This is a genomic window from Streptococcus sp. HMSC067A03, from assembly GCF_001814295.1.
In the GTDB taxonomy this organism is placed as follows: Bacteria; Bacillota; Bacilli; order Lactobacillales; family Streptococcaceae; genus Streptococcus; species Streptococcus constellatus.
The window spans coordinates 1-49,285 of record NZ_KV815646.1; the positions used below are offsets into that span (position 1 = coordinate 1).

Below are 49,285 nucleotides of genomic sequence, written 5' to 3' on the forward strand. Positions count from 1 at the left end.
CTTGAAGTCCATTTCATAACCCTCCTTTTTTCTTACCTCTTTAGGGTATCATGAAGGAGGGCTCTTTGAGCTTCTACTATCTATTCTTTCCCTTATCATCTCCCTTCTAACCTTCTTGGCAACTTCCCTATCACTTTAGAAACTTTCTGATCCTGTTCAGCAATGAAAGTGAAAAAGAGAGAACTACTGCTCTCTCAATCCTATATTCATTTCTTCTTAAAATTTTATTCTGTGATAAATTTACTCAGGATACCATTGATAAACTTGCTTGATTTCTCATCTGAGAACTTCTTAGATAACTCAATTGCTTCATTGATTGCAACTAGTTGAGGAGTATCAAATTCTGTCATTTCAAACAGTCCCAAACGAAGAATATTTTTTTCTACTAATGTAAGACGTCCTAAGGTCCAGCCTTCTTTTAGATATTGACCTATTTTCTCATCCAATTCACTTTTGGACTGTTCGACACCCATGACAAGGTTCAATAAAAATATAGGAATTTCCACATCTAAATCGCTTGTAGAATCTTTATCATATGTATATGCAAAGCGACAAGCTTCTATCACATTTCTTTCATATTCCAAACTCATTAACGCTTGAAAAGCACGCTCACGTAGTTGTCTTCTCATTTCCAGCTGTACATCAGTCATTGAGAAAATCCTCATCGAACAAATCTTTTAAATCCGGTTTTGGTGTTTTTTCTGGAACAATGCCAGCTACATGGATGTTCACTGCAGATAATTCAACCTCTGCCATATCAGAAACAGCACTTTTCACTGCTTTCTGAATAGCCACTGCTACCGCTGGAACACCTACACCGTATTCTAAATATAAATAAATATCAACAGTTACTTCACCATCACTGGCAGTATGAAGATAGACGCCACGTCCTAAAGAACGTTTTGCAAGGCTATCAGACATGCTTTTATTTGCGAAAGAGTAAACGCCATCCACTTTAGCCGTTGCAATGGCAATAATTTTTTCTAAAACACGTGGTGCGATAACGATTTCGCCTAATTGTTCAGTTACCATAACTTGTCCTTTCTTAAGACACAAAGACATTCAAGGAGTCTGTTCAATATTTGTCAGACTCTTAGTCTGAGTTTAATAGTAATTTAAGAACTTCTAGTTCTTAGAATAAATTATGCACGAGAAACGTAGGTTCCTTCTTGCGTATTGATAATCAATTTTTGTCCGACTTCGATAAAGTCCGGTACGTTTACTACGAGACCCGTTTCAAGAGTAGCTGGTTTACCAGAACCTGTTACTGTTGCTCCTTTAATAGAAGGTTGTGTATCTGTTACAACTAACTCTACGGTCGTTGGAACCGTAACACCAATAACTTCACTTCCGTAGAATTGAATTTTCACTTCTGAATTTTCAAGGATAAATTTCAATTCTTGCTCTACATTTGCTACTGGGATTTCATATTGCTCAAATGACTCTGTATCCATGAAATAAGCCGTGTCATCCATCTGGTATAAGTACTGTGCTGGACGTGTTTCAATAATCGCTTGTTCAAATTTTTCTTCTGGACGGTAAGTTGTATCAAAAGTTGAACCTGTACGTACATCACGTAGTTTCATACGCATAACAGTATTCCCTTTACCTGGTTTATGGTGGCTTGCTTCAAGGACACGAATCAATTTCCCATCCGTTGTTTCAAACGTCATACCAGCTTTCAGCTTACTTGCTTCAATCATTATTATTACCTCTTTTAAAATAGATTTCTCTTTATTTTATCATAAAGATTGACAATTCTCAAATTACAATTAGCTCTTTTGGGGCAAGAGTCAATACTTCGCAACCTGTTTCCGTGATGACAAGATCATCTTCAATACGGACGCCATATTTACCATCCAGATAGATACCTGGCTCATCTGTTAAAACCATCCCTATTTCAATCGGCTCAGAGGACTTACCAAAGTAAGGAATTTCATGAATATCAAGCCCAATTCCATGACCAATCCCATGAGTAAAATAAGCTCCGTAACCCGTATCATTGATGATCTGACGTGGAATCCGATCAAAGTCAATACGACTGACTCCAGCCTTGGCTTGATCAATCAAAGCCTTGTTGGCACGCAAGACAATATCATAAATCTCACGTTCCTCATCCGTCACATGACCTACATGAATAGTTCGTGTCATATCGCTAACATAGTGATTGTAATAACAACCAAAGTCCATTGTCAAGGTTTCACCAGTTTGAATCACTTTCTCACTAGCTACTCCGTGAGGCATGGCAGAACGGTATCCTGAGGCGATGATGAAATCAAAAGACGCACCTGAAGCACCAAGTTTGCGCATGCGAGCATCTAAAAAGTTCATAACTGCCAACTCGGTTGTCTCACCTGGTTTGATAAAGTCTAATACATCTAGAAAGGCTTGATCGGAAATTTGACAAGCTTTTCGAATCGTATCAATTTCTTCCGCATCTTTTATCATGCGCAGATTCTCGATGAAACTGCTCATAGGTATCAGTTCATAGGCTGCAAATACGCTTTTCAGCATCTTGAAGTAGGCATAGGCCACTTGATCATCAAAGCCAATTTTTTCTAATTTATCGTCTCCAATGATTTTAGCGATTTCCCCCAAAGCATCACGAGTTTCAATAATATCAAATCCTTTGACCACACCTTTGGCAATCAAGGTGTAGCGGGAATCTGTCAAAAAAATCCGTCGCGTTTTGCTAATGAAAACTGTCGCTTCTGTTCCGCTAAAACCCGTCAGATAGTAAATATTCTTCAGATTGGTTACTAAGACAGCATCACACTCTGTCTGTTTTAAGGCTACTTCAAATTTTTCAACTCTTGATAACATGAGAAAACCTCCGTAAAATGATTCAATTTATTATAGCAAAAAAATACTGAAAATAATACAATCTATATAGTTAAGATTAGATGAAATTGACATTTGAAAGCGCTAAATATATAATTTTCGTTAAACAAGAAAGAATGAGGTAACGATATGAATAAAACAGAATTACTGCTACAAAGACTAGATGAGATTGGTCAGTCTCTAAAAGATTCGAAACAAGCACTAGCTTTGCTGGCACTTGGTTCTTGCGGAACAGAAAGAGAACGATTGGATCAGTACTCAGATTTAGACTTCTTTGTTATTGTAAAAGATGGCTACAAGCAGACCTATATCCAAGACCTAACCTGGTTAAGTAAGCTAAAACCAATTGCATTTCACTACCAAAATACAGTGGACGGGCATAAAGTTCTATTTGAAGATGATGTTTTTTGTGAATTTGCTGTCTTTGAAGCTCATGAACTAGTAAACATTCCCTTCGCTGAAGGCAAGATTATCTGGAAGGAGGTCGGTTTTGATGAAACAATCTGTCAGCCACAAAGACTGCCATCAAAAGAAAACAGAGACCGTGAATGGCTGTTGGGAGAAATTTCATGTAATCTATATTTAGGGATAGGTCGCTATCAGCGAGGCGAAAAATTGGCTGCTTATGATTTCATCCAAAACAGATCCGTCAAACTTTGGACTGAACTAATCAATTTGGAAACAACTTCTAAATCTAATTTTATAGATGTCTTTAATACCAACAGACGATTTGAAGAAGGTTATCCAAAGGAAGCCAAGCAATTGCCTCACTTTTTGCAAGGTTACGAACACATTTCTGAGTCTGCTCAAGCACTCCTAGAATATCTGGATAAACACTATTCTCTTAACCCATTTATAAAAGAAAAAATTCGTAATTTATTATAAAAAAGACTCTGCCTAAAAAAGCAGAGTCTTTTAAATCTTATTTTAACTTTCCTTTTAGATACTGGCCAGTATAGCTAGCAGAGTTTGCAGCTACTTTTTCTGGTGTACCAGTAGCAATAATAGTACCTCCACCAATACCACCTTCTGGTCCAAGGTCAATAATGTAATCGGCCGTCTTAATAACGTCCAAATTATGTTCGATGACGAGAACCGTGTTGCCATCGTCTACAAAACGTGATAGCACTTGGAGAAGTTTCGCAATATCCTCCGTGTGCAGACCTGTAGTTGGTTCATCCAGAATATAGAAAGACTTACCTGTTGAGCGCTTGTGAAGTTCGCTGGCTAGTTTCATCCGCTGAGCCTCCCCACCAGACAGAGTTGTGGCAGGTTGCCCCAAGGTTACATAACCCAGCCCTACATCTTTGATGGTCTGAAGTTTCCGCTCAATTTTAGGAATATGCTTAAAAAATTCCACTGCATCATTGACCGTCATGTCAAGGACTTGCGAAATATTCTTCTCCTTGTAATGCACTTCCAAGGTTTCACTATTGTACCGTGTTCCATGGCAAACCTCACAAGGGACATAAACATCTGGTAAAAAGTGCATCTCAATCTTGATAATCCCATCCCCAGAGCAGGCTTCACACCGCCCCCCTTTCACATTGAAAGAGAAGCGCCCTTTTTTATACCCACGAATCTTGGCTTCGTTAGTCTGAGCAAAGAGATCGCGAATATCATCAAAGACGCCAGTATACGTCGCTGGATTGGATCTTGGTGTTCGGCCAATCGGGCTCTGGTCAATATCAATCAAACGATCAATATGCTCAATTCCTGAAATATCTTTGAATTTACCCGGTTTGTCTGAATTACGATTGAGTTTTTGAGCGATTGCTTTTTTGAGAATAGAATTAACCAAGGTGGATTTCCCAGAACCGGAAACCCCTGTCACGGCTATAAATTTTCCCAACGGGAAGCGGGCCGTGATGTTTTGCAAATTGTGCTCGCGCGCACCTGTGACTTCGATAAAGCGGCCGTTTCCTACGCGGCGCTCCAATGGCACTGGAATTTCACGTTTGCCCGATAAATACTGACCTGTAATTGATTTCTTGCTTTTTGCAACTTGCTCTGGAGTGCCTGCCGCAACAATTTCACCACCAAAAACACCTGCTCCAGGTCCAACATCAATCAACCAATCAGCCTCGCGCATGGTGTCCTCGTCATGTTCAACCACAATGAGGGTATTACCCAAATCACGCATCTTTTTGAGACTGGCAATCAAGCGATTGTTATCCCGCTGGTGCAAGCCAATAGACGGTTCATCTAAGATATAAAGGACTCCACTAAGGTTGGAGCCAATTTGAGTTGCCAAGCGAATCCGCTGACTCTCACCACCTGATAAAGTTCCAGCAGAACGAGATAGTGTCAAGTAATTAAGCCCGACATTATTCAGAAAAGTCAAGCGATCTCGGATTTCTTTGATAATCGGTGTTGCAATGGCCACTTCATTTTCAGTCAAAGTCAGATGAGAAAGTAATTCTAAATGATCTGCAATAGACAAATCAGATACTTGCCCAATATTAAGACCACCTTCACCGCCTACTTTAACAGACAAGGCTTGTGGATTCAATCGATAACCATGGCAACTTGCACAAGTCAGCTCATTCATATAAAGTCGCATTTGGCTACGGGTAAAATCACTGTTAGTTTCATGATAGCGGCGGTTGATATTGGTTACTACTCCTTCAAAAGGGATATCGATATCCCGCACGCCACCAAATTCATTTTCATAGTGAAAATGGAACTCCCGACCATTTGAGCCAAAGAAAATCAGCTGTTTTTCTTCCTCATTCAATTCCTCAAAAGGCTTATCCATATCGATGCCAAAGGCTTCCATCGCCTGAGCTAACATTTGCGGATAATAACTAGAAGAAATTGGATTCCACGGTGCTAGAGCTCCTTCACGTAATGTTTTACTACTATCAGGCACTACAAGATCCAAATCAACCTCTAACTTGATACCTAAGCCGTCACAGTCAGAGCAGGACCCAAATGGGGCATTAAAAGAGAAAAGGCGCGGTTCTAGCTCAGAAACCGTAAAGCCACAGACTGGACAGGCATAGTGCTCGGAAAAGAGTAATTCCTTGTCATCCATCGTGTCAATCACCACATAACCGTCTGCAATTCTTAAGGCTGCTTCAATCGAATCAAATAACCGACTGCGTACACCGTCCTTAATAACAATCCGGTCTACCACTACTTCGATATCGTGCTTTTTTGTTTTAGAAAGCTCTGGAACTTCTGTGACATCATAAATATCTCCGTCCACGCGCACACGCACGTATCCGTCTTTTTGAATTTTCTCAAAAATTGTCTTGTGTTGCCCTTTTTTCTTGCGAACAATGGGCGCTAGGATTTGCAACCGCTGACGCTCTGGCAATTCCAAAACCTGATTGACAATCTGCTCCACAGAAGAAGCGGTAATAGCTCCATGCCCATTGATACAGTAAGGAGTTCCCACACGTGCATAAAGCAAACGAAGGTAATCATTGATTTCCGTAGCTGTTCCAACCGTTGACCGCGGATTCTTGCTAGTCGTTTTTTGGTCAATAGAAATAGCAGGGCTAAGACCGTCAATTGAATCCACATCCGGTTTTTCCATGTTGCCCAAAAATTGACGAGCATAAGCCGACAGACTTTCCACATAACGCCGTTGTCCCTCTGCGTAAAGAGTATCAAAAGCTAAACTAGACTTGCCCGAACCAGACAAACCAGTCACTACAACCAGTTTGTCCCGCGGAATCGTAACATCAATATTTTTTAAATTATGAGCTCGTGCTCCATGAATGATAATTTTATCCTGCATTCTTACCACACTTTATTTTAAACTTCTTTCTATTATAACAAAATTTTCTTCAATCTTTTACCCAAAAACTCGGAATTTTATAGTATAATAGTACGGTGTGCAAATAACTGAAGGAGGAAAACATGAAACAAGTCTTTCTATCAACAACAACTGAATTTAAAGAAATTGATACGCTTGAGTCGGGGACTTGGATTAATTTAGTCAACCCTTCTCAAAGTGAGTCTACTGAAATTTCCAATGCCTTTGACATTGATATTACGGACTTACGAGCACCCCTTGACGCAGAGGAAATGTCACGTGTCACTATTGAAGATGAATATACTTTGATTATCGTGGATGTTCCAATTACAGAGGAGCGAAATAATCAGACTTACTATGTCACCATTCCTCTGGGGATTATTATTACCGAAGATGCGATTATTACTACCTGTTTGGAAAAACTTCCATTGCTCGATATTTTTATTAATCGACGATTACGTAATTTCTATACATTTATGCGTTCTCGCTTTATTTTCCAAATTCTTTATCGAAACGCCGAGCTGTATTTGACAGCGCTTCGTTCCATTGATCGTAAAAGTGAGCAAATTGAAAGTCAGCTACACAAGTCAACTCGGAATGAAGAACTAATTGAACTCATGGAACTTGAAAAAACGATTGTCTATTTCAAAGCGTCCTTAAAAACCAATGAGCGTGTAATAAAAAAATTAACCAGCGCTACAAGTAATATCAAAAAATATTTGGAAGATGAGGATTTGCTAGAAGATACACTCATCGAAACTCAACAGGCAATTGAGATGGCAGATATTTATGGAAATATCTTGCACAGTATGACAGATACGTTTGCTTCTATCATTTCAAATAATCAAAATAACATCATGAAAGCTCTAGCTTTAGTGACGATTGTCATGTCCATTCCAACTATGATTTTCTCAGCCTATGGAATGAATTTCAAAAACAATGATTTACCGCTCAATGGGGAGCCACATGCTTTTTGGATTATTATTTTCATCGCCTTTGCGATCAGTGTTTCACTGACAGTTTACCTCATTCACAAAAAATTATTTTAATTAAAAGGAGATCTTATGACACAAGTTTCTTTGGATAAACTCAGCAAAAAAAATCAAGAATTTGTCCGTATCGCAACCCACCAACTCATCAAAGATGGAAAGACAGACGAAGAAATCAAAGCCCTGCTAGAGGAAATCATCCCAACGATTCTTGAAAATCAAGCAAAAGGAATTACCGCTCGCGGACTTTATGGAGCACCTACTGTTTGGGCAGCGAATTTTTCAGAAGCAAAACAAAAAGAAGCTCAAACTATCAAAGAAAATACCAATCCGTATCTCATGATTATGGATGCTTTCTTATTTGTCTTTAGTTTATTTGCTATCTTAAATAGTAGTGTTAACTTATTCTCCAAAAATCCTAGCAATTATGGTATTGTGACAATTGTACTTGGTAGCGCGGTGGGGGCACTCGTATTTTACGGAATGTATTACTTTATTTACCGCTTTTATTATTCCGACCAAGACCAAAGTCAAAAGCCACCATTTTTCAAATCGCTCCTAATCATTTCAGCTGCTACGATATTATGGGCTATTGTTCTTTATGGAACAACCTTCCTATTGCCAGCTATTTTAAATCCAAAACTACCAAACCTATTTATCCTTGTGTTCGGTGGTGGAACGTTGGCACTTCGTTTTTATCTCAAAAAGAAATTCAACATCCGCAGCGCTCTTACCTCACCAAGACAACTCTAATCCTATTCTTATTTAAACATCCGCCTGTTGAAACTAAAACAAGCGGATGTTTTGAATAAGAAATTACCGCTTCAAATCAATTTCGAGCATAAGAAAAGCAACCCGTTAAGTTGCTCACTTGACTTTATATAAAAAGAGCCTGATTTTTATAAATTCAAGCTCTTTTTATATTTTAATCTTCGTTTACGAACGGCATCAAAGCCATTACGCGAGCGCGTTTGATAGCTGTTGTTACTTTACGTTGGTTCTTAGCTGAAGTTCCTGTTACACGACGAGGAAGAATTTTCCCACGTTCTGAAACAAAACGGCTAAGAAGCTCAGTATCTTTGTAATCAACATATTCAATCTTGTTTGCTGCGATGTAATCAACTTTTTTACGGCGTTTAAATCCGCCACGACGTTGTTGAGCCATGTTCTTTCTCCTTTATATCATTATTCTGTTTGTCCATTAAAATGGTAGATCGTCATCTGAGATGTCCATTGGATTGGTATTCCCAAATGGATTTTCATCACGAGAAAAGTTAGGTACTTGGTTGGCAGAAGTTGCGTTACCAAAATTGGAAGATGAATTTCCGAAGTTGTTGGAAGCATAGCCACCAGAAGATTGACCTTCACGACTAGCACGGCTTTCCAATAGTTGGAAATTATCCGCTACGACTTCTGTCACATAGACACGTTGACCTTGCTGATTTTCGTAGTTACGCGTCTGAATACGACCAGTAATTCCGATAAGAGCTCCTTTTTTAGCCCAATTTGCAAGATTTTCTGCCTGTTGGCGCCAAATTACAACATTAATAAAGTCTGCTTCTCTCTCGCCACTTTGATTTTTAAAGTTGCGATTAACAGCAAGAGTAAAAGTTGCGACCGCTTGATTTTGCGGCGTATAGCGAAGTTCGGCATCTCGGGTCATCCGACCCACAAGTACAACGTTATTTATCATAGTAACCCTTCTTACGCGTCAAGTTTGACGATCATGTGACGAAGAATGTCAGCGTTGATTTTTGAAAGACGGTCAAATTCATTCAAAGCGACTGCATCTTCAGCCTCAACGTTTACGATATGGTAAAGTCCTTCACGGAAATCTTGGATTTCGTAGGCAAGACGACGTTTTTCCCAATCTTTTGATTCAACAACAGTTGCACCGTTGTCAGTCAAGATAGAGTCAAAGCGTGCTACCAAAGCGTTTTTTGCTTCTTCTTCAATGTTTGGACGAATAATATAAAGAATTTCGTATTTAGCCATTGATTTTTCCTCCTTTTGGTCTAATGACCCCCAGCTATTGCAAGGGGTAAGTGAGGGATACTCACGAACAACTATTATACTAAACTTTCTGGGAAATAGCAAGAAAAACCCCGTATGTGTTTTTTGAAACGTTTTTTAATATCTTCTTTTTTAGTACATTTTCTTTACATTTCCTACTCCGAAACCTTAAAGAAAGCTGATATCAGTTAGCTTTAAGTTAGCATCTCTATACTAATGTGTATCTTTTCTATCATTTGTATAAGAAAGGAGTACACACATGGATTTTTTAGTCATTCCTGCTTACAAACCTGACCTCACTCTCATTCATCTTTTACAAAGGGTGAAGGCAAAGAGTTCCTTGCACGTCGTTGTTGTTAATGACGGTAGCCCAGCTAGTTATAATTCGATTTTTCAAGAAGCTCAGAAATGTGCCACCATTTTATACTATCCAAGCAATCAAGGAAAAGGACAGGCATTGAAAAACGCTTTTACTTATATTGATACCTTAGGACAATATGGGACAGTAGTTACAGCTGATGCGGATGGTCAACACAACGTATGGGATATTTTTCGCGTGAGCAAAAAAGCTCAAGAAAACCCCAACCACTTAATTCTGGGAGTTCGTTCTTTTTCTGGAAAGGTCCCTTTGCGATCGGCTTTTGGAAATAAAGTAACACGATTCCTGTTTCAGCGACAGACTGGTGTTTCTGTGACAGATACTCAGACCGGACTTCGTGGCTTTACAACCAATATGATTCCATTTATGTTGGAGATTGAAGGGCAGCGTTATGAATATGAAATGAATATGCTGTTATCTGCTTCTACAAAATATCCTATCAGCGAAGTTCCAATTGAAACTATTTATATCAATGACAATCAAGCTTCTCACTTTAGACCAATACGCGACGGGCTCATGATTTACAAAGATATGTTTAAATTTGCTCTTTCTTCAATTAGTAGTTTTTTGATTGACTATATCGTCTATGCGCTAGCCCTTTTGGTGCTTGCTACAGTGCCAACTAGTCTCAAAATTTTACTGGCAAATGGAGTAGCTCGTGTCACGAGCTCAATTGTCAATTATTCCACAAATAAAAAACTGGTCTTTAAAAATAAAGACAGCGTTGCCAAAACAGGGACTGGTTATTTCGGGCTAGCCTTGGGCTTGTTTATCCTCGACACCCTTTTAATCAGACTATTTTACGCCATTTTCGGTCTCAATTTGCTGATTGTTAAAATCATTGTCGGATCACTGCTCTTTTGCCTATCTTGGCTCGTTCAAAAAAAAATTATTTTCAAAGAAAGGACGCATACTTTATCATGAAGTTTTTCAAAAAATCCTATGCTTATGCTAGTCTCTTTGGTATGCTGTTGACAGGGGCGTTTACCTACTCCATGTTAAAAACTTTTGTTCTGTCAGAGGCCATTACAACAGTCAAATCCTCTTCTACCTCAACCAGCACAACAAATGCTAAAACAGCAACAAATGCGACAAAGACAAATAAAAGCTATAAGGACGATAATGTTTCCATTAACCTAACTACAAAAAACGTCAGCAACACAAAAGTGTACATTGCAGATATTACGGTCAGCTCCCCCAAATATCTTAAAACTGCTCTAGCACAAAATACATATGGAAATAACGTAACCGCTAAGACTTCGGTTACAGCAGCCAATAACAATGCCATTCTGGCTATCAACGGTGATTTCTACGGAGCAAATACAACTGGTTACGTCATCCGCAATGGTGTTGTCTATCGAAATACCGTTCGTGAAGATGCTAGTAATGGTGATCTAGCGATTTATAAAGATGGGAGTTTCGGAATTGTTTACGAAAATGATGTTTCTGCTGAAGACTTGGTTAAAAATGGTGTTGTAAACCTTCTTGCCTTTGGTCCTACTTTAGTTAACAACGGTAAGATTACTGTTTCAAGTAATTCGGAAGTGGGGCAATCCATGGCTTCTAATCCACGTACAGCTATTGGGATAATTGATAAAACCCATTATGTCATCGTTGTATCAGACGGCCGAACATCTGAAAGTCAAGGCCTGTCTCTTTACCAACTAGCTCAGGTGATGAAATCCTATGGTGTTAAAACTGCTTATAATCTGGATGGCGGTGGTTCGTCTACTCTTTACTTTAATCGAAAAGTCGTCAATAAACCAACGACTAACGGAACAATTTCAGAAAGGGCGGTGAGTGACATTGTCTACATTGGTTACTAAAACAAACAACAAACGTTTTAAAAAGACAGCGGTGGTCTATACCCTAATTACAGTATTCTTCTTTATCTTTAGTCGCATTTACGAACACTTCAGTTTTGGAGAGACTTCAGTCTATATGCACTGGCTCTTCGGAGTACCGCTGATAGGTGGGGTTGTGCTCCTTATTTTTCAAAAACTTATTCCTAATCTTTCGCGACTCAGTCTCAATCTTTGGAATTCTGCGGTCGCAACCATTGCCGTTGGCGTTCTTTTTCGCGGTATTGTCAATCTATCTGGTCGCTCTACCACACTGGATTTACCTTACTGGTATGTTGGAATTGGATTAGCCGGGCTAGCTCTACTCTCAATGATTTTTACCAGAAGCGTATGGGAGATAGACATACAAGATACCAAAAAGGATTAACACATACAGAACTTAAAGCATCATGGTGCCCCCTCTTTACAAAACAAGAGTCTGAGAAATCTTATTTTCCCAGACTTTTTTCATTTACAGTCATAAACATCACCTGTCAGTGGATCAATAACTTCTGCTAACTTAAAATGCTCCTGGTCATAATGGAAATGACAGATAGCACAGTTACCAAAGCGCTCCTTGGGATCCAGATTTTGAGCTGTAGCCTTGAGATAGAAGGCCCACATAGCACCACCGGACTGACTGCTAGAATTGGTTCTGCTTGAGCTTTTTCCATAACTTCAGTCAATGTCATCAACACCCGCTCACCAACTTGTTCAACAGCCTCTCCTCCGTAAGGAACAAATAAATCTTCAAAAGAAGTGGCTCCTGCGCGAAACTTAGATTGCAGTCGCTCAGGCTGCGCTTCAAAAAGACCAAAATTCCATTCTTTTAGCCCCTTTACTCGTAAATAAGAATTTGTCCGTCCGTCACTAGCTCTAATGTGTCACAAGCTCGCTCTGAGGTTAACTGTAGGCAGCATCATCAAAAACAATGCCCGCATCCTTAAAATATTGACCTGCCTCCTGAGCTTGATAAATCTCCAAAGGCGTTAAGGGAGCATCACACCAACCTTGAATCCGATACCGCTTATTGAATAAAATTTGCCCGTGTCGCATCAAATAAAGTGTTTTTGTCATAAACTATTCCTCTAAAGAAGTCCTAATTTTTCAAAAGCATTGTAGAAACTGTCCTCAACCACATCATCAGTAATCACATCAGCCATGGCTAGAATTTCTGGTCCACCATTTCCCATAGCAACTCCAACTTGGCAATATTCCAGCATAGGAATATCTACCTTAGCGTCCCCAATAGCAATCGTATCTTCTTTTTTCGCTCCTAGATATTCGAGCAATACATCAATTGCGTGAGCCTTTGTAATATTCTTGACTCCCAAATCACCAAAAAGAGCGTACTCTCCTTTGCCACCCCATGTACCAGCTTTCAACTCCGGAAAAGCTTCTTTAGAATCCAAATGATCTTGATAAGATTTGAGAATAAAACTGATTTTATTGAGATCTGCACGATAAAGTTCAGCTCCATAAACTAACCCATGAAGAGCTTCTTCAGCTTCCAATTGTCCTACTTCTTCTGCACTCGCTTCCTTTCCCTGAGCATAGGCGCGTAATACTGGACGAGCTACCTCACGAAAATCTTCACTGGCAAACAGACCATTATTGCTCTCCAAGTAAAATTCCAAGCCGCGTCTATGCAACCAGTCCACTACTCGTTTTTCCACATCCAACGGAATTAACTGATGCATGATAATCTGACCTTCGTGCTCTACATAAGAACCACTCCCACCAACCATACCATCAAAACCAATCTTCCAGATTTTCTCAGGCATTTCAGCCCTACTACGTCCAGTACAGACATAAACCAGATGATCTTTTTCACGCGCCTGACAAATAGCCTTTACAGCAGAGGAAAGAATATGATTCGCATAATCAACAATCGTACCATCTACATCTAAAAAGATAATTTCCTTCATTATAGTTCACCTGCTTTCGTCAATAAATTATTTTCTACTATTCTATTATATTTTTCTTTTCCTACTCTTTTCTATAGATACTCACAAATACTGATACTATTCTATGAAATATATTTCTAAATACACATCTAATGCAAAGAGAAAACAATCTACTCATCACAGATTCATCAGAATTCAAAATAGTAAAAAGCCTTTTCAACAGATAAAAGAAAGCTAGCTGGAAAGGTTCATATTTATTTTAAAAGTTACAATTATTCTTCTACTGTTTTCACTTTATTGACAGCAATGACAAATGGAAGGATTTACCAAACGTTATACCGATCTTCCTATTAAAGAAATCTGGCTGCTTGATGTTCCTGCTGGGAAAGAAAAACAAGATATCATAGCCGCCATGCCTCAAAAAATGTGGAACGCTTCGGGACATAATGTGAAAATTCATTCAACCTTGGATTGGACAGAAGCTCTGAAGAACGCTGATTTTGTAACAACACAGTTTCGCGTGGAACAACTCTCCACTCGCATTCTTGCCCAAGCAATCCCTGCTTCCTATGGACTACTTGGGCAAGAAACAAAGGAGCCTGGAGAAATTTTCAAAGCCCTTCGAACGATTCCAGTGATTTTAGCAATTGTCGAAGACATGAAATGACTCTGCCCCAATGCCTGGCTCATCAACTTTACAAATCCAGTAGGTATGGTCACAGAAGCTGTTTTGCGTTATGGAAATTGGGAAAAAGTCATCAGGATTTGTAATATACCAGTTGCAGCCAAGATGCGAGAAGCTGAAGTTCTTGGTATGGATTCAGAAAATTTAATTTACCAATTCGCTGGAGTCAATCATTTTCATTGGCATAAGGTTGCAGATAAAGACAGCAATGATATCGCCTTAACCTTGATTGATAAATTATTTGATAACAGTAAAGGAATTCCTAAGAATATTTACGAAATTCCTTACTTTAAAGAACAGCTTCAACAAATGAAGATGATTCCTTGTGATTATCATCGCTATTATTATCGTTTTGAAGAAATATCAACTCATAACTTAGAGGAATATCGGACAATCGGTACGCGTGCTGAGCAGGTCAAACAAATTGAACACGATTTATTTGAACTTTATAAGGATCCCGCCAGCAAGGTAATATGGCGATCGCCTTTATCGGGATGAGCTGTTTTTAGCTCACAAAAGCTATTTACTGCAATTTGCAAAGGCGATTGAAAAATTAGAACACGAAGGCATTACGATTAAAGATGAATTAGCTCGCGACTTAGCTAAAGAACAATTAGTATAAATAGCTATTCGTTCTTGTCATATCAGTAAATCTATCATTGTTTCTTATTGAATGATAAGAACTAGACAGTGCAATTGACAAACCTAGTCCCTTGCTATTTTAAGAAATCAATGTTAAAATAGCAGCATAATAAAACAACAAAGAACATTTGGGGTGCTGAGGCTGAGATTATACCCATTGAACCTGATACAGTTAATACTGGCGCAGGGAAATGTATAATGAAAAACTAGAAAATCTAACCATTCTTTTGATTAGATTTCATTTTGTCGCGCTAAAACTCCTCATCTGCTCTGTTAGAAGGAGTTTTTTATGTTTCAAAAATGGAGTTTACGAGATGTTATCCTCTTAGCTCTTTTGGCTATTCTTTTCGGTGGAATCTTTGTCGGTTCTAGCTTTCTCTACAATATCTTATCAGCTGTTCTGGCACCTATCGGGCTCGAGCCTTTTGCCAATGAAATTCTCTTTGGTCTGTGGTGTATGGCAGCTCCGATGGCGGCTATGTTACTGCGCAAACCGGGGAGCGCCACGATTGGTGAGCTTTTAGCTGCGCTTGCTGAAGTACTGTACGGTAGCCAATTTGGCATGAGCACTTTGATTTCTGGCTTCATACAAGGATTTGGTAGCGAGCTTGGGTTTGCTGCGACCAGATACAAACGCTATGATTGGTTGTCACTTACTTACAGCGCCATTGGTACGACCCTTTTGAGCTTTACCTATGAATATTTCAAAATTGGTTACTACGCTTTCAAACCCGGTTTTGTCTTAGCATTGTTTGTTGTTCGTTTTCTTTCGGTATTCTTCTTCTGTGCTGTTCTGGTTAAAATCATTATGAATCTTTACAACAAGATTAACCAAGCCGCTGGTAAATAATATGGGATTAACATTAGAGCATATTTATCTTAGAGATGTCTTTGAAGACTTAACCTTTACCTTTGAAACAGGAAAAATGACACTCTTGATTGGTGATACCGGTGCTGGCAAATCAACCCTTTTTCGGATTTTAACAAATTTCAATGAATTAGACTTCGCTGGAGAGGTAAAGTTAGGTCATACATTGCTGTCTCATTTACCGATTCATGAACGAGTTACCTATCTTAGTATGATGTTTCAAAATCCAAGCCGTCAATTTACCATGACAACCCTTTATGAGGAATTGATTTTTACCTTGGAAAATCTCCAAACGCCTGCTGAACAGATTGATGCAAAAATCAAGTATGCTATCACTCTTGGGAAAGTAGAACACCTGCTCCATCGTAATTTTCTGACCTTATCTGGCGGAGAAAAACAACAAGTTTCTCTAGCCGTTCTGCTAGCTATGGATTCACAAATTATTTTGTTAGATGAACCCTTTGCTTCTGTCGATCAAGTAGCACGCAAACGCTTGATTCATTTATTAGCAGATTTGACAAAAATGGGGAAGACTGTTATTTTATGTGACCATGATCGTAGCCTCTATGCTGACTATGTCGACTGCCTTGTTGAATTAAAAAATGGGAAACTTTTTGAACAAGATGTAGCTCTTTTAAAAAAGGCTCACCCAAGCTATCAACTGGTACGTAAAAATACCCAGCGAAGTCCTCTCTTACAATTGCAACATGTTTCCTGTCAATTTGACAAAAAAATACTTTTTACAATTGAGGACTTTACTTTTCAGCAAGGTATTACGACTCTCATCGGAGCTAACGGTGTCGGCAAATCCACTCTCTTTCGTGCCATTTTGCAATTGCAAAAATACAAAGGCAGTATGCGTTATCAGGGCCGAAAAATTAAGAAGAACAAGAAGTTATATCGCCATATTACTGCCGTTGTTCAGGATGCTGAAAAGCAATTCATTCGGACGACCCCCGCAGAGGAATTAAACCTGCCCTCTCTTTCCAATGAAAACCAAGCAAAGGTACAAGAAGCCTTAACTTTATTTGGTTTAGACAGGAAAATGGATTCTAGTCTTTTCCACTTGAGTGGTGGGCAGAAAAAAATCATTCAATTATTGGCTATCTTAACCTTAGAAACTCCTGTCATACTCATGGATGAGCCCTTTACTGGGTTAGATAAAAAGGCCTGTGATTTTTTTGCCGATTGGATTAAAGACAAGGCTGCTCAGCAAAGCTTTATAATTATTTCTCATCGTTTGGAGCCCTTGGACGGCATTAGTGATCATTTGGTAGAGCTGACGTCCGACGGGCTGACAGAAAGGAGGTCGCTATGAAAAAAGAAGAAACAAATGTCTTCGCACTTGTGCTCCTTCTCATTGCTTTGACATTAGAAATCTCCTTTATCCGATCAACGTGGCTCAACTGTGCTATTGTCGTAGGAGTACTCGCCCACCTTATTTATCTAAGGAAATGGTGGGGCATTTTCTGGACACTGCTCTTACCTTTGCTACCAGCATTAGCAAATTACTGGGCTATTCAACTTCATGGAGATAACAGTCAAGCAATGATACTGTTTACCCGATCTTTTGCTTTAGCAGCTTTGGGAATGACCTTTTTATATAGCGTTCATCTCAATCAGCTCTTGCGCTATTGGCATAAAAAAGGGCTTCCAAGTCACTTCACCTATGGACTGCTCGTTGTACTAAACGCCATTCCAGTCATTCAAAAAGAAATCCAAGCTGTCCGAGAAGCGAGTCTCCTGCGAGGAAAAACACTTCATTTCTGGTCACCACTCTTTTATATCAAAGCTATTTTTATCGCTTTTAATTGGCGAGATTCTTACATAGAAGCTATGTACGCCCACGGATTTGATGAAACAATCAAGCGAAGTTGTTACCGACAATTGGAAACACCCAAAAGTGCAAGTCTTACTTGCTTCTTGATTTTCCTCCTTATCAATTTGACCCTTTTGATCCCAAGATAGAACTCGACACAAAAATACTGTGGAACTTCTCACAGTATTTTTTGTGTTGAGTTCTTGCCAATCTTTCTATTCAATTTCCACACAAAAAGCATCCCAGCCTTGTAATTTATGGGTTTGAAGTATCTTAGTTACATCTGTGTTAGCAATCAAAACTTCCTTTACAGTATTTTCCAAGACAAAACTTTGCTCTTCATTTGAGAAGTTCATCACGACCAGATATTTCTTTGTTGTCGTTTCTCGTAAATAAGCAAACACCTTATCAGCCGTTTCAAGTAGTTTAAAATCTGCTGTTACCAACCAATTATTGCTCTTTCTCAATTGAATCAATTGTTGATAAGTATAGAAAATAGAATTCGGATTTTCCAAAGCTGCTTCAACATTGACTGTTGGATAGTTAGGATTGACAGCCAGCCAAGGTTGACCAGTTGAAAAACCAGCATGTTGATGGGCATTCCACTGCATAGGCGTGCGAGCATTGTCCCGCCCAATCGTACGAATACTGGCCATAATATCATCAAGCGGCACACCCTTATCAAGGGCCTCGCGGGCATAGTTGAGAGATTCAATGTCTTCAACATCTTCTAAGTTCTTGAAAGGATAATTGGTCATACCAATTTCTTCCCCTTGATAAATGTAAGGAGTGCCACGCATCAGATGAAGCAGAATTGCTAAGGCTTTCGCTGACTTCTCACGGTATTTCGTATCATTTCCCCAGATAGAGACAACGCGCGGAAGGTCATGGTTATTCCAAAAAAGCGAATTCCAACCTTCCTCTACACCTAGTTCATTTTGCCATTTGGTAAAAATTTCTTTTAATTTTGGTACGTCCAATTCATCTGCTACGTCCCATTTTGGTTGATTCGGCTTATGTTGAAGACCAATGTGCTCGAATTGGAAAACCATAGATAATTCATGATTCTTTGGACCTGAATACTGTTTTGCAATGTCAGGAGTTGCTCCCCAAGTTTCACCAACTGTCAATAAATCCTTATCCCCAAAAGTCGCACGGTTCATTTCCTGCAAGTAAGGATGCAGCATTGGACCATTATTGACAATTTTCTGGTCAGGTAGCTTGCCAATCATATCAATCACATCCATGCGAAAGCCACCAATTCCTTTGTCAATCCAGAAATTCATCATCTTGTAAATTTTTTGACGTAGAGCTTCATTTTCCCAATTAAGATCCGGTTGTTTTGTGCTAAAGAAATGTAGGTAATATTGACCAGCTTTTTTATCATATTGCCAAGCAGAGCCGCCAAAAATAGAGTCTAAATCATTTGGCTTGTCTCGCCAGATATAATAACTGTGCTCTGGACTATCTGGATGTTCTCGCGCCTCTACAAACCAAGCGTGCTCGTCAGAAGTATGATTGACCACCAAGTCCATAATGATTTTAATATCGCGCTTCTCTCCTTCTGCGATCAGTTCCTCCATATCCTCCATAGAGCCAAAAATATCTGCAATTGCTTCGTAATCAGCAATATCATAACCGTTATCGTCCATCGGACTCTTATAAACCGGAGAAAGCCAAATAGCGGTAATTCCAAGTTTCTTCAAGTAATCCAATTTACTTGTAATTCCTTGTAAATCGCCAATTCCATCTCCATTGCTATCCATAAAACTTTTTGGATAAATCTGATAAATTACGGCATCATGCCACCATTTTCTTTGCATTATGCATCTCACTTTCATCTTTTTCACCTTCCATACTATATAATTTTTCACTTCTTTGCAAGCGTTTGCGTTATATTTTAGTCTTCTTTTTACACGTGAAAAATTTAACTCTGTAAATTTTAGAAATATTTGAGAATTACTTGAGGCTTATTTGACAAGCATTCTGTATACTAATCCTTGAAGAGAGGAGAAACTCTACGATAGAAAAAATGGAGGTCACATTATGGAAACTATTTTGAATGTGAAACACATCAGTAAGAGATTTGGTCAACAGCTGGCTCTAGATGATGTTAGTCTTACTGTGAAGCAAAAAAATACAGCCTCCTTTGATTGAAAGGAAACTGTGTTTTTTATCAATTTAATACAATTTCAAATCTCGTGGATCTACTGGAAATGTTGGATTATAGGGATTGTGACGAAGTTTGAAATGTTTAATTTCTTCAATCGTTTGTGTACCAGACAGTTGCATGACGGTTCTCAATTCTTCATTGATGTGTTCAAAGACTTGGCGAACTCCTATACTACCACCAAGCGCTAAACCATAAATAACTGGTCGTCCGATAGCCACTAAATCTGCTCCAGAAGCCAACGCTTTAAAAACATGCTGACCACGACGAACACCAGAGTCAAAGACAATTGGTACTCGTTTGTCCACTGCTTCTGCTACTTCTTGCAAGGAATCAAAGGCTGCTGGCCCACCATCAATTTGCCGACCGCCGTGGTTTGTCACCCAGATCCCAGAAGCACCTGCGTCAAGTGAGCGTTCCACATCTTCACGGCATTGCGGTCCTTTGACATAGACCGGAAGACCAGAGTAAGCAGCAATAAATTCTACATCACGAGGGGATAATTTTTGCTTAGCAGATTTGTAAACAAAATCCATCGTCTTACCAGCACCGTCAGGGAGGTATTCTTCCACAATTGGCATTCCAACTGGAAAAACAAAGCCATTTCGTTTATCCACTTCACGATTCCCCCCAACAGTTGCATCGGCTGTCAGGACAATTGCTTTATATCCTTCAGCTTTGACTCGATCCATAATGTGACGGTTAATACCATCATCTTTACTGAAATAAAATTGAAACCAATGGGGGGTTCCTTGAAGGGCTTGGGAAATTTCTGGAAGGTCAACTGTGGAATAAGAGCTGGTGGTATAAAGAGAGCCAAATTCGTGCACTCCCTTAGCTGAAGCTACTTCTCCCTGTTCATTTGCCAACTTATGAGCGGCTACTGGTGCTAAAATGATTGGAGAAGACAATTTATCCCCATCAAATTCAATCTCTGTACTTGGATTCTCTACATTGCGAAGCGTGTGAGGTACAATTAGCTTATGATTAAAGGCACGAATATTTTCTCGCAAAGTAAAGGTATCCTCAGCTCCACTTGCAATGTAACCAAATGCAGCTTTTGGAATGACTTTTTGAGCCATCGGTTCTAAATCATACGTGTTGATGAAATCAATTGGACCTTCAGCATTACTAGTTTGGTAAGACATCATATTTCCTCCTGTCTTATATGCGCATATCCATAGAGAAAATTCAATCGAGTCTTTAAAGCAAGCGCTTTCATTTTTATGTGACAAAACTCAATCCTATTCTCTAACAGATGAGAATAATAGCAATATGTATAAAATTTATACCATTTTGATAAATTGAAACAACTTTTACAATTTATAATAGGGCAGAAGCGGGAAATCACTTCCCACCCTTGCACCTATAATGGTTGTAAAAATTAAGATAAATGGTCTAGCGTGTTATGGCTTAACACCATATTCTTTGAAATAAGCTGTAATCGGACGAAGTTCTTGCCCATCATAAGTTGCAAAGAATTCTTCCGGACTCATTTGTCCATGAGTTTCTTGGTAACCAGCAGAGATTCTTTCCACAAATTCGCCATCAACAATGTCTAGCTCTAACTCTTCCACAGGGATACCACGCTTATCGGTGATTTTGGCATCAATCAGAATAGGCTTTCCAGCTCTTGAAACTTCAAGGGCGCGATCAAAAGCAGCTGGCAATTCTTCTAAAGTTTTAACTGTTATTCCCTCTACACCCATTTCTTCCGCGACTTTAGCAAAATCTACTTCATAAAGATCCACACCTGAAAAGTTCATGACCAAATCTTCCTGTTCAGACTTGATAAAGTTGAGTGAATTATTAGAAGTGACAATATTGATAACTGGCAACTGATATTTGACTTGGGTCGTCAAATCTTGCATGACCATTGAAAACGCACCATCTCCAGCAATATTGAAAACTTGACGATTTGGAAAAGCAAATTGACCTGCGATAGAAGCTGGTAAGCCATACCCCATCGTAGCAAAGAGAGCTGAAATTGTCCATTTCTTCTCTGGTGTAAAGTTCAAAAAACGGAAGCTATTGATAATGTTGTCCCCGACATCAATGCCATAAACAGCATTGACATCCGAAATACGATTGATCTCACGATAGACTTGTTCAAATTCTAATGGTCCGTCTGTTTTTTGCATTAAACGTTCCAGATAGGATTTCCAATCCTTCATGGCTGCCACACTAGCTTGATAAAATGGACGCGGAGCAACGGTTGCACTACGTTCCAAAGCTTTTTGGAGAAAACTTCCAGAGTCTGATAAAATTCCTAAATCTAGATAGTGATGACGACCAAAATTAGCCACATCAATATCCACCGATACAAACTTGAAATAATGAGAACGATAAACTAAGTTAGCAAATGGAAAGTTTGTCCCAATAGCAATGACAAGATCAGCTGCTGCAAATGCTTCGTCACCAACCTTAGAAGCAGCCCGATTAAGTGTGCCTAAATTCGCTTCAAAGTCCTCGGGGATTTTCCCCTTTGCAAGACCCGCGACAGCAATCGGAATTTGTAATTTTTGAGATAATTCTACCAATAAATGAGCCTTGTCGCCAATACCAGAACCCACATGGAAAATAGGACGTTTAGCCTCTTTTACCAATTCAAGAAATTGATCCACTTCAGTATCTGTCGCCTGTGGAAGCGGCAAGCTTTTTTCTGCTGTATGTGAAGCATAATCTACATCTGGAATTTCTACATAACCAAAATTATTTGGCATGATAATAACAGACACGCCATTGTTTTTATAGGCTTCACGAATCGCTTTATCTACAACATAAGGTAAGCTTTCCGGCGTCATCACTACTCGGTTATAGACTGCTACATCACTAAACATGGGTAACTCAGAAAACTCTTGAAAGTAATCATAATTCATATTCGTACTTGGTACTTGACCCACTAAAGCCAACACTGGAGCATGATCTTCACGCGCATCATACAAGCCATTTAAAAGATTGATGGCACCAGGACCAGCAGAACCAAACGTTACTCCTATCTTTCCAGTCAATTTGGCATGAGCTGCTGCCGCAAGAGCTCCAACTTGCTCATGACGAACTTGTACAAAGCGAATGTTTTCTTTTTCCAAATCTAGTGCATTCATAGTTGAATTGACAGAACCGCCAGGATAACCATAAACATTTTCAACACCCCACGCTTCCAATACACGAAGCATGGCGACAGCAGCAGGAACTGTTTTTACATCAGACATCATAATCCTCCATTACCAGAGAATGGAATTGCAATTTCAAAATCTGTTTTTTTAGTCACGTTAATATCATAATACTTTTTGAATTCGTTTACAAAAAATTTGCTCACAATTTTTCACAATCTCAGAAAATATCACAAAAACTGATACAAAATAGCATTCCCTTCACCTTTTGACCAAATTTGTGAAGAAATAAACAATGTTTTTGAATATTAAAAAATAAAAAAACACCTACAGTTTTTTAACCGTAGATGTTGTGCTATTAAATCAAGCAATAGCAATATACCGTCTCTTTCCGCTAAAAGCGATGTAAGAAATCCATGTTACACCGTCTGCGTTTAAAACCTTGTCATAAGTGACCGATTGTCCAGCATTATAATAAGCTAGTTCAGGAGCCGACATTCTAGGTTCCGCTTTGATAGAGGAACGTTTCGTGAAACGATAGACGCCTTGAGCAGGGATAACTGGCTTTTGAGAAGACGGAGTAGACGGTTTTGGCGTTGTTGACGTAACATAATCTCCACCTTCAAAGCCATAATATTCCTCTAAACTCAAACCAGAATGATAAATCTCATCAGCTTCCTTGCCGATATAACGAATATGCCATGCTTCTGGCATATAGCCTGTTGAAGCTTCTTTACCTGGTTGATAACGAACTACAAAACCGTAGCGATGTGCATTATTTTTCAACCAAGTACTTGCAGCAGCATCTTCCAAAAGATTACCAGCTTTATCCGTTAAGTCAAAGACAAGACCTGTTTGGTGTTCACTATAGCCCGGACGTGCAGAGTAACGATCCGCAGCAGCTTGACCATCTTTGTTCACATAATTTTGATACAGAACTTTTTGATAATCATAACTTCTAAATCCGCTGTAAGCATAACCAACATTATAGCCTTGAGCAATCATATCATTTCTTAATCGAAGAAAGGCAGCTTTTGCAGTTGGATTTTCACCAGGATTGTAGTTAGCAGCCATCGGATGTTTTTTATTTGCCACTACAATCTCGTCATATTTTCCTTGGACAAAGTAGTAAGAGCCATTATATTGTACTTCTTTTACACTCGTTTGAGATCCTTCTACCTTAGTTGTTGTGCCGGTTACCCCTTGCAGGCTACCATCCGACTGAATGTAATACATGTGAATGTTATATTCACCGCGATTATTTTTATGACGGCGGATATCTACACTCAACTTATAGGTGCCATCTGTTTGCTTAACTGCATCGTACCAGATTACATCATCTTGACCGCCTTGACTAGACCAAATAGGCAACTTCACTGTCTTCACACCCTTGGTCGAGCTGACATTCGTTACCACCACATCGAAACCTTGGGAAGTCTTGTTTTCAATGTGAATCGTACCTGTCACGCTGTATTTCGGTTCTTCTACTTTGGTTGTTGTGCCAGTTACCCCTTGCAGGCTACCATCCGACTGAATGTAATACATGTGAATGTTATATTCACCGCGATTATTTTTATGACGGCGGATATCTACACTCAACTTATAGGTGCCATCTGTTTGCTTAACTGCATCGTACCAGATTACATCATCTTGACCGCCTTGACTAGACCAAATAGGCAACTTCACTGTCTTCACACCCTTGGTCGAGCTGACATTCGTTACCACCACATCGAAACCTTGGGAAGTCTTGTTTTCAATGTGAATCGTACCTGTCACTTGACTTTGAGCTGGTCTTTGAGGTGCTGGCTGAGCTAACTTTGTAACAGCTGCATAACGACGCATTCCACTATAAGAAATATAGCTAATCCATTGATAACCATCATTTTCCAACACTTTATCATAGTTAACGCTATCGCCTCTATTAAAAGTAAATTGTGTCGGAGCTGACCATTTGGCTTCATTCTTAACCTCTGCCGTTTCAGAGAAAGTATATCTTCCTCTAGAAGGGAGTGTTCCTGTTGAAGAAGGTGTTGGCTTTGCAGGTTGAACTGATTCTGTTACCAACTTATTAATAGCCGCATAACGACGGATACCGCTATAAGAGCGATAGCTAAGCCATTGGTAACCATCCGCAACCAAAACTCGGTCATAGTAAACGCGATCGCCTGCATTCACATAAAACTGCAATGCTGCACTCGCTTTCGGTTCATTTTTCACTTCCGTACGTTTCGTATAAGTGTAATAGCCCTGACTTGGTAAGGAAGGTACACTTTGCGCTACTTTGGATTCTGCAAGACGAGCTTGTTGTGCCGTTTGCGTTTTATCCATCAATTTCGCAACATCAATTTCTTCTTTTCCTGCTTCTTTTTCAGCAGGATTCTTTTCAACTTTTACAGTTGTTAAAGGCTTAGTTGTGTTTGTCGTTTTATCTACAGATGAATCCGTTATTTCATCTTCGGTCTGTGTTGATGCATCTACAGTAGTAGATTGAACACGTCTTGTATCTGTTGCTGCAGAGGCAGTTTTGTCTACAATTTTTGTAGTTTCTTGAGTATCTACAGAAGACTTTTCAACAGACATCATAGTTGCTGATGAACGAACTGGTGCAGGTGCTTTTTCAACAACGTCTTTCTGAGTCGCTGCTGGTCGAGAAGACACATCAGTTGATTCCGTTGTATTTTGAGTCTTATTTGCTGTGCCAACTTGAGCCGCTTCAGGTATTGTTCCAGTCGTGGCTTGTTCATCAGCCGATACTGCTTGACCACCCATAAAGAGGACACACCCAATCAAAACAGAAGCTGCACCACACGAATATTTACGAATGGAAAAACGTTGTTCTTTGTGATCAAACATTTTTTTCATCACTTGTCCTACTTTCTAATTTATTTCTATCATCTTAATTTCTGTAGAAAGGATGTGTATTGGCTGCTGCAGCATCCTGACCAAGCGTAATCCTATCGTTATTATTAACTTCACCAAAACTTGGATCAGATATACCAGCCGGAATCACAATAAAAGCAGCATTATCATACTCTGAGTTTAGATTATACATTGTAGCAATAAAAGTATTTTTTTGAATACTTTGGGGTTGCAATTTATATATATGCGTATTACTATGAGTAATTTGACCATCACGGTTGATTGTGATGCTTTCACCAATATTATTACTCCAAGTTCCTGAAATTGTTGAAAAATCACCACTAGCAAGAGCGTTTACGTCAACTGTAGACTTTGCTTCTGCTGCAGGAGAAGTATTACTATCGGCGTTAGTTGTACTTGAAGAGGGTTGAGTAGTTGACGATTGAGCAGGTGACATCTGTTCACTAGCAGCAGATTGAGTACTGTCCCCTGCTTTTTTATTACTACTCGCGTTAGCAGTCATCTTTTTCTTAGCTTTAGATGATTTTGCTTTTTTAGAACTACTTTGTGCAGTCTTTACTGTCGAATGGTCATTCGAATCACTTTTTGTTTCATTTTTATGGCAAGCGCTCAGTAAAAGCAAAGAGCACAACATAGTTATACTTACTAATTTATATGAATTTTTCATTGTATTTCCTTTCTTTTTCAGGAATCCTCAAATTCCAAAATCATTATACAACTTTGTTTTGTAAAAATCAACACATTTTAGAAATATTTGTAATTTATTTGTAACATATGTGTATTTTCTATTTTCTGCCTTTAGAAAATTAGGCAATGAGGTACAATTTCCTGTTGCATATCCCCAAGTATCTACTTGATTCGGATTATTCCTCCAAGCCACTGGATAATCATCTCCAATAACCACTCCATTGTTCACAGCTAATGCATGACGCGCTATTTTTGAGGCAAACATAGTTTTTGTTGCACCCTCTTTTAACTGATTCGAAGGTTTATCAACTAAGTTATTCTTATTTTTTGAGACATTATTATCGCCTTTTTGAGTAGAAGAAGCAGTACTTGAAATCATATTATTGTTAGATTCACTAGTCTCTTTGACTTTCATGTCTGGTGTGGACGAAACTGATGAATTATTTTCATGTTCCACTTGAACATTAGATGTTGAAACAGTAGACGTTACTCCATTTTCTGATATCGGCTTAGTATCTTCGACTGGTTTGGTTTGAACTGTAACTAATTTTTCTTTATTGTGAACTTGAACATTATCAACTATAGATACTTTATTTGATACACCACTATCCACAGCTTGATTATTCTTAGAGTTGTTTTCAACATTAGAATTTATCATTTTATCAGAATGGGAAACAACAGACTCTGTTGTAGATGAAACAGTAGATGTTGAGGTTGTCTCATCTGCCGAAACATTAGCAACATTAAACAGAAAGCATCCTAGCAGTACAGATGCAACACCAAATGAATATTTCCGAATTGAAAAGCGTTGAACTTCTTTATTAAAATTTTGATTCTTCATAATTATTATTTCTCCTTTATCTCTTAGTAATTGGTATATCTTAATTATTACTGTTTAACAATAGAAACTCCTCCCGGATCAACACCTAATAAACTAGGATATTTTTTGGGTACTTGACCAAAAATAATCCAAACAAACGATAGAAACAACAAAACTTTGATAACATTCTTCATGTTTTTCATAGAGTTAAATCCTCTTTCTAGGTACACATTATATCCCTTTGAATAAACTATTGCAATAGATTTTTATAAAAATAATTATTTTTTTTAAAATTATAACTATAATCATTTTATGTGTTTGGGCATGTTTCCATAGTTTTAATGTAATTTTTTCAAAAATAAAACACAAATAAAATTATCTCCATCATAAACTGGACATAAATTTATTCGTGTTTCTCATATTATATCTTATTTTTAACTTATATTTTTTTAAAATTATCACGAAGATACTTTTCAAGTATTAAAGCCATTTTTTCATTACCGCTGAGTTTATATAATACTTGCGAAAATGTAAAATATTGCTTTACAATACTTTGGCTAGAAAAATCCTCGCTAATATTCGCTAATATACAGTATAAATCTGCTAATAAATAACTACAACTGTATTCATTACATTTTTCAATAACATCAAGCGTTTCTTCTATTCCCTTCTCAATCTGAAAACTTTTCCAAAGATATCGGCAAAAATTATATCTAATTTTAATATAAATTTTCAGTTCTATTGTATGAGTAAAATCAATATTTTGAAGTTTAGATATTATTGCTTGATAACATTTTTCAAATTCATCATTATTTTTTTCTTCTAAAAAGAAATCAAGCAAGGTATTAGAGATACGAAGGTACATTAACTCATCTTTATTTAATCGCACAAGCATTTGTTCTAATTTTATAATAGCCTCCTCTCTTTTATTATCACAATGAAATGAAACAATTGCTCCTATCCATTCAAGATAATTTTGATCTGATAGTGACAATCTATGCCATTTATCAATTTCTAAACTGTATAAATATTTTAATGAATCATACTCACGCTTTACTAGAAAAGATTCTACCAACTCTTTAAATTGTACCAACTTAGATGTCTCGCCAAGTACACTATCATCAAAAAAATAGTTCATTGTAACATTCATTTTTTTTGATAATGAATATAAAAGATCCGAACCAGGCATATACTTGCCCTTTTCCATTCTACTAATTTGACCTTGTTCACATACCCCTTCTGCTAATTCTTTTTGGGATAGCCCTAATTCCAATCGTTTACTTTTTAATCTTGTGGCTAATAATGTACTCATACTACTCCCTTAACATTTTATAATTTATTTTTCATTATATCATATGAGTTAAATTATATAAAATTAATTTTATATGACAATAGTGATTTTTATATTAGTTTCATTGAAACGAGGTCAAAATTGCTAATCTATAGTCGACGCAAAAATTATAACTGCATGGCTATTCGCCCTGCCAACACTTGGTATCCCGCAACGGTCAAATGCAGTCCATCAGTGGTAAATGCTTCTGCTAATTGTCCTACTTCGTCTAACAGACTGTCGTAGACATTGACAAAAGTCACATTCATATAAGCAGAAGTCAACTCTTGATAGACATGGTTGAGACTTTGAATTTTTCGATTGCTTCTTAGATGAACGCGCTTTTTGTAAGTAGGGCTTTCATTGACTGGTAAAACAGACAGAAGGCAGATTTCTGCAAGAGGATAATTTCTAGCAATCGTTTGGATGATGCTTTCCACATTTTTTACCGTTTCTTGCTGCGGAATTTCCTTTCCAATATCATTAGTGCCGATGAGAAGAAAAATCTTATCAACTGCCTGCCCAAATAAAAGAGATTCTAAATGCTCTAGCAACAAATCGGATCGATAACCTCGAATTCCACGGTTTATTAGTGTTTTTGACGTTTTTAATAACTCATGTAATGGAAAATACTCTACGATAGAATCTCCCAGAAAAAGTACATCGGGGTCTTTGACGGATATACGATTCAACTCTTGGTATTTTTTTCTGATCTGCTCTTGCTCATTCAAAAGCCATTCATCTAATAATTGGACAGCCATTGACTCTCTCCTTTCCTCAAATAGTTCTCTAATACTGTCAGGACGCCCGCCTCTGTATTGGCTGGTGCAAGGTGATTGGCAACTGCCTTGGTTTTAGGATCCGCATTCTCCATAGCATAGGAAATCCCTGCTAATTGCAGCATTTCAATGTCATTTTCACTATCTCCAAAGGCCATGATGTCTTGCTCTTGAATTTTCCATTTTTGCATCAGTTGTTTCAATCCCCAAGCTTTATGGATCCCTTTTTGTAAAATATCAATCGCTCCATAACCGCTTGTGACTGCATTTAATGTGTCTGCAAAATCCTGATTGAGCTGTCGAGTAGCCTGAACTGCTGCGTGCTCGTTTACCACCATACTCATTTTCAGAACTTGTGGAAAATCATCTGGACGCAATGCTTCAACAAAGTTTATCTTTTGATAAAATTCTTGCGCCATTTCTGCTGTCATGACTTTTTCAATCATAGGGAAAACCGTCCCCATTTTGACAAAAGCTCCATTTTCAGCTGTGACAATGAGGTGCACATCACGTTCTCTCCCTTCAAAGTAAGACAAGACTTGTTCCACCAAGTCTGGAGACCAACATGTACCCAGCAGTACCTCGTTTTTATCAAAAATCCGCGCACCATTTGCGGCAATCAAGGTCAAGCGCGCCAGCAAATCACCAAATAACAAGCGCATTCGGTGAATTTCATTGCCCGTTGCCACCACAAACCGAATCTCCCGCTTGTCCAGCTCATCCAATATATTTTTCAACCGACCTCGATCGAATTCCCCTTTTTCATCTAAGAGCGTTCCGTCCATATCGGTCACAATCATCTTAATTGTCATGTTATCACCTCTAACAATCATTCATTTCAAATTCAAATCTCGTCGTCCATTTATTTCATAATGTTCGACTATCCTTTTGCCATTTCTGTAATTCCGCTTGGATAATGCAAAACATTATTGGCTACATTTACATCTTATTTCAAAAGGATTATATTACGTCTAAATATATCCCAGTAAACAAAGTTTTTCTTTTATTTTACCAAAAAGAGAGTTGAAGAGGAAACAATTGTATTCCAGCAAGGATTGGTCTTTTTAGTTATAGTTTAAAACTATATTCTTTTCTCTAAATTAACTATTTTTCAAACATGCTCAGCTTTTGTACAATAAAAAGCAAGAAATCTAGAAAGAGGCATGTATATGACACAATCAAAATTCCAACTAGTTGGATCTCTTCTTCGTCCAGCTGATCTGCTTAATTATAAAAATAAAATTGAACATCGTGATGACATTCAGTATCCTTTTTATGATAGTTTTCCGGGTTATCGTGAAACAGAAACAGCAGAGATTAAAAAGGTCATTGCTGATGAAAAGGCAAATGGTATTGATATTTTGACAGATGGTGAATATTCTAAGTCCATGTGGCATTTAGATTTTATTTGGGGACTTAAAGGTATTGAACGTTACATTGCAGACCACGGCTACACTTTTAAAGACCATGATGGCGGACAGTACGAAACACGTAAAGACATCGGTATTCGCATTAGACAGCCACTTTCAGGTAAAAATCATCATTTCTTAGATAGTTACAAACTGCTCAAGGAAGAAGCTGGTGATACGCAAACAAAATTAACGATTTGGGGACCTGCGCATGCTTATACTGAACTGGCTATCTTTGATAAACTTGCTGGTGAAGGGCAAGTTTACAAAACCAATGACGAATTAAAAGCTGGTCTTATCAAGGCCTACAAGGAATTCTTGACAGAATACAAGGAAGCTGGCGGGGCAATCATCCAGTTTGATGATTGCCTTTGGGAACTTTTTGATGAATCAAATCCTGCTTCGTTTTTTGCTGATGGCAATGCTGCGCTAGCTGACTTAGCGGATGAATTTATTGCGATCAATAACGAAGTAGCTGATTACGGTCATCAATTAGGACTCAAAGTTTGGACACATAACTGTCGCGGAAATTATGAAAGCCGTTCTGCCTCAGGCGGAACTTATGAAGCGATTGCAGAAAAATTCTTGCGTGAGCAACATTATGACCGCTTCTTCTTAGAATGGGACAGTGACGTCTCAGGTGATTTGAAAGCCCTTGCTTCTCTTAAAGATAAAGATGCTGAAGTTGTTCTTGGACTCCTTTCCAGTAAGACAACTGATCTTGATGATGAAGAACGTGTTCTCAAGTTATTAGAACAAGCCAGCACCATTTTGCCTAAGGAACGTTTGCTGCTGTCCCATCAATGCGGTTTTGCTTCTTGTGATTCTGGCAATGAGTTGGCTATCCCACAGCAATGGGCCAAAATCAAACAAGGCCAAGAAATTGCTAAGAAATTTTGGGGTTAAACTGCAAGCACATGACTATTTAGCGAACACTGACAAAAACGCGAAAACAAACTTCTTTTTGAGGTTTGTCTTTTTGATTTCCAGCAATAAATACCACTGAAAAAGAATACTATTAAAATGATTTCTCTATTGAGAAATTTTTGAAGACAAAACTACAATAATCTACACTTCAACCATTTTCCCTTGCCCCTCTGTTACAATTCTTCAATTCATTTGTGTAATCTGAAAAAGACTGAATCGAAAGATTCGGCCTTTTTTATAAGGAGCAAATTTATCAAATTATACTGTCAATTCAATCTGATTGCCTTCTAAAGCCAGAATGCAGCTTTCATAGTAACCATCACCTGTCAGACGCGGTCCGCTTAAAAGCTGATAGCCGTCTGCTTGAAGCCTCGCTGTCAGTTCATTTACCTTTTCTCTACTTCCTAGACTAAATGCCAAATGGTGATACCCCAAAAAGAGAAGTTCTTGGTTGTTCTCCGCTAAACCTTCCTTTCGAGTCATGATTTCCAATCTCGCCCCTTCGTCAAAGCTGAGGAAGTAAGACTGAAAACCTGTTTTTTTATTATGGTAAAGCTGATTACTTTTCGCTTCAAAATATGTTTCAAAGAAGCGTTTAGCTCCTTCTAAATCTCGAACATAAAGGGCTGCGTGCTCAATCTTCATAGAGTTTTCCTCCATTCGTTGCAATAACTTCTTTATACCAATCAAATGATTTCTTCTTATAGCGAGCCAAAGTCCCTGTTCCATCATCGTTTCGATCAACATAGATAAATCCGTACCGCTTGCTCATCTGAGCTGTTGAAGCAGACACAAGGTCAATACAGCCCCAAGTGGTGTAGCCCCAGAGTTCAACACCATCTTCAATTGCTTCGCCGACCTGCTGTAAATGCCGTTTAAGATAATCAATGCGATAATCATCTTCAACAGTCGGACCATCAGGACCATCTACCAAGACATCTTTCGCACCAAGACCATTTTCTACGATAAAGAGCGGTAATTGGTAACGGTCATAGAAAGCATTGAGAACCAGATGCAGACCAATTGGATCCACTTGCCAGCCCCATTCTGAAGCAGTTAGATAAGGATTTTGCAACCCACCCAGCACATTTCCACGACCAGAAGAATAACTTTCCGGATCATGGGCAGCAACCACACTCATGTAATAAGAGAAGGAGACGAAATCTACGGTATGCTCTGACATCAATTCTTTATCACCCGGTGCAAATTGGATCTTGATTCCATTTTCCTTGAAAAAACGGTTCATATATGCTGGATATTTACCACGCGCATGAATATCTGAAAAAAGATAATTCTGATTTTCAAACTCACGAGCAGCCAGTACATCCTCTGGTTTTGGCGTCATCGGATAAGTCGGCATAGCTAGTACCATGCACCCAATCTTAAAGTCTGGATTGATTTCATGCCCAATTTTAGTTGCAAGAGCTGATGCCACTAGTTCGTGATGAACAGCTTGATAAAGATCTTGTTTGGACAATTCTTCTACTGGAGTTGCAATCCCTCCACTCATAAACGGCGCATGAAGAACAGAGTTGATTTCATTAAAGGTCAACCAATAGTTCACCTTGTCTTTGTAACGAGTAAAGACGGTACGAACATAGCGCTCATAAAAGCCAATCAAATCACGATTTGCCCAACCATTATACTGACGCGCCAAATGCAAAGGTGTTTCATAATGTGACAAAGTCACCAAAGGTTCAATGTTATATTTGGCCAATTCATCAAAAAGGTCGTCATAAAACTTTAGACCTGCTTCATTTGGCTCCGTTTCATCACCATTTGGAAAAATCCGTGACCAAGCAATAGAAGTACGATAAACCTTGAAGCCCATTTCTGCAAAAAGGGCAATATCTTCTTTGTAACGATGATAAAAGTCAATTCCTTCCAATTTTAGGTTATCAGCTGTTGGCTTATCTGTAATCAAAGGATTGAGATCACCTGCATTAGCTGGTATGCCACCTTTTGGCGTCACATCTTGAACCGAAAGACCTTTACCATCCATATCGTAAGCACCTTCGTATTGATTGGCAGCTGTTGCACCACCCCAAAGAAAATCTGCTGGAAATTTACCCATGGCTTCTACCTCTTTTATTTTTTACTCAATTATATTATAATCTTAAGAAAGAATATTTTCTAACACAATTCTTCTATAAATTGGTATTATTCTACGAAAGAGGCTACACTTATGGATCTAGGAACATTACACAAAAATATCGTTTACAAAAATCAAGGTACTCCTTACTCTCTCACACGAACCATTACCAAAAATGGACAGCCGGACATTCTCTTTCATTGGCATACGGATGTTGAACTGATTTACGTCCATGAGGGGACAGCACAGTTTCACATTGATTATGATTACTTTAATAGTGAAGCAGGTGATATTATCCTCATTCGTCCCAATGCCCTTCACTCGATTCACCCGATTGAAAATCGCCGCCATTACATGGACGCTATCAATTTTCATTTGGATTTAATGGGCTATTCTGCTATGGATCAAGCTAGCATTGACTATCTGCAACCGCTTTATAATGGTCAACTGGATTTTGTTCATGTTATCAAGCCCAATCAACCAGCCTATACAGACATTCGGCAATGTTTACTTGATGCTATGAAAATAGGCTATTACCGCACAAAATATTTTGAATTTCAACTCAAATCCCAGCTCAATCAACTCTTTTATCTTTTATTTGAAAATGGTTATGTCATTTCAAAAGAGCAAACCTTAGAAGGCTATCGCAAGGAAGAAAAAATCCGTACCATTATTGACTATATCAGCGCTCATTATCAAGAAGAGCTCACTATTGACCAACTTGCCAAAATTTGTGGTTACAGCGATACACATTTCATGAATTTCTTTAAGAAACATTTGGGGGTGTCTTGTATAGAATATGTGATTCAATTTCGCTTGCGAAAAGCGGCTGAACTCTTGCAGCATTCTACCTTACCCGTCTTAGAAATTGCTACACAGTCTGGCTTTAACAATCTCTCTAACTTCAATCGGCAGTTTAAAAAGTATTACCAACTAACTCCTAGTCAATATCGTAAAAAATAACAAGGAGGGACTCCATGAAAGATATTATCTGGTTATTTCCGCTGCTTTTCATTTTTCATGATTTAGAAGAAATCATTGGTTTCATACCATGGCTACAGCGGAATGAGCAGCTACTGGCAAAAAAAGCTACGGTCATTCTAAAGGCCCACAAAGACTTATCCACAGAAGGGTTCGCACTAGCTGTAGCAGAAGAATTTGTCGTGGTGCTCTTTGTCTCTTTCTTTGCTATTTTTTACCATACTCGCTTCCTTTACCTCATCTGGTTGGGTGGATTCATCGCTTTCGCTCTTCATCTGGTGCTTCATATCCTGCAAGCTATCTGGATTAGGCGCTATATACCAGCTCTTGCAACCTCTATCCTGTGTTTACCGGTTAGCAGTATTATCATTTGGAAAACCACCACTTTACTTCATATCAACACAATTGAACTTCTTGTTTTCAGTCTCATTGGCGTTCTCATCGTTATCAGCAATCTATTTTTTGCACTTTGGTTAGGAAAACAATTTTCTGCCCGGTTAAACTAAAGCCATTTTGAATATCTAAAAAACGCTTAAACATTGTCTGCTGCAAGACTCTTTTAAGCGCTTTTTATTTTAATCGAAACTCATTTGCTCCATTTCAAATTTACATGCTCATTCATTTCCTGATAAGCTGTGTCAATTCGTTCTTTGGTGGCTTGGTCTAATTGATTACGGTATTTTCCACCTTCAATGAAATCTTCCAAAATATAGGTCTGGTAGGTGTAGAGAGGATAGCCTTCCGGTGAATACGTCCCTTTTGCCACACGACTCACCCAACTCGGATGTGCCTGTACATCCTTGATAATTGTCCCTTTCTTTGATTTTTCAACCGTCACGTCCATGAGCACGCCGCGTTCTGTCCATTTCTTATTTTCCACACCGTCCATTGTCTCGATTCGCTGATTGGAGATAAAATTTCCCATAGAATAGATAATGAATTTCTTTTGTCCATTTTGTTTGATGACCTCTGATGGTTCAACGACATGCGGATGTCCGCCGAAAATAATATCTGCTCCCCACTCAATCATCTTATGATAAAGAGTTTTTTGCTCCTGTGTCGGTTCCAATTGATATTCAACCCCCATCTGAGGCATGACAACGGTTATATCAGCTTCTTTTTCGGCTTGCTTAATTTCTTTTTTCATCTTTTCTTCATTTAAATCCGACAAATGATGATTGTAGTCTGCATGAGAGATATTTTCCTCCAAGCCGTTAAACCCATAGGAATAAGCTAAGAGCGCAATTTTAATCCCATTCACTTTTTTAATCACAAGTGAGGCTTTATCCCTGTTTTTATGTGTATAAACCCCAATCGGTGTAATTCCGTGCTGCTCAAATGCTTTTGCTGTTGAAAAAACACCTTCCAATTGAGAATCCAAAATGTGATTGTGTGCCAAATCCACAACTTGATAACCAGCATCTTTGATAGCTGACACCACCGACTCTGGCGCATTGAACAGTGGGTAACCCGCCAAAGGATAATTTGGTCGGATAGTCCCCTCGAAATCTCCTAATACCAAGTCCGCCTTTTTCAGCCAAGGTTTGACATATTGATAATTTTCTGTGAAATCATACGTCCCATCTGACTGTAAAGCACTCATATATAGAAGATCATGATATAGCAGATCTCCGTTTGCCATGATACGAGCCGTCTGTACACCATTTGGGGTAGAAGACATTTTTTTCTTTTGTACAACACCTGTTTTTGTCGACTTTCCCTTAATCGTAATGCTATCGTTTATTTTTTCAGCTACTAAAATCACACTTGCTGCTACAAACACGGCGCAAAGCAAGCCTAAAATAAACTGCCAATTGGTCGCTGACTGTATTTTTCGTTCCATTCTTTTCATGTTCTATTCTCCTTTATCTACATTGTAGCATAAAGAAGCGAACATAACGCAGGAAATTAGAAATAATAAAAAGGACGAAGCAGATTATACTGTTCTTCAATTGGATTTTTCGACCAACTGTTTGAAACTGTATAAATACTTGTCCTTTTTCTTAAATTATTTACTTACTTTTAATAATGCGTTGCCTATCCGTACATCACCATGAGCTAGCGCTTCAACTGCCTTATAATTAGCTATATTGGTAACAATGATAGGAGTCGTAACTGAGCACCCAGCAGCACACCATAAAGAATCAGTCTGAAACCTTGAATAGCTGTCAAACCAGAACCAATCAAGCTAGAAGCTGTATTAGCGATTGGTCCCACAAGTAAGAAGGTCAAAGATACTGCAATATAAGAGTCACGAATGGAACCATGAACACTTTGACAAAGTCTGGCGTGATTTTTTTCATGAATATCTCGATGTGAGATGCCACCCAAACTGCCAAAATAGCAGGAATAACCGTTGACAGATAGTCTCCTGTCGGCAAGCCCAATGGAATACCAAAGAAGTTTACTGCTCCAACTTTCCCCAAAGCTGTCATAGTAGCTTCCAAGTTCGGATAGACTAGAGCTGCTTCAATTGCTAATGCAGTGAAGTCATTCATTTTGAACTTATGAGCAGCATTGAGAGCAATCATAATCGGTAAGAATTGGAAGAATCCGTCACCTGCTGCTGTCAAGACAAGTGCAACACCATTGTTCTTTGCTGTCCAACCTAAGGTTGCGGTCAGGATAGCGACCACACCTTTAATAATCCCAGCTGCCGCTAAAGGACCAAGGAAGGGTTGAAAGTCAATAAAGGCATCGAGTGGATTTTTCTTCACCGCTTCTTCATGTGCTTCCACAGTACCTGCACCCTGCCCCTGCACACCACCGACTGCCAATACCGCTGCATAAACATCAGGGACATGATTTCCAATCACAACCTAATACTGACCTCCAGCCTTCACTACGGTCATTACACTATCACGCGCCATAAGATAGTCAGTATCTGACTTGCTCTCACCTTTTAGAGTAAAGCGTAAACGGGTTACACAGTGCTTAACACTGCTAACTTATCACAGCCTCCGACGTGATTGAGAATATCCTGAGCTAAGTCCGTATAATCTTTTTCCATAATAGGCCTCCTTTAATTTTTAGGTCAGCCATTTGTTACACATATAAATATAGAAAACTGTAACAAAAAAACCTAAACATACACCAAATAGAAAGTAGTTTTCCTACCTTATATCTCGTATTTGTCTAGGTTTTGCCTGCATGACCAGTAACAATCCATGAATTAAGCATAGCACAAATTTTGAGATTTGCGAGCGGTTTCTAAAACTTTTTTAAATAATTATCAGGTGATAAATAAAATAATCGTCTGTTAAGGATATTAAAAAACTTTGACAAGTCGTTCAACCTATCAAAGTTCTTAAAGAGAATGTTATTAGATTATTTAACCATTTGATTTAGTCGTTCATACACTGCAACAACTTCTTTTGCTAAATCAATAAACGTTAAGCTCGTCATCAAGTGATCTTGAGCATGCACCATCAAAAGACTGAGCTCAATTTTTTCACCTTGAGCTTCTTGTGTCAGCATCACTGTCTGTGACTTGTGTGCTAAAACTAATGCCTCATCTGCTGCTTTTAACTTTTCATGTGCTTCTTCAAAGAGACCGTTCTTAGCTTTTTGAATCGCTTCAAAAGCATTGCTCTTCGCCTCGCCACCATACATAATGAGGGACATGATACTTTCTAAATTTGAATTTTCCATATCAATCTTCTAGCCTCCGATCAGTTCCTCGGCTAACGCTAGCACCTGTGGACCGTTCATCATGCCATAATCCACCATTGGGATAACTCCAACTGGGATATTCTTTTGAGCTAACTTTTCTGTGAATTGATCTAAAAGATAGCGCACCTGTGGACCTAATAACAAAACATCTACTTTCTTCTCAGAAAGGATATCATCTACTTCTGGTGCTGGAACTGCAAAAATTTCTGCATCTAATCCTTTTTCATCGGCTGCAGCTTGCATTTTTGTAACAAGCAAGCTGGTACTCATACCCGCAGCACATGCCAACATAATGGTAACTTTAGTCATAATTGTTCCTTTCTATTCATTAAAGTCAACGATCTTTTCTACCGATTAACGGATCTTGCTAAACGTGACACAGTATGTCGAACGCCACGAATAGTATTGCTCAGTGCATAAATATTATCCACTACTGCCAAACCACCATAACCTGCATCCCCAATATGTTGAATATCAACACCACAAATTTTATTACGAAGTGCGATTTGTTTAATTGTTTCAATATCCGACGTCTCTTGGCTAGTGCCAATAGCGCTTAAGACTAAACCTCTTTTACTATGTACTAAATCTACGACAGCTCTCATTTCTTCATCACTGAAAGCAGGAACTGTACCAACCGCTGGCACCAAAATCACATCTGCACCAGCTTCTAATAATTGTTCAGCTATCTGAATGTCTGCAACCGGCTCGGATACCCCTGCACCGTGCATTTTCCCAGCTATAATCAAACCCGAAAAATGCTGCTTAGCTAATTTTACTGCATCAATAATTTCTTTATTGCTAACTCCTGTTCCTGGATTACCTGTTAAGCAGACAAAATCAAAGCCTAATTTTTCAATTTGTTCAAAAGAAGCCTGACTAGCTTGCCGACCAGCAGCAATCACTTGCACTTCTTCCAACATATCAGCTTCCAAATCAACAGGTTCTAAATTCACTCCAATCGGAGCTCCCACCAAGCGATGCAATTCGTGAACAATTTGCTCTTTTTCACAATCCAAACCAAATATTTCTGGTTGGAAAACATCTAAGCAATTCAGCAAAATCATATCTGCACCAAAAGCTCTTGCAATCTCAGCATTGGTGATATCTCCGACAAAGGTTTCACGAATGACAACATTTTCGGATAAGACAACTCGCCCTTCACTCGCTTGAATGCTTTGTTTCAATTCTTGGGCTGTCATATTCAAAATTTCCGAAGGATTTGCACTAATTAATCGTTTCATACTCTCATCTCCCTACTGATTTTCTTCTGCTTTAAAGCGTTTTTCAATAGTAATTACAAATGGAATATAGATTAAAATATCAATCACAATAAGAACAGCTTGTAAAATAGACGCTTTAAAACTTCCCGTTGCCAGCAAGCCACTAATAATCGGAGGAGTTGTCCAACCTGGGTCAGTATATGTTAACGGTACAAGACCACTTGCCATGGATGACCATGCAACGATGAGATTCGCAATCGGTGCCAAAATGAATGGGAACAGAAGCAAGATATTTAAGACAATTGGAACACCAAACATCGTTGGCTCATTGATATTGAACAAACCTGGAACCACTGTAATAGGTGCCAGTGTTTTAATCTGCTTGCTTGATTTTCTCTTTTTCGCCAAATAACCAATCGCTAATACCAAGCCAATAGTTGCGCCGCCACCGCCAATGAAGACGAAATTATCCATAAAGACACTGGTAAAGATATGCGGTAGTTTTTCCCCTGCTTGATAAGCAACTTTATTGGCATCGAGATTCGAAAGCCACAATGGTTTCATAACCGCATTGACAACATTTCCTCCATGAAGTCCAACAAACCAGAATGAACTATTTAAAGCAACTAGAATCATCAAACCAAATAAATTATTACCTAGTAGACCTAGCGGTTTTCCTAAAACAGTTTGAGCTACCGCATGCAAATTTGGTAGTTTTAAACTTGCTAAAAGGGCATAAACCAACAACCAGCCTGTGATAATCACTGCACCTGGAATAATGGCGCTGAAACTTTTTGAAACTGCCGGTGGAACACCATCAGGCATTTTAATTTGGACATTATGATTGATGAACCATTGATAGATATAACCATTTACCAAACCAAGAATGATTGCTACAAAAAGGCCTTGTGAAGCTAAAAATGCTGTGGGAACACCGTTTCCTGTTTTAGTAGCAAGGAATGGTGTCACTGTGATAAAGGCAGCAAGCGAGATAATCCCAGAAGGAATCCCATCCACTTTGTATTGACGGCTCATATAGTAGGCAATCCCAAAACTGGCTACCAAACCAATCAGACCAAAACTACTATCCACGCCTTTCCATAGATAGGCAGAAACCCCAATTTTTGTCAAATAAGCTTCCCATCCTGGAACAGGAAAACTAGCAATGACCATAAACAAAGAACCAATCAACAGTAATGGTACCGCAAGCGTAATGCCGTCCCGAATTGCTACTAAGCCTTTATTGTTCCCCAACTTAATAGCAATAGGCATTAGTTTTGCTTGTAAAAATTTGTCCATCTTTACAATCTCCTTTGATTATAATATATAATTAAATAGCAGACAAAATCAACTTTATCTCGCTTTTTAATTATATTTTAAAACAATTATCCCAAGAAGTCAAGCGCTTTCACTTATATTTGATAATTTTTTATAATCAATATATAATAGATGCAGGGAAGGATGGTAGATAATGAATCAAACAAAAAAACAAACTGAGTTACGAACAATTATTTTAGATAAAATTTACGCCAAGGGGCCAATTTCTCGCATTGATATTTCAAAAGAGACGGGCATTACTCCTGCTACAGTTAGTGCGATTACAGGAAGTTTGATCCAAGAAAAACTGCTGTATGAGCTGGGGGAAGATGAAGAACACGCAAAAGTCGGACGCAAGAAAATCCTCTTGGGTATAAAAAAACAGCACTCTTATTTCATCGGCTGTGAACTGTCTGAAAAATACTTTTCTTTTGTGTTGAGTGATAATACAGGAAATGTGATTGATAAAGAGAAAGCAACTGTCAGCTCGGAAAAAATTCTAGCAGAAGGTGCTGATTTATTTTGTCATTTACTTGAACAATTCATTTTTCGGAACAATTCCTATACAATTCAAGCTGTAGGAGTAGCCATTCCAGGTCGCTATCTGCACAATGATTTGATTACAACAAACAATCAAACATGGAAACAATTTGATCTAGCGAAGATTAAAAACGAGTTTTCTTTTCCAATTTACTTTTCTAATAATGTCAATTGCATGGCACTAGCAAAGCGCCTTTTTTCTGCTTACCAACTGGATGAGAATTTTATCTATTTTCATTTTGCACGGGGTATGCACTGCTCTTATATGTACAATGGCAAAATCTACGGCAAAAGCAATATTGTCATCGGCGAAATTGGTCATACCGTCGTTTGTCCTGACGGAGAAGTCTGTGGTTGCGGACGCAGAGGCTGTTTGCAGACTTATGCTAGTGAAAGCTGGCTGATAAAAAAAGCAAAAATCATCTTTGAAACTGCCGAGTTGACACATTTAAAATCACTTGTCACAGATAAAGAAGAGATCACGATTCAAACTATCCTCACAGCATATAACTTAGGAGACCAAGCTATTCTCAATCTCCTGCATTTGGCATTTAAGTATTTGGCACAATCCCTGCTAAACCTTAGCATGATGATTGATGCAAAGAAAATTTATCTGCACAGTCCCATCTTGACTGATGACAAAGTCATTGCAGCTTTCTATCAAGAAATCTCACAACAACCAAAACTACTCTTCAAAGACTTGCCTGAACTCATTATCGAGCCCTACAATGACTTCACTGGTGCAACAGCTGGCGTTGCGCTTTGTCTGCAAAAGGAATTGCTGAGTGTTTAAGTAAAAAATCAGGAAATGATATGTTTTTATCATTTCCTGATTTTTATATTTATAACAAATTATTTCAATCATACTTATAAAAGATGAAAGGACTAAGCTTTTTGCCCAGTCCTTCTTTTTTATTCTAATGGCAGTTTGTCCCACGTTACTTCATATGTGAAAGTAAGTAGCCATATCCTGCTGCTTCCATTTCTTCTTTTTTGATAAAGCGTAGTGCTGCCGAATTGATACAGTAGCGCAGTCCGCCTTGGTCTTGAGGACCATCTGTGAAGACATGCCCCAAATGCGCATTTCCAGAGCGAGAACGTACCTCGATTCGCTCCATACCGTGACTTTTATCTTGATAATACTTAATCACATCTTTGGCAATTGGTCTTGTAAAACTCGGCCAACCACAACCCGAATCAAATTTATCACCGGCAAAGAACAGTGGTTCTCCTGTTGTCACATCTACATAAATGCCTTCTTCAAAAGTTGCAAAATACTCATTTTGGAATGGTCGTTCAGTTGCAGCATGTTGGGTGACCTGATAAGCTTCTTCAGACAATGTTTCCTTTAAAGTTGGCTCACTCGGTTTCACATATTGTTTCGGATCTACTAAAGGTTGGTAAGCGTCATTAACATTGATATGACAATAGCCACTGGGATTTTTCTTGAGGTAATCTTGATGATAGTCCTCTGCCAATACATAATGACGCAGTGGTTCTACTTCTACTGCAATCTCCTGACCGCATTGCCGCTCTTGCTCTTTCACGACTTCATTGATGACTGACATATCCGTGTCATTTGTATAATAAATCCCTGTGCGGTATTGACGGCCAACATCGTTTCCTTGCTTATCGATAGACAGCGGATCAATCACACGGAAATAGTAGAGCAGAATTTCTCGCAAGCTAACCAGATTTTCATCATAAGTCACATGAACCGTTTCCGCATGGTCTGTCTGCTTAACCAGCTGATAGTTTGTCGTCTCAACCTGCCCATTGGCATAACCGACAGTTGTAGCAGTCACACCTTTGATACGAGAAAAATATTCTTCTAACCCCCAAAAACAGCCTCCTGCTAGATAAATTTCAGCCATAAAAACACCTCATTTCTTTGTTCTTATTTTCTCATAAATCTCTAAAATATTATAAGGATTTGATTAGAACTTTCTTGAGAATGATGTGAAAAAAGACGGAGAAAACGCTTTTTTACTCTATATAGTGCAATTTCCCACGAAAATCTTCTATGCTTTCATAGCCTTTTTCTGCCATAATCGCTTTCAGCTCATTTGTAATACGATTAAAAGCTCCTACGCCTTCTTTATGGAGCGTCGTTCCGACTTGCACCATACTGGCTCCGCAAAGAATGTGCTCAAAAGCATCTCGGCCGGTCAACACACCACCGGTACCGATGATTTGGATTTCCGGTTTCAAACGTTGGTAAAAAGCATGAACATTGGCCAACGCGGTTGGTTTGATGTACTCCCCACCAATTCCACCAAACCCATTTTTCGGACGAATGACGACTGTTTCATCGTCAATATACAGCCCGTTGCCAATCGAATTAACACAGTTGACAAAACAAAGTGGTAATTTATTGAAAATCGCTGCTGCCTGATCAAAATGCGCAATATCAAAATAAGGTGGTAATTTAATCCCCAACGGTTTAGTGAAATAGGCAAATACTTCACTCAAAATTTTTTCCGTCATTTCAAAATCATAGGCAATTTGTGGCTTGCCAGGAACATTGGGACAAGACAGATTAAGCTCGGTCAATCCTTTAAAATCACTGTCTTGTACCTTTTTCAAAAGAATGTGAGTTTCTTCTGGCGACAATCCCACAAGAGATAAAAAGAATGTTTGATCGGGTTCTATCTTTTGCAAATCTAACAAGTAATCCAGATAGTAATCTAGTCCATGATTTGGTAACCCCATTGAATTGATTGAGCCGAGCGGCACATCTTGGTAGCGAGGTTCAGGATTTCCTACTCTCGCTTGCAAAGTGGCTGTCTTAGTGACAAAGGTTCCTGCAGCAGATTGTTTGACTTTTTCTAGCTCCTCTATTGTCATACAAGCTACTCCAGCCGCATTCATCAGGCAATTGTCAAAAGAAAAACCAGCAATTTGTGTTTGAGTTGATACCATGAAATACTCCTTTAGTTTTTTCTATTGTACCACTAAAAGCAGAAATATGACTCTTTGAACAGAATAGAAGAAAAAAATGTTCGGGATAAACAAATAAATTTTTGATACGCAAAATTCCGGCATCAAATTCTGTCGGAATTTTCGGAAAATTCAACTTTTTCTTTACAGTATAAAATTTTTCTGCTATAATGACACACGTAATAAACGTTAATCTACACTGATTTGGACGAAAGTCTCGTTCTGTGATGGAGTTAGGATTGTTGAAAGCTAGAAGAGATAAATCTAACTAATCATATAAAGCAATCTCTATTCGGCTACCTATTTTTTCCATGACCGTTTGAGCATAGTGAATTACGGACATGGATATTAAGAAACATAGTCATGTGAATGTTTTTGTTTTTCACGGTCTTAGTATCTTATTGCAACCGAACTCGGACGAAAGTCTAGCATGTTCAGCGTAATTGAACTCGACCTAAAAACTTCAGAAAAAAGATAAATATTCCTTGAAGCATCGCTTCTTCGTCATATTTCCTATTTTTCTTTTGTTTTTCACGGTCTTCGTATCTTATTTAAGGAGAAGTCTATGACAACTGCTAAAGAATATATCCAAAACACTTTTGAACTGGTGAAAGCTCGTAATGCTCACGAAGCAGAATTTCTGCAAGCGGTGGAAGAATTTTTAAACACACTTGAGCCCGTTTTTGAAAAACATCCTGAATACATTGAAGAAAACATTCTGGCACGCATTACCGAGCCAGAACGTGTGATTAGTTTCCGCGTCCCTTGGGTTGATCGCAACGGCAAGGTGCAAGTCAATCGCGGTTATCGCGTTCAATTCAATTCCGCAGTTGGCCCCTATAAAGGCGGACTTCGGTTCCACCCAACAGTCAACCAAGGGATTTTGAAATTCCTCGGTTTTGAACAAATCTTTAAAAATGTCTTGACCGGTCTACCAATCGGCGGTGGTAAAGGTGGTTCTGACTTTGATCCGAAAGGCAAGACGGACGCTGAAGTCATGCGTTTCTGCCAAAGTTTCATGACAGAATTGCAAAAATACATCGGTCCTTCTCTTGATGTCCCTGCTGGTGACATTGGGGTTGGTGGACGCGAGATTGGCTATCTGTATGGTCAATACAAGCGCCTACGCCAATTCGATGCTGGGGTCTTGACTGGTAAACCTATTGGCTTTGGTGGTAGTTTGATTCGTCCAGAAGCAACTGGTTATGGACTTGTTTACTATACACAAGAAATGCTCAAGGCAAACGGTGAAAGTTTTGACGGAAAGACCGTTGTCGTATCCGGTGCTGGAAATGTAGCTCAGTATGCTGTGCAAAAAGCAACTGAACTCGGTGCCAAAGTCATTTCTGTGTCTGATTCAAATGGTTATATCATTGACAAGGACGGAATTGACTTTGATCTTCTGGTAGATGTGAAAGTAAAACGCCGTGCTCGTCTGACAGAATACGCTGCCGAAAGAGCAAGTGCCACTTACTACGAAGGCTCTGTCTGGACTTACGAAGGTTCCTTTGACATTGCTCTGCCATGTGCTACTCAAAATGAAATCAACGGTGAAGCAGCAAAACGCTTGGTTGCTCAAGGAGTTCGCTGTGTATCAGAAGGTGCCAATATGCCAAGCAATTTGGATGCTATTGCCGTTTACAAAGAACATAATCTCCTTTATGGTCCTGCTAAAGCCGCCAATGCTGGTGGAGTTGCTGTATCTGCACTCGAAATGAGCCAAAATAGCCTCCGTCTTTCATGGACGCGTGAGGAAGTTGATAGTCGTCTCCAAAACATCATGACAAATATTTTCAACACTGCTAAGACAACCGCTGAAAACTACGATCTTGGTAACGATTATCTAGCCGGAGCAAACATTGCTGCTTTTGAAAATATTGCCAATGCGATGATTGCCCAAGGAATTGTTTAAACGAATACATGACAAAAGGCTGTGGACAAACTTGTCCACAGCCTTTTACTGTTCTTCTGCTGAAATAAGCAATCAATCGTTATTTCTAAAACTTCACGCTTTTGGTTTCTCCCCACCTGACATTGTCATAAGCGAGAGTATAGGGCTGCTGCGAGCCGTCCTCACCGTCATACATCAGCTTCCATTCCACCTTTTCGCCCGCCGCAAGCTCCTCTTTTATGTTGGCAGTGTCAAAAGTAGCGTCATCCAAGACATAGGATTCTCCCATTTCGTCTTGTAAATCAAAGTCATAGACATTGAGAGGGAGAGATTCGCTAGAGGTATTTTCGATAATGACCTTGGCGGTAATCGTTGCTCCTGTTGCTTGCCCTTTCATCCGCTCTTTGGAGCCCACATGAATGTATTGAACAGTGATTTTCATTCCATTTTCAAAACGCACGCTGTCTCCCAGACGGTGATGTTTATAACTATCTTGATAAACTGCAGTTCGAGCACCATGCCCTAGAAAGGCAAAGTTAAAAATACTTAAACCAGCCACCACGAGGGTCATGAATACAAGCATGACACAGCTAATGATGGTCGTCCAAAACAAAGGCTGCTTATACAGGGGCTGTTTCAAGCGATAGACGTGACCGGCAGGGGTTTTTATTTCATGCGGTACTTGTTCTTCCATAATAATCTCCTTTCTGCTTACGCTGGTGCATAAATCGTTGGCAAATCAATTCCTTCCTTTAATAAAGCGTCATGATACAGTCTGTAAAATTGATGGTAAACGGTGCTTTGGCTACCACTTTGGACGGTAATACTAATACGAAAATAAAATTGACCATTTTCGCTAACTTGCGGACCTAAAATCGTCGGTTCCTGCAAAATTTCTACTTGATCGCCCGCATATTCTTGATTGACCTGCTGGATAATCCGAGTGACCTTCTCCAAATCCGTCTGAGCGTATAATGGAATATCAATGAGCGCTCGCATATTACCGCGTGAGAGATTGCTGACGACAGTAATATTGCGATTAGGAACGTAATGCAAAGTGCCATCTGCATCGCGCACTTGTGTCGTCCGAATTCCGACACTCACAACTGTTCCTGCGATTTTAATCGAGCCATTAGTCAGACGAACACTGTCTCCGACATCCAACTGCCGCTCCAGCAAAATAAAGAAACCATTGACTAAATCAGACAAGAAGCCTTGCGCTCCCATCCCGATTGCCACCCCAGCAATCCCAGCTCCTGCTAGTAAACTAGACACCGGCAAGCCTAAAATCGCTAATATCCAATAAATCAAGAGAAAGTAAAGGGTGTAATTCAGCAAATTTTCCATCAAACGAGTGAGGGTCTTTTGCCTCCCTTCGTCTTGACTAGAGAGTTTCAATGAGGGGGAGATAATCTTTCTTACGAGTACATGTACCAGCTTTTTAGCGAGGTAAAAGAGAGCTAGCAAGAGCAAAAGTGAAACGAGCTTGCTAAAGACATCATCTACCAAATGAGACCAGTTGAGTTTTTCAAAATAACGAGAGAATACATTCTTGTTCGCAAATAGCATAGCTACCTCCTACTTATTTCTATTATACCATATCCGAGTCTTATCGGCGCACGTACTCTGTCGTCAAGGATAATTTATCTGGCTTTCACCTCATCTACGAGTACAAAAAAGTTGGGAAGATCCCAACCTCATTTTTTAATTAGTTCACTTCTACTTTAGGCACTTTCCCCTTGCGGCGGGCAAGAATATCCGCATAGTATTTGCGGCTGTTGTTGAGTACGGAAAGGACATTTTGGTAAAACTCATCTGATTTGACCTGACTTAAAATTTCGACATAGTCCGCCAACTGTTGTGTTGGTAAGGTGTCGCCACTTCTTTGCGCAATTGTTTAACATCATAGCTCACTTTTTGTAACTTCTCTTGTGAGCGGGAGGCAAAGAGTTGCTCAAAAGCGGCGTGGCTCTCCGTCAGATTGTCAACAAATTTCCCAATCGCCAAAGTCCCCACCTGCTCCTTATAGGGGGCTGTTTTGAGTTTTTCCAGCAAGCTGTCAATGAGGGCTGTTTCTTCCTCGTAGTGCTTGGTGTGTGCACCCTTGTACTGCTCAAAGAGGCGTTTCAAACTTTCATACGCTGACTCTTCCTCTTCACGCTTGGCTGCCTGATAAGGCTTAATCGCATCACGCAAAGCTTGTAAATCGGCGTCACGCAACTCGTCAGCCGCGCTAATAGACGCTGACTTTTCGCTCGCCCGAATCTGACCCAGCGAAGCCTGATAAGCTGGCAGAGCCACTTTTAGCTTCTTTACCAAAGCAGCTAACACTTCTTCATTTTTGAAGTCTAACCCTTCTTTTTCCACATCATCTAAAAATCGAGTGATGAACTGAACAAACTCGGCTGAGCGGAGATTGCTAATTTTAAGTCCAATGAGCTTTTCTTGCTTCATACATTCCTTCTTTCCTTTTTTATTTGTCACTTAAAGTGACCGTCTCAATGACTTCTCCTTTTTCCATCAGCGCGGCGGATGACCTCAACTACTTTTCGTTTGCTTCGTCCGCTCGGGGGAAAGTTTCTCTTCCTTTTGGTTTACTCCGTCCGCCCGGCGGACAGCATGAATCAAAAGAAATTTATCTCGTCCGCCGGGCAGACGGTCTGAACTACAAGCCGTTTGCCTTGTCAGCCGCGCGGACGAAGTGAAATTGTCTCGTTTCACCTCATCAGTCAACGAAATCCAGAAAAATCATCTCATTTAGTAT

Annotated in this window: 44 protein-coding genes, 4 pseudogenes and 1 riboswitch; of the genes and pseudogenes, 15 read left to right on the plus strand and 33 right to left on the minus strand. The window is 39.0% G+C overall.

The genetic code is table 11. From position 1 onward, the window contains the following. Positions 1-224 precede the first annotated feature (224 nt). From nusB to HMPREF2963_RS02240, 4 genes are all read right to left on the minus strand, one after another. Positions 225-650 (minus strand): transcription antitermination factor NusB, encoded by a 426-nt coding sequence (gene nusB / locus HMPREF2963_RS02225; RefSeq protein ID WP_070668373.1) that lies wholly within the window; start codon positions 648-650, stop codon positions 225-227. Next, a complete protein-coding gene (locus tag HMPREF2963_RS02230) occupies positions 643-1,032 on the minus strand; it encodes an Asp23/Gls24 family envelope stress response protein (RefSeq protein ID WP_006269324.1) in 390 nt (129 codons plus the stop codon). Before HMPREF2963_RS02230 ends, nusB begins: the two co-directional genes overlap by 8 nt. A gap of 110 nt (positions 1,033-1,142) precedes the next feature. Further along, positions 1,143-1,703 (minus strand): elongation factor P, encoded by a 561-nt coding sequence (gene efp, locus HMPREF2963_RS02235; protein WP_003026309.1) that lies wholly within the window; start codon positions 1,701-1,703, stop codon positions 1,143-1,145. A gap of 58 nt (positions 1,704-1,761) precedes the next feature. After that, on the minus strand, positions 1,762-2,823 hold the full coding sequence (locus HMPREF2963_RS02240) for a M24 family metallopeptidase (RefSeq protein WP_070668376.1): 1,062 nt from the start codon (positions 2,821-2,823) through the stop codon (positions 1,762-1,764). A 147-nt stretch (positions 2,824-2,970) separates the two neighbouring features. Here HMPREF2963_RS02240 and HMPREF2963_RS02245 point away from each other — a divergent pair, with 147 nt between their 5' ends. Continuing rightward, positions 2,971-3,726, plus strand: a complete 756-nt coding sequence (locus HMPREF2963_RS02245) for a hypothetical protein (RefSeq protein ID WP_037598768.1) — start codon at positions 2,971-2,973, stop codon at positions 3,724-3,726. Positions 3,727-3,763: 37 nt separating this feature from the next. Here the strand turns inward: HMPREF2963_RS02245 and uvrA are convergent, their stop codons facing one another. After that, positions 3,764-6,589, minus strand: coding sequence for an excinuclease ABC subunit UvrA (gene uvrA / locus HMPREF2963_RS02250; protein WP_070668379.1), 2,826 nt, complete (start codon positions 6,587-6,589; stop codon positions 3,764-3,766). 122 nt (positions 6,590-6,711) lie between these two features. Here uvrA and HMPREF2963_RS02255 point away from each other — a divergent pair, with 122 nt between their 5' ends. Together HMPREF2963_RS02255 and HMPREF2963_RS02260 are read left to right on the plus strand one after the other, a co-directional pair. Beyond that, positions 6,712-7,656 (plus strand): magnesium transporter CorA family protein, encoded by a 945-nt coding sequence (locus HMPREF2963_RS02255; RefSeq protein ID WP_003070861.1) that lies wholly within the window; start codon positions 6,712-6,714, stop codon positions 7,654-7,656. A gap of 15 nt (positions 7,657-7,671) precedes the next feature. Then, positions 7,672-8,349, plus strand: a complete 678-nt coding sequence (locus HMPREF2963_RS02260) for a DUF1129 domain-containing protein (RefSeq protein ID WP_003070862.1) — start codon at positions 7,672-7,674, stop codon at positions 8,347-8,349. A gap of 172 nt (positions 8,350-8,521) precedes the next feature. Here HMPREF2963_RS02260 and rpsR read toward each other — a convergent pair whose 3' ends face one another. The 3 genes from rpsR to rpsF are packed head-to-tail and all read right to left on the minus strand — an operon-like array spanning position 8,522 to position 9,591. Continuing rightward, entirely contained in the window at positions 8,522-8,761 is a 240-nt protein-coding gene (gene rpsR, locus HMPREF2963_RS02265) for a 30S ribosomal protein S18 (RefSeq protein ID WP_000068664.1), read from the minus strand. A gap of 36 nt (positions 8,762-8,797) precedes the next feature. Beyond that, the gene (locus HMPREF2963_RS02270) at positions 8,798-9,289 is read right to left on the minus strand and encodes a single-stranded DNA-binding protein (RefSeq protein WP_003030533.1); all 492 of its coding nucleotides are present in this window, start codon (positions 9,287-9,289) and stop codon (positions 8,798-8,800) included. Positions 9,290-9,300: 11 nt separating this feature from the next. After that, positions 9,301-9,591 carry a 30S ribosomal protein S6 gene (gene rpsF / locus HMPREF2963_RS02275; RefSeq protein WP_003026325.1) on the minus strand — a complete coding sequence of 97 codons (291 nt, stop codon included), beginning with the start codon at positions 9,589-9,591 and terminating at the stop codon, positions 9,301-9,303. A 277-nt stretch (positions 9,592-9,868) separates the two neighbouring features. Between rpsF and HMPREF2963_RS02280 the strand changes: the two genes are divergently transcribed. From HMPREF2963_RS02280 to HMPREF2963_RS02290, 3 genes are read left to right on the plus strand one after another with little or no spacing between them, the layout of a single operon-like run. Beyond that, on the plus strand, positions 9,869-10,912 hold the full coding sequence (locus HMPREF2963_RS02280; RefSeq protein ID WP_070668382.1) for a bifunctional glycosyltransferase family 2/GtrA family protein: 1,044 nt from the start codon (positions 9,869-9,871) through the stop codon (positions 10,910-10,912). Then, positions 10,909-11,814 (plus strand): phosphodiester glycosidase family protein, encoded by a 906-nt coding sequence (locus HMPREF2963_RS02285; protein ID WP_070668385.1) that lies wholly within the window; start codon positions 10,909-10,911, stop codon positions 11,812-11,814. Before HMPREF2963_RS02280 ends, HMPREF2963_RS02285 begins: the two co-directional genes overlap by 4 nt. Further along, the gene (locus HMPREF2963_RS02290; protein ID WP_020997594.1) at positions 11,789-12,217 is read left to right on the plus strand and encodes a hypothetical protein; all 429 of its coding nucleotides are present in this window, start codon (positions 11,789-11,791) and stop codon (positions 12,215-12,217) included. The genes HMPREF2963_RS02285 and HMPREF2963_RS02290 overlap by 26 nt, the downstream gene beginning before the upstream one ends. Before the next feature lie 80 nt (positions 12,218-12,297). Here HMPREF2963_RS02290 and HMPREF2963_RS09490 read toward each other — a convergent pair. Together HMPREF2963_RS09490 and HMPREF2963_RS02305 are read right to left on the minus strand one after the other, a co-directional pair. Continuing rightward, positions 12,298-12,906 (minus strand): annotated as a pseudogene (locus tag HMPREF2963_RS09490) (histidine phosphatase family protein). A gap of 11 nt (positions 12,907-12,917) precedes the next feature. Further along, positions 12,918-13,757, minus strand: a complete 840-nt coding sequence (locus HMPREF2963_RS02305) for a Cof-type HAD-IIB family hydrolase (protein WP_070668388.1) — start codon at positions 13,755-13,757, stop codon at positions 12,918-12,920. Positions 13,758-14,049: 292 nt separating this feature from the next. Between HMPREF2963_RS02305 and HMPREF2963_RS09495 the strand changes: the two are divergent. From HMPREF2963_RS09495 to HMPREF2963_RS02330, 4 genes and pseudogenes are all read left to right on the plus strand, one after another. After that, positions 14,050-14,880 (plus strand): annotated as a pseudogene (locus HMPREF2963_RS09495) (6-phospho-beta-glucosidase); the annotation flags it as partial. 302 nt (positions 14,881-15,182) lie between these two features. After that, positions 15,183-15,270, plus strand: a riboswitch (TPP riboswitch). Between the two features lie 82 nt (positions 15,271-15,352). After that, on the plus strand, positions 15,353-15,913 hold the full coding sequence (locus HMPREF2963_RS02320; protein ID WP_049493966.1) for an ECF transporter S component: 561 nt from the start codon (positions 15,353-15,355) through the stop codon (positions 15,911-15,913). Position 15,914: 1 nt separating this feature from the next. After that, positions 15,915-17,249, plus strand: coding sequence for an ATP-binding cassette domain-containing protein (locus tag HMPREF2963_RS02325; RefSeq protein ID WP_070668391.1), 1,335 nt, complete (start codon positions 15,915-15,917; stop codon positions 17,247-17,249). Continuing rightward, positions 17,246-17,899 carry an energy-coupling factor transporter transmembrane component T gene (locus tag HMPREF2963_RS02330; RefSeq protein ID WP_039677424.1) on the plus strand — a complete coding sequence of 218 codons (654 nt, stop codon included), beginning with the start codon at positions 17,246-17,248 and terminating at the stop codon, positions 17,897-17,899. Before HMPREF2963_RS02325 ends, HMPREF2963_RS02330 begins: the two co-directional genes overlap by 4 nt. 66 nt (positions 17,900-17,965) lie before the next feature. On the opposite strand, the gene HMPREF2963_RS02335 is transcribed toward HMPREF2963_RS02330, so the two are convergent. The 10 genes from HMPREF2963_RS02335 to HMPREF2963_RS02375 form a co-directional block, all read right to left on the minus strand. Continuing rightward, the gene (locus HMPREF2963_RS02335) at positions 17,966-19,573 is read right to left on the minus strand and encodes a glycoside hydrolase family 13 protein (protein ID WP_049476846.1); all 1,608 of its coding nucleotides are present in this window, start codon (positions 19,571-19,573) and stop codon (positions 17,966-17,968) included. 358 nt (positions 19,574-19,931) lie between these two features. Next, a complete protein-coding gene (gene lctO / locus HMPREF2963_RS02340; RefSeq protein WP_003070883.1) occupies positions 19,932-21,068 on the minus strand; it encodes an L-lactate oxidase in 1,137 nt (378 codons plus the stop codon). A gap of 258 nt (positions 21,069-21,326) precedes the next feature. Further along, complete coding sequence (spxB, locus tag HMPREF2963_RS02345; protein ID WP_070668394.1) at positions 21,327-23,132, minus strand: pyruvate oxidase; 1,806 nt, start codon at positions 23,130-23,132, stop codon at positions 21,327-21,329. Positions 23,133-23,396: 264 nt separating this feature from the next. Further along, on the minus strand, positions 23,397-25,895 hold the full coding sequence (gene ldcB, locus HMPREF2963_RS02350; RefSeq protein ID WP_070668397.1) for an LD-carboxypeptidase LdcB/DacB: 2,499 nt from the start codon (positions 25,893-25,895) through the stop codon (positions 23,397-23,399). A gap of 34 nt (positions 25,896-25,929) precedes the next feature. Beyond that, complete coding sequence (locus HMPREF2963_RS02355) at positions 25,930-26,580, minus strand: DUF6287 domain-containing protein (RefSeq protein WP_070668400.1); 651 nt, start codon at positions 26,578-26,580, stop codon at positions 25,930-25,932. Between the two features lie 27 nt (positions 26,581-26,607). Next, positions 26,608-27,441 carry a YSIRK-type signal peptide-containing protein gene (locus tag HMPREF2963_RS09705; RefSeq protein ID WP_070668402.1) on the minus strand — a complete coding sequence of 278 codons (834 nt, stop codon included), beginning with the start codon at positions 27,439-27,441 and terminating at the stop codon, positions 26,608-26,610. A 47-nt stretch (positions 27,442-27,488) separates the two neighbouring features. Further along, entirely contained in the window at positions 27,489-27,623 is a 135-nt protein-coding gene (locus HMPREF2963_RS09505) for a hypothetical protein (protein ID WP_261674388.1), read from the minus strand. A gap of 236 nt (positions 27,624-27,859) precedes the next feature. After that, a complete protein-coding gene (locus HMPREF2963_RS02365) occupies positions 27,860-28,732 on the minus strand; it encodes a helix-turn-helix domain-containing protein (protein ID WP_020997590.1) in 873 nt (290 codons plus the stop codon). 146 nt (positions 28,733-28,878) lie between these two features. After that, complete coding sequence (locus tag HMPREF2963_RS02370) at positions 28,879-29,511, minus strand: SGNH/GDSL hydrolase family protein (protein ID WP_070668405.1); 633 nt, start codon at positions 29,509-29,511, stop codon at positions 28,879-28,881. Next, on the minus strand, positions 29,493-30,341 hold the full coding sequence (locus HMPREF2963_RS02375) for a Cof-type HAD-IIB family hydrolase (RefSeq protein ID WP_070668408.1): 849 nt from the start codon (positions 30,339-30,341) through the stop codon (positions 29,493-29,495). Before HMPREF2963_RS02375 ends, HMPREF2963_RS02370 begins: the two co-directional genes overlap by 19 nt. 357 nt (positions 30,342-30,698) lie before the next feature. Between HMPREF2963_RS02375 and HMPREF2963_RS02380 the strand changes: the two genes are divergently transcribed. Continuing rightward, positions 30,699-31,844, plus strand: coding sequence for a cobalamin-independent methionine synthase II family protein (locus tag HMPREF2963_RS02380; RefSeq protein ID WP_006269815.1), 1,146 nt, complete (start codon positions 30,699-30,701; stop codon positions 31,842-31,844). A gap of 279 nt (positions 31,845-32,123) precedes the next feature. On the opposite strand, the gene HMPREF2963_RS02385 is transcribed toward HMPREF2963_RS02380, so the two are convergent. Both HMPREF2963_RS02385 and HMPREF2963_RS02390 read right to left on the minus strand, forming a co-directional pair. After that, positions 32,124-32,510: a VOC family protein gene (locus tag HMPREF2963_RS02385; protein ID WP_006269802.1), complete on the minus strand. Its 387-nt coding sequence runs from the start codon at positions 32,508-32,510 to the stop codon at positions 32,124-32,126. Then, positions 32,500-33,939 (minus strand): glycoside hydrolase family 1 protein, encoded by a 1,440-nt coding sequence (locus tag HMPREF2963_RS02390; protein WP_070668411.1) that lies wholly within the window; start codon positions 33,937-33,939, stop codon positions 32,500-32,502. The genes HMPREF2963_RS02385 and HMPREF2963_RS02390 overlap by 11 nt, the downstream gene beginning before the upstream one ends. 111 nt (positions 33,940-34,050) lie before the next feature. Here HMPREF2963_RS02390 and HMPREF2963_RS02395 point away from each other — a divergent pair, with 111 nt between their 5' ends. Next, on the plus strand, positions 34,051-34,920 hold the full coding sequence (locus HMPREF2963_RS02395; protein WP_070668414.1) for an AraC family transcriptional regulator: 870 nt from the start codon (positions 34,051-34,053) through the stop codon (positions 34,918-34,920). A 14-nt stretch (positions 34,921-34,934) separates the two neighbouring features. Continuing rightward, entirely contained in the window at positions 34,935-35,444 is a 510-nt protein-coding gene (locus tag HMPREF2963_RS02400) for an HXXEE domain-containing protein (protein ID WP_070668417.1), read from the plus strand. An 80-nt stretch (positions 35,445-35,524) separates the two neighbouring features. Here the strand turns inward: HMPREF2963_RS02400 and HMPREF2963_RS02405 are convergent, their stop codons facing one another. The 6 genes and pseudogenes from HMPREF2963_RS02405 to HMPREF2963_RS02430 form a co-directional block, all read right to left on the minus strand. Next, positions 35,525-36,790, minus strand: a complete 1,266-nt coding sequence (locus tag HMPREF2963_RS02405; RefSeq protein ID WP_070668420.1) for a CapA family protein — start codon at positions 36,788-36,790, stop codon at positions 35,525-35,527. 251 nt (positions 36,791-37,041) lie between these two features. Further along, positions 37,042-37,948 (minus strand): annotated as a pseudogene (locus HMPREF2963_RS02410) (PTS transporter subunit EIIC); the annotation flags it as partial. 317 nt (positions 37,949-38,265) lie between these two features. Beyond that, the gene (locus HMPREF2963_RS02415; protein ID WP_003070913.1) at positions 38,266-38,589 is read right to left on the minus strand and encodes a PTS sugar transporter subunit IIA; all 324 of its coding nucleotides are present in this window, start codon (positions 38,587-38,589) and stop codon (positions 38,266-38,268) included. Positions 38,590-38,598: 9 nt separating this feature from the next. Further along, a complete protein-coding gene (locus HMPREF2963_RS02420) occupies positions 38,599-38,919 on the minus strand; it encodes a PTS sugar transporter subunit IIB (RefSeq protein ID WP_021002125.1) in 321 nt (106 codons plus the stop codon). A 38-nt stretch (positions 38,920-38,957) separates the two neighbouring features. Next, a complete protein-coding gene (locus HMPREF2963_RS02425; protein ID WP_058670101.1) occupies positions 38,958-39,854 on the minus strand; it encodes a DUF7916 family protein in 897 nt (298 codons plus the stop codon). A gap of 12 nt (positions 39,855-39,866) precedes the next feature. Next, positions 39,867-41,132 carry a PTS sugar transporter subunit IIC gene (locus tag HMPREF2963_RS02430; RefSeq protein WP_003026394.1) on the minus strand — a complete coding sequence of 422 codons (1,266 nt, stop codon included), beginning with the start codon at positions 41,130-41,132 and terminating at the stop codon, positions 39,867-39,869. A 172-nt stretch (positions 41,133-41,304) separates the two neighbouring features. On the opposite strand from HMPREF2963_RS02430, the gene HMPREF2963_RS02435 reads away from it, so the two are divergent. After that, on the plus strand, positions 41,305-42,483 hold the full coding sequence (locus tag HMPREF2963_RS02435; protein WP_070668422.1) for an ROK family transcriptional regulator: 1,179 nt from the start codon (positions 41,305-41,307) through the stop codon (positions 42,481-42,483). Positions 42,484-42,628: 145 nt separating this feature from the next. Here the strand turns inward: HMPREF2963_RS02435 and msrB are convergent, their stop codons facing one another. Both msrB and HMPREF2963_RS02445 read right to left on the minus strand, forming a co-directional pair. Continuing rightward, the gene (gene msrB / locus HMPREF2963_RS02440) at positions 42,629-43,564 is read right to left on the minus strand and encodes a peptide-methionine (R)-S-oxide reductase MsrB (RefSeq protein WP_003070919.1); all 936 of its coding nucleotides are present in this window, start codon (positions 43,562-43,564) and stop codon (positions 42,629-42,631) included. A 112-nt stretch (positions 43,565-43,676) separates the two neighbouring features. Beyond that, positions 43,677-44,612, minus strand: coding sequence for a dihydroorotate oxidase (locus tag HMPREF2963_RS02445; protein WP_070668425.1), 936 nt, complete (start codon positions 44,610-44,612; stop codon positions 43,677-43,679). 583 nt (positions 44,613-45,195) lie between these two features. On the opposite strand from HMPREF2963_RS02445, the gene gdhA reads away from it, so the two are divergent. After that, positions 45,196-46,542 (plus strand): NADP-specific glutamate dehydrogenase, encoded by a 1,347-nt coding sequence (gdhA, locus tag HMPREF2963_RS02450; RefSeq protein WP_070668427.1) that lies wholly within the window; start codon positions 45,196-45,198, stop codon positions 46,540-46,542. Positions 46,543-46,627: 85 nt separating this feature from the next. Here gdhA and HMPREF2963_RS02455 read toward each other — a convergent pair whose 3' ends face one another. The 3 genes and pseudogenes from HMPREF2963_RS02455 to HMPREF2963_RS02465 form a co-directional block, all read right to left on the minus strand. Beyond that, entirely contained in the window at positions 46,628-47,215 is a 588-nt protein-coding gene (locus HMPREF2963_RS02455) for a DUF4352 domain-containing protein (RefSeq protein WP_070668430.1), read from the minus strand. A 17-nt stretch (positions 47,216-47,232) separates the two neighbouring features. Continuing rightward, on the minus strand, positions 47,233-48,090 hold the full coding sequence (locus HMPREF2963_RS02460; RefSeq protein ID WP_058670095.1) for a mechanosensitive ion channel family protein: 858 nt from the start codon (positions 48,088-48,090) through the stop codon (positions 47,233-47,235). 139 nt (positions 48,091-48,229) lie between these two features. Continuing rightward, positions 48,230-48,975: pseudogene (locus tag HMPREF2963_RS02465) on the minus strand (DUF6261 family protein). Between the last annotated feature and the right edge of the window lie 310 nt (positions 48,976-49,285).

Excerpts from the sequence above, each read along its gene's own strand:
- nusB (WP_070668373.1), bottom strand. The coding sequence starts at position 650 with ATGACTGATGTACAGCTGGAAATGAGAAGACAACTACGTGAGCGTGCT.
- HMPREF2963_RS02230 (WP_006269324.1), bottom strand. The coding sequence starts at position 1,032 with ATGGTAACTGAACAATTAGGCGAAATCGTTATCGCACCACGTGTTTTA.
- efp (WP_003026309.1), bottom strand. The coding sequence starts at position 1,703 with ATGATTGAAGCAAGTAAGCTGAAAGCTGGTATGACGTTTGAAACAACG.
- HMPREF2963_RS02240 (WP_070668376.1), bottom strand. The coding sequence starts at position 2,823 with ATGTTATCAAGAGTTGAAAAATTTGAAGTAGCCTTAAAACAGACAGAG.
- HMPREF2963_RS02245 (WP_037598768.1), top strand. The coding sequence starts at position 2,971 with ATGAATAAAACAGAATTACTGCTACAAAGACTAGATGAGATTGGTCAG.
- uvrA (WP_070668379.1), bottom strand. The coding sequence starts at position 6,589 with ATGCAGGATAAAATTATCATTCATGGAGCACGAGCTCATAATTTAAAA.
- HMPREF2963_RS02255 (WP_003070861.1), top strand. The coding sequence starts at position 6,712 with ATGAAACAAGTCTTTCTATCAACAACAACTGAATTTAAAGAAATTGAT.
- HMPREF2963_RS02260 (WP_003070862.1), top strand. The coding sequence starts at position 7,672 with ATGACACAAGTTTCTTTGGATAAACTCAGCAAAAAAAATCAAGAATTT.
- rpsR (WP_000068664.1), bottom strand. The coding sequence starts at position 8,761 with ATGGCTCAACAACGTCGTGGCGGATTTAAACGCCGTAAAAAAGTTGAT.
- HMPREF2963_RS02270 (WP_003030533.1), bottom strand. The coding sequence starts at position 9,289 with ATGATAAATAACGTTGTACTTGTGGGTCGGATGACCCGAGATGCCGAA.
- rpsF (WP_003026325.1), bottom strand. The coding sequence starts at position 9,591 with ATGGCTAAATACGAAATTCTTTATATTATTCGTCCAAACATTGAAGAA.
- HMPREF2963_RS02280 (WP_070668382.1), top strand. The coding sequence starts at position 9,869 with ATGGATTTTTTAGTCATTCCTGCTTACAAACCTGACCTCACTCTCATT.
- HMPREF2963_RS02285 (WP_070668385.1), top strand. The coding sequence starts at position 10,909 with ATGAAGTTTTTCAAAAAATCCTATGCTTATGCTAGTCTCTTTGGTATG.
- HMPREF2963_RS02305 (WP_070668388.1), bottom strand. The coding sequence starts at position 13,757 with ATGAAGGAAATTATCTTTTTAGATGTAGATGGTACGATTGTTGATTAT.
- HMPREF2963_RS02320 (WP_049493966.1), top strand. The coding sequence starts at position 15,353 with ATGTTTCAAAAATGGAGTTTACGAGATGTTATCCTCTTAGCTCTTTTG.
- HMPREF2963_RS02325 (WP_070668391.1), top strand. The coding sequence starts at position 15,915 with ATGGGATTAACATTAGAGCATATTTATCTTAGAGATGTCTTTGAAGAC.
- HMPREF2963_RS02330 (WP_039677424.1), top strand. The coding sequence starts at position 17,246 with ATGAAAAAAGAAGAAACAAATGTCTTCGCACTTGTGCTCCTTCTCATT.
- HMPREF2963_RS02335 (WP_049476846.1), bottom strand. The coding sequence starts at position 19,573 with ATGCAAAGAAAATGGTGGCATGATGCCGTAATTTATCAGATTTATCCA.
- lctO (WP_003070883.1), bottom strand. The coding sequence starts at position 21,068 with ATGTCTTACCAAACTAGTAATGCTGAAGGTCCAATTGATTTCATCAAC.
- spxB (WP_070668394.1), bottom strand. The coding sequence starts at position 23,132 with ATGTCTGATGTAAAAACAGTTCCTGCTGCTGTCGCCATGCTTCGTGTA.
- ldcB (WP_070668397.1), bottom strand. The coding sequence starts at position 25,895 with ATGAAAAAAATGTTTGATCACAAAGAACAACGTTTTTCCATTCGTAAA.
- HMPREF2963_RS02355 (WP_070668400.1), bottom strand. The coding sequence starts at position 26,580 with ATGAAAAATTCATATAAATTAGTAAGTATAACTATGTTGTGCTCTTTG.
- HMPREF2963_RS09705 (WP_070668402.1), bottom strand. The coding sequence starts at position 27,441 with ATGAAGAATCAAAATTTTAATAAAGAAGTTCAACGCTTTTCAATTCGG.
- HMPREF2963_RS09505 (WP_261674388.1), bottom strand. The coding sequence starts at position 27,623 with ATGAAAAACATGAAGAATGTTATCAAAGTTTTGTTGTTTCTATCGTTT.
- HMPREF2963_RS02365 (WP_020997590.1), bottom strand. The coding sequence starts at position 28,732 with ATGAGTACATTATTAGCCACAAGATTAAAAAGTAAACGATTGGAATTA.
- HMPREF2963_RS02370 (WP_070668405.1), bottom strand. The coding sequence starts at position 29,511 with ATGGCTGTCCAATTATTAGATGAATGGCTTTTGAATGAGCAAGAGCAG.
- HMPREF2963_RS02375 (WP_070668408.1), bottom strand. The coding sequence starts at position 30,341 with ATGACAATTAAGATGATTGTGACCGATATGGACGGAACGCTCTTAGAT.
- HMPREF2963_RS02380 (WP_006269815.1), top strand. The coding sequence starts at position 30,699 with ATGACACAATCAAAATTCCAACTAGTTGGATCTCTTCTTCGTCCAGCT.
- HMPREF2963_RS02385 (WP_006269802.1), bottom strand. The coding sequence starts at position 32,510 with ATGAAGATTGAGCACGCAGCCCTTTATGTTCGAGATTTAGAAGGAGCT.
- HMPREF2963_RS02390 (WP_070668411.1), bottom strand. The coding sequence starts at position 33,939 with ATGGGTAAATTTCCAGCAGATTTTCTTTGGGGTGGTGCAACAGCTGCC.
- HMPREF2963_RS02395 (WP_070668414.1), top strand. The coding sequence starts at position 34,051 with ATGGATCTAGGAACATTACACAAAAATATCGTTTACAAAAATCAAGGT.
- HMPREF2963_RS02400 (WP_070668417.1), top strand. The coding sequence starts at position 34,935 with ATGAAAGATATTATCTGGTTATTTCCGCTGCTTTTCATTTTTCATGAT.
- HMPREF2963_RS02405 (WP_070668420.1), bottom strand. The coding sequence starts at position 36,790 with ATGAAAAGAATGGAACGAAAAATACAGTCAGCGACCAATTGGCAGTTT.
- HMPREF2963_RS02415 (WP_003070913.1), bottom strand. The coding sequence starts at position 38,589 with ATGGAAAATTCAAATTTAGAAAGTATCATGTCCCTCATTATGTATGGT.
- HMPREF2963_RS02420 (WP_021002125.1), bottom strand. The coding sequence starts at position 38,919 with ATGACTAAAGTTACCATTATGTTGGCATGTGCTGCGGGTATGAGTACC.
- HMPREF2963_RS02425 (WP_058670101.1), bottom strand. The coding sequence starts at position 39,854 with ATGAAACGATTAATTAGTGCAAATCCTTCGGAAATTTTGAATATGACA.
- HMPREF2963_RS02430 (WP_003026394.1), bottom strand. The coding sequence starts at position 41,132 with ATGGACAAATTTTTACAAGCAAAACTAATGCCTATTGCTATTAAGTTG.
- HMPREF2963_RS02435 (WP_070668422.1), top strand. The coding sequence starts at position 41,305 with ATGAATCAAACAAAAAAACAAACTGAGTTACGAACAATTATTTTAGAT.
- msrB (WP_003070919.1), bottom strand. The coding sequence starts at position 43,564 with ATGGCTGAAATTTATCTAGCAGGAGGCTGTTTTTGGGGGTTAGAAGAA.
- HMPREF2963_RS02445 (WP_070668425.1), bottom strand. The coding sequence starts at position 44,612 with ATGGTATCAACTCAAACACAAATTGCTGGTTTTTCTTTTGACAATTGC.
- gdhA (WP_070668427.1), top strand. The coding sequence starts at position 45,196 with ATGACAACTGCTAAAGAATATATCCAAAACACTTTTGAACTGGTGAAA.
- HMPREF2963_RS02455 (WP_070668430.1), bottom strand. The coding sequence starts at position 47,215 with ATGGAAGAACAAGTACCGCATGAAATAAAAACCCCTGCCGGTCACGTC.
- HMPREF2963_RS02460 (WP_058670095.1), bottom strand. The coding sequence starts at position 48,090 with ATGCTATTTGCGAACAAGAATGTATTCTCTCGTTATTTTGAAAAACTC.